The sequence below is a fragment of the Bradyrhizobium sp. 172 genome (assembly GCF_023101065.1).
Lineage (GTDB): Bacteria > Pseudomonadota > Alphaproteobacteria > Rhizobiales > Xanthobacteraceae > Bradyrhizobium > Bradyrhizobium canariense_D.
The window spans coordinates 5,590,208-5,647,264 of record NZ_CP064701.1; the positions used below are offsets into that span (position 1 = coordinate 5,590,208).

Sequence of the window (57,057 nt, forward strand, 5' to 3'; positions counted from 1 at the left end):
GCGCAGCTAGCGAGCCGAGCGGCGACTGCCTCGTGACATCGCGCGGCATCGGCTGCTCGACATAGAGCAGCCTGGATGAAATCGATCGCAGCGCGGGATCATGGTCGAGCCGGTCGATCAGTGCCTGCAACGCCGCGAGATCGGCATATTGCTCGTTGGCATCGAGCGTCACCTTGTAGTCACGCTCCAGCGCATCGAGCTCCTTGCCAATGCGCGCCAGCCGCGCTGTATCGGCGATGGGGTCCCCCGACAGCTTCAGCTTGAAGTACCTTGCACCGGCATTTTTGCGGGTATCCGCAACCCCGCCATCGCCTTCAACAGTGTCATCGAGACCGACGGTATGCCTGATGGCAACGCGCGACAGCGGTTTCCGGCCAGATAGGAACGTCGTGAGATCCGTTGCTTTCAGGTCGGGCGAAAGCCGCGCATCGATGCCGGCGATGTTGCCGACCATGCCGTCGAAAAAATTGGTCTCGGCGGCGCGGAGCAGCGCATCGAGGATCGCTTTGTCGATTTCCGCGGGGCCGTAAGCCGCAGCAAGTGCCGGAATGTTCTTTTTCGCACAGGTCGCGACCTGGGCACCGATGCACGAGGCATGCAGATCGAATGCCGTGAGAAATCCGGTTCGCGCGAGATAAAGCCCCCGCGCGATCTCCAGCGAGCGGCGCAAATCATCCACGGTCTGCGCCGGCGACAGCTCCGGCCGCTTGTCGAACCATTTCGGCACCAGCAGCTCGGCGCTGGCTCCGATGGCACTTCCCCTGCCTTCAACCTCGATCTCGACCCGCACGAACAGCTGCGGTGTCGCATGGATGGTGATCGCGCCGAAGCGGAACGGCCGCGCGAAATGCACGGGGCGTTCGAAGAAGGTGATGTCTCGCAGCTTCAGGCGCGGCGCCATGGTTTAGTCCAGCGTCCCTTGCGAGAAAAAATGCTTGCGGATCCGCTGCACCAGCTCCGTGAAAACAGGATCGGCCATCACGTCGAGCGAACGGGGCCGCGGCAGCGGCACGTCGTAGATCGCGGCGACCGCGCCGGGCCGCTCGGTCATGACCAGTACGCGATCAGCGAGGAACACGGCTTCGGGGATCGAATGCGTGATCAGCAGCACCGTCTTCCTGGTTTCGCGCTGGATCCGCATCAGCTCGACATTCATGCGCTCGCGCGTCAGCGCATCAAGAGCGCCGAACGGCTCGTCCATCAGCATGATCCGGGGATCATGCACCAGGGCGCGGCAGATCGAGGCGCGCTGCTGCATGCCGCCGGAGAGCTGCCACGGCAGCTTCTTCTCGAAACCTTCGAGCCCAACCAGCTTCAACAGCGCCTTGGCGCGGTCGAGATATGTCTGCCGCGGCAGCCGCTTCATGTCGATCGGCAGCATCACGTTGGACAGGATGTTGCGCCATGGCAGCAGCAGCGCGTTCTGAAATACGATGCCGACATTGCCATGCGGCGCTGTCACTTTCTCGCCCTCGACCAGGATCTCGCCCGTCGTCGGCGGCAGCAATCCCGAGATCAGCTTGAGCAGCGTGGACTTGCCGCAGCCGGATGGGCCGACCACGACGAAGAACTCGCCGTCATTGATGTGGAAGTCGAGCGGCCGCAACGACGGCACATCGCCGTCGCGCGTCCGGTAGGTCTTCGACACGCCGGACAGCTTGATTCCCGACGCATCGCCGGCAGCCCGGTCGCTCACCAGTCTCAGATGCGCGGCCGGTTGCAGGGTTTCACTCATGGTTGTCGCAGGTTTCACGAGCCACTCTTCGGCAGATAGTCATTGGTATAGAACGCCTTCGGGTTCTCCTTGGCCTTGGCATCGAGCCCGCCATATTCGACCATCAGATTGACCGAGTCCGTCATGTTCTGGTCGGTGACCTGGAACGGCCGCTTGCTCTTGGTCTCGGGCGTCCGGTAGAGCGGAATGGTCAGCTCAAATCCTTGCGTCAGCGTGTCGATCTTGCCGCCCTTTGGGTTGGCATCGAGGATCGACTGCGCCGCGGCCTTCGGCTCCTTCTCGGCGGCCTCGACCGCCTTGGTCGTCGCCGACATGAAGCGGCGGACGAGGTCGGCATTGGCTTTCACATAATCAGTGTTGGCGATGATACCCGAGGAGACCATGTTGATGCCGTAGTCGGCGAACTTGATCGGATAGACGTCCTTGCCGGTGGCGTCCTTGATCTTCATGGACTGGTCCATGACATAGCCGAGCAAGAGATCAGCCTGGCCGTTGATGACCGCGTTGAGCTTGGTCTGGCCGTCGCCCGCCACCGTCTGGAAGTCGCTTTCCTTGAGGCCGGTCTTCTTCAGGAACAACGGCCAGATCTGGGTCATGGAATCGGCTGGCGTGATCGCCACCGTCTTGCCCTTGATATCCTCGGGCTTCCTGATGTTCTTGTCGACGAAACCCATCGCGGACATCGGGCTGGTCTGGAGCAGCACGCCGGTCGCGACCACCGGGGCGCCCTTGATCGCGGCGCGCATCATGGTGGGCACGTCGACATAGCCGAAATCGGCGGTCTTGGCGGCCACCGCCTGCGTGGTCGCAGCCGAGCCGCGGCCTTCCTGGATCTCGAGGTCGATGCCTTCGGCGGCGTAGATGCCCTTGGCCTTGCCGTAATAAAACGGCGCGTGCTCGCCATAGACGTACCAGTTGAGCATCAGCACGACCTTGTCGGCTGCTTGCGCCGGCATGGCTGCGAACACCATCAGCGCCGCCGAGACAGCTCCTATCCACCGCTTCATCGTCACTCTCCCTTATCGTTGTTGCGCCGGCCTTTGGCGGCCGTTCGTTGCTTTGGTTGCTGTTAAGAGGCGAAAATCACGTCCTCGCGCTGGCTGACATGCCAGGGAATGACCAGCTTCTCGATCCGGTCCACGATCCAGAACAGGATGACGCCGAGCAGCGCCAGGATCACGAGCGCTGCGAACATCGTGGGCAGGTCGAAGGTGCCGATCGAGCGCTGCATCACATAGCCGATGCCGGAATTGGAGCCGACGAACTCGCCGACGACGGCGCCGACCACGGCGAGCGTCACTGACACTTTGAGGCCGGAGAAGATCGCGGGCAGCGCATGCGGCAGGTTCACCGCGCAAAACACCTGGAAGCGGCTGCCCTGCATGGCGCGGGCGAGATCGACCATATCTGGATCGACCGATTTGAAGCCCTGCACGGCGGAGACCACCACCGGAAAGAAGCCGAGCAGGAACGCCGAAATCACTTTCGGAATGATGCCGAAGCCAAACCAGACTACGAACAGCGGCGCGATCGCGATCTTCGGCACGGATTGCGAGAACACCAGCAGCGGATAGACGTAGCTCTCCACCGTCTTGGAGCCCGCGATCAGCATCGCGATGGGGATGCCAAACAACGCCGAGAGCGCGAAACCGCAGACGGTGGCATAAGTCGTCGGCCAGGACTGGCGCAACAGTTCCGGCCAATCGGTGCGCAGCACCGCAATGACATCGCCCGGCGACGGGATCTGGTAGGCGGGAATCTTGAACAGCCGGATGGCGAGATCCCAGGCCACGACGATGAACACCAGGAACAAAAACGGCCGAATCCAGGCCGCATTCAGCATCTTGGACACCGCACTCTGCGGCTTCAGCTCAGCCACGTCTCACTCCCGGCAGTCTTGTTCGTTGGGCGAGAAATTAACCCGTTGGGTAAATACTGTCCAGCGGTTTTCCTGCGACGTTTTGGGCGGGTTCCGGGTGGCTTGAGGGACGCGTCGGCAGCGCCACGTCTTCGGTGTCATTCCCCGCGAAGGCGGGGAATCCAGTACGCCGCGACCCGTCGGCTCAACCAAAACCGTCTCGGAGTACTGGATCGTCCGGTCAAGCCGGACGATGACGGCTGAGTTCGGAGAAGCGCCGATAATCCATCGAGCTGTAGCGAGTTACACCGCTAAACCGTCTGCGCCACCGCAGCGCGCGACTTCGGCGCCTTCGTCATAGCTAACAGTGCGGCCGACTGCCCCGTCAGCGCTGCCAGCACGAGGCCGACCATGTGGTCCAGCCGCTCGTCCTTGGCGTCCTTGGCCAGCAAATCGCGACCGAAGATCACGCTAAGCGTCGCCGAGTTCGACAGATAGAAGAAGCAGAGTCCCGCGATCGAGATGTAGAGCTGGACAGGATCGACCGCGACCTTGAAGTCGCCGCCGGACACACCGCGCCGCACCACGGTGCCGATCATCTCGACGAAGGGCGAGTGCATCGACTTCACCTTGGTCGATTTCTTGAGATGCTTTGCGCGCGCGAGATTCTCGGTCTGGAGCAGCGACAGGAATTCGGGATTGCGCAGGAAATAATTCCAGGTGAACTCAATCAGGCGGCGGATGGCCTCGGGCGGATCGAGATGTTCGAGATCGAGCCCGCGCTCCTCGCTGCGGATCTTGTCATAGGCGCCTTCGAGCACCGCGAGATAGAGCTCGTCCTTGTTGCCGACGTGATAATACAGCATCCGCTTGTTGGCGCCGGCGTTGGCCGCGATGCGGTCGACGCGCGCACCGGCAAGCCCGTGCGCCGAGAATTCCTGCTTGGCGGCTTCGAGAATGCGCAGCCGCATCCCCTCGGGATCGCGCTGCCATTTCAGAGTTCGCTTTGCCGCTGCTTTCGCCAAACCGGTTGCTCGCTGGGTGCTATCAGGATGCCGTGTAACACGCGCTCGGCCCGCCGCATAGTTTCGTCATTGCGAGCGTAGCGACCCAATCCAGACTGCCACCACGGAGGCAGTCTGGGTTGCTTCGTCGCAAGAGCTCCTCGCAATGACGAGGGGAGGACTGAACCTCAATCCACCGGCTTCGACGAGCGCTCCAGCAGGACCGTCTGGGTGCCGCAGGTGCCGGTCCGCACCGTCATCACCCGCGTGCCCGGCTTGCGGCCGTTGCGCACGTCGCTGACGTCGAGGCCGGCGGCAATCAGGCGGGCGCGCGTGGCGTCGATATCGGCCACCCGCCAGCTCAGGCCCCAGAGGCGGTCATGCAGGGAATCGCCGCCCGCAACGGGGCGGCGCACCACCTCGACGACGAGATCGCCGCAGCGGAAGAACATCAGCTGGCCCCAATCCTGGTGCGAGCGGTCAAGCGCCAGATCGAGCCCGAGCCGCGCGCCATAGAGCGCGGCGGCGCGATCGGAGTCTTCGGTCGTGATCACGACGTGGTCGAGCGCATCGATCGGCGCGATATCGGTCGCCGGCGAAAGCGGACGCTCATCAGCCAGTTCGAGGAAGAACATGCGCACGCCGCGCGTGAGCTCCGTGGCGGCGCGCGTCCGCTTCCAGTGCAGGACCGCACCGCTCTCCGCATCGCTGCTTTCGACCTCGGCGACCGGATCCGGCTTGAGCGCCACCCGCTCCAGCCGCCGGTGCATTTTTCTCATGTCCGCGACACGAAAGCACAGGCTGGCGAGCACGCCTTCCTGGTCATCGAGCAGCGCGCGCATGCGGTCGGCGGCCACGCTGAAGCCGTTCGGCGCCATCAATTCGATCGTCATGTTCGCAAGAGTGAACAACACCCGGTCGGCGCCCTCGCCCGAGTTCTGCCAGGCCGGCGCGCGCCCGAGCAGCGTCTGATAGGCCGCCTTGGCCGCACCGATATCCCTGACCAGTGCGACGACGTGATCGAGGCCGGTGATCATGCTTCCCCCTGTTGAGCGGCCCGGAACCGTGGACCGAGAGACGGCGTTTGTCCGGGCTTGGCATTACCCGGTGATGGTCGTATTCCGGCCGCATGCCGACCTCAAGCACTCCCAGCGGCGGTTTTGCGAATAATTTCAGCGGTCCCGCGACGGAACCGGTGTTACAGTAAGCACGCCGGCCGGGACCACAAAGCGCATCACGGACAAGCAATGCAGGCTCTCTTCATCGGACAGACCTATATCGACGTCGTCTTCATCACCGACCACATGCCGACCGGCGACGAGAAGCACGTGGCCTCCGACTACGCGGTTTCCTTCGGCGGCAATGCGGTGACCGCGGCGTTCTGCTGCGCCAAGCTCGGCATCGTGCCCGATCTGATCGCCACCGCGGCCAATGACTGGCTCGGCCGCATGTTCATGGACATGTGCGCGAAATATGCGATTTCGCTCCATGGGCGGAAGGTCAATCAGTCCTCGCTGTCCTTCATCATGCCCAAGGACGGCAAGCGCGCCATCGTCCGCTGCCGCGACGACGACCACATCCATCCCTTCCCGATGCTCAATCTCGGCGGCTGCCGCGCGCTGCATGTCGACGGCCATCAGCCCGATGCCGCGATCCACTACGCAAAAGTCTGCCGCGAGGCCGGCATCTTGACCTCGCTCGACGGTGGCGGCCTGCGCACCAACACGCATGAGCTATTGGAATTCATCGACGTCGCGATCGTCGCCGAGCGCCTGTGCGAGCAGATGGATCTCACGCCGGAAAAGATGCTGGACTATCTCAAGAGCCGCGGCTGCAAGATCGGCGGCATCACCATGGGCGAGAAGGGCCTGCTCTGGTACGACGAGACCGGAACGGTGCAGGTGATGCCGGCGATGCCGATTCCGCGCGAGCGCGTGATCGACACCAACGGCGCCGGCGACGTCTTCCATGGCGCCTATGTCTATTCCTATCTCGCCCATCCCGGCAAAAGCTGGCGCGAGCATTTCGATTTTGCCCGGGCAGCCTCGACCTTCAAGATCCAGCGTCTTGGCAACGAAGCTGGCCTGCCGACTCTTGTCGACATCGCCAAGGTCAGGCACGAGTTCGAGGTTAGGGTCTAGCGCTCGCAGGGGTCTCTCATGGGGCGCGTCTTCGTCGCCGGCAGCATCAACATGGATGTGGTGGCGACAGCCGATCGCCATCCCAGGGTCGGCGAGACCGTCGCCGGCAAGCAGGTGCTGTATTTTCCGGGCGGCAAGGGCGCCAACCAGGCGGTGGCGGCGTCGCGGCTTGGCGCGCGGACCACGCTGATCGGCCGGCTGGGCAAGGATTCGTTCGGCGGTGAGCTGAGGACGTTCCTCGGCGCGCAAGGCATCGATCTCGGCGCGATCCGAGAGACGGCCGAGGCGCACACAGGCACGGCCATCATCACGGTGGCGGAGGCCGACAACACCATCGTCGTCATTCCCGGCAGCAATGCGCTTGTCGGCGTCGATGACGTCGCGGCCGTCCCGCTAGCCAAGGGCGACGTCGCGGTCAGCCAATTCGAGATCCCGCTGCCGACGATCGCCGCGTTCTTCCGGCGGGCTCGCGACATTGGCGCCACGACGCTGCTCAATCCGGCTCCGGCACAAACCATGTCGAGCGAATTGCTCGCGCTGATCGACATCCTCGTGCTGAACGAGACCGAGCTCGGCCTCCTCGCCGGCGTGGAGTTGTCCGACAGTGACGAGGCCGCGCGCATCCTCGACGTCGCACGAAAACTTCAGGCGCGCGAGGACCAGACCATCTGCGTGACCCTCGGCAAGCGTGGCGTGCTGGCGCTCGCGGGACGCGAGGAGATTTCGGTGCAAGGCCGCGTGGTGAAGGCGGTCGACACCACGGGCGCAGGCGATTGTTTTGTGGGAGCACTCGCGGCGCAACTCGCCGACGGCGTCGACTTGCGCGCAGCACTCGCCTTCGCCAATGCCGCCGCCTCGATCTCCGTGCAGCGCATGGGCGCGGGGCCGTCGATGCCGACGGCCGCGGAAGTCGCCGCCGTCCTCAATGCGAACTGATCACGCCAGCGCGCCCTTCAGGTCGAAACTTTCGTCGGCGGCATGCTCCGGCGTGATCGAGCGATCCAGGCCGAACAGGCGGCGGCCGAACATGTGGTCGCCGGCACGGTTGATCGATTCGATGCCGAGCAGATTGTCGCCCTTGTAGCAGAACGCCGAGAATGCCTTCCTGGTGGGATCGCCGCGCAGGACGACGCGGTCGTAGCCGGTGGTGAGGCCCGCGATCTGGAGCTTGTCCTCGCCCTGGTCGCTCCAGAACCAGGGATGGCTGTCATAGGCCTTGCGGTCGCCGGTCAGCCGCGCCGCGAGGCAGCGCGCGTGATCGGTGGCATTCTGCACCGATTCCAGCCGCTGCGATCCGCCGAAGCGCGGGCTGTTGAACAGCGCGCAATCGCCGATCGCCGAGATATCAGGATCGGCCGTCGAGAGATATTCGTCGACGATGATCCCGGCCGCGACCGGCAGCCCCGCCTCCGCCGCAAGCTCGATGTTCGGCAGCACGCCGACGCCGACCACGACAAGATCCGCCGGCAAATGCCTTCCGTCGCTCAAGGAGACGCCGGTGACCTTGCCGTCCTCCGCCTCGATCGCGGTTGCTTGCACGCCGAGGTGGATGCGGATGCCGGCCTCGCGATGCCGCGCCTGAAAATACTCCGACACCTCAGCCGTCACCGCGCGCGCCATCACGCGCGGGGCGAGTTCGAGCACGTCGACCTCTAGCCCCTTGATGCGCGCGGTGGCCGCGAATTCGAGGCCGATGAAGCCGGCGCCGATCACCACGACCCGCGTCTTTGACGGCATGATCTGCCGCAGCGCCTCGCTGTCGTCGAGGATGCGCAGATATTTCACGTCGGGAAGGTTCGCATTGGGCAGATCGAGCAGCCGGTTGCGGGCGCCGGTCGCCAGCACGAGGTGGCCGTAGGGCAGCGTCCTGCCCGAGGCGAGCAGCACCTTGCGCCCCGCACGGTCGATCGACACGGCGCGGCCCGCGACCAGCTCGATGCTCTGGTCCTGGTAGAATTTCTCCGGCCGGAACATCAGGCTCTCCGGCCCGGCGGTCCCCTTGATGTAAGCCTTGGACAAAGGCGGCCGCTGATAGGGCAGATGCGCCTCGTCGTTGATCAGGCAGATAGCAGCGGAAAATCCCGCCTGACGCAGCGATGCCGCCACCTGGTAGCCGCCATGGCCGGCACCGATAATGACCACCGGACCGTCCGTCATTGGACAGCCCATTTCCGCAAGACACGAGCGTCACCCATGTCGTCTCCTCTCGCGCTGATTTTGGCTTGCTTGCCCAGGAGGAGCCGGCGCTCGTGTCCGTCCCTGACGAAGGCAGGTCCATTTGAACCTATCGTTCCGGCTTGCGCAAGGGCGCCTGCCGGGGATTGTCACCCCTCGCCTTCTGCGATTTAGTCGCACGAACGACCTCATGCCGGGGATTTCAAGATGCCAGCTCCCGTCTCCCAGCCCGACGATCCCGCCTTGCTGCGGATCGACGGGCCGATCGCGACCATCACGCTCAACCGGCCCGCCGCGTTCAACTCGATCAATCTGGCGATTGCACAACAGCTCGAACAGCTCGCGGCTTACATTGAGGGCGCCGACGACATCAGGGTCGTGGTCCTCGAAGGCGAAGGCCGCGCCTTCTCGGCTGGCGGCGATCTGCAGACGATCGGCGCCGCCGCCGAAGCGGGCACGGTGACGCCGGTCGTCGGCGAGCTGTTGAAGCACTATCACGCCTTCATCGAGATCCTCCGGCGCATGCCGAAGGTCTCGCTGTCCAGCGTGCACGGCTCGGCGGCCGGCGCCGGCATGGGCCTCGCCTTCGTCACCGATCTCTGCATCGCCGCCGAGGATGCCAAATTCACGCCGGCCTATGCCAAGATCGGCGTCTCGCCGGATGGCGGATCTACGGTCGGCATCGTCAACACGGTCGGCTCCCGCCGCGCGCTGCAGATTTTCCTGGCCGAGGATAATTTTACCGCGCAGCAGGCCCATGAATGGGGTCTGGTTGCGAAGCTCGTTCCCGCCGCCGAGTTGAAGGCGGCAACGCGAACCCTCGCCGAGCGGCTGGCGCAGAACCCGCTCGCCGCGATTGCCGGCACCAAGTCGCTGGTCTACCAGGCCGCCACGACCCCGGTGAAGCAGCAGCTCGACGCCGAGGAGCACAAGATCATCATGGCGATGAACACTGCGGAGTTTCGAACCGCCGTGAAGAAATTCACCAGCAAGAGCAAGTAGCGTTCACTCGAGCAGGCTTACTTGGGACAGATATAGCCCGTGCCCGCCGGCGACTTGAAGCATCCGACCGATTCCGGCAGCACTTTCTGCGGCAGCCACAGCACCACACTCGGGAAATAGATCGCAAACGCGATCGTCCCGAGGAACACCAGATAGATCGGCAAAGCGGCGCGTAGCGCCTTTGCGAAACTGACGCCGACGAATTTCGAGGCCATCAGCAGCACCAAGCCGTAAGGCGGCGTGATCAGGCCGAAGGCGAGCGTGGCGATCAGCACCACGCCCATATGCACGGCGTTGATGTCGCCGGCTTCCGTCAGTGTGTTGACCAGCGGCATGAAAATGATGATGGTCGGCACCGGTTCGATGAAATCGCCGACCACCGTGAACAGCAGTACCATCAGCAGCATGATCAGATGCGGATCGTTGCCGGCGAGCGAGGTGATGACTTCGGCGATGTAGCTTGCACCGCGCAAATAGGCAAGCATCCAGCCGAACGCATTGGCGGCGCCGATCGTGATCAGCGGCAGCGAGAAGATCAGGCCGGCGAGACAGAAATCGTACGGAATCTTCCTGATATGCCCGCGGTTGAGCGCTGGGATCACGACGACGACAATCCAGACCACGGCGACGACACCGGCTTCCGTCGGCGTGAACCAGCCGGTCAGGATGCCCCCCAACAGGATCACCGGAATCATCAGCGGCAGCGCCGCATCGCCGGCCGCGAACACCACCTGCCGCAGCGGCGCGCGCGGCTTGCGCAGGCCGGACGGGCCGAAGAAATAGCAATAGATCATCAACCCGAAGCCGATCATCAGGCCCGGCACGACGCCTGCCATGAACAGGCCGGCGATCGAGACATTGCCGACGGCGCCATAGACCACCGCGGTGATGCTCGGCGGCACCAGCGCCGCGATGGTCGATGCGGATGCGATGATCGCGGCGATGAAGGCGGGCTCGTAACCCTCGCGCTTCATCGGGCCGCCCAGAGCGCGGCTCATCACGGCGACGTCGGCGGTGGTCGAACCCGACATTTCCGAGAAGAACATGCTGAAGACCACCACGACCTGCGACAGGCCACCTCTGATGTGCCCCACCAGCGACACCGAGAGGTTGGCTATCCGGACCACCACATTGGCCGAGCTCATGAGCTCGCCGACTAGCAGGAAAAAGGGGATCGCCAGCAGCGCCTCGGAATCGACGCCGTCGAAGATTTTCTGGATGATTGCGGCGAGCGAGACGTCCGACAGCAGCGCGCCGATGAAGACACCGGCCATCAGCGAGAACGGCACGGGCACGCCGAGATAGCCGAACGACAGGAAGCAGACCGTCATCAACGCCAGAACAAGGGGTGCGCTCACGGCTGCGCCCTCATCTGCGCGTCGGTGATAACAGGCGCCCCGTCATCCTCTTCGGGCGGCTCGGGGTGGTCAAAGCCGTTGCGCAGACCGTTGACGAGCTGCTCGATGGTGAACAGGCCGATCAGCACGCCCGACAGAGGGATGATCGCGTAGAGCGAGGCGATCGGCGTGCCCGACGGCAGGCGGAAACTGCCGAAGCCGCGAAGATAGTTCTGATAGCCGTACACGATCAGGCCGAAGGCGACGCCGAGCACCACGATCCGGATGATGACTTCGACGATCAGACGCGGCGTGCCGTGCATCGCCTCGGAGATCGCGGTGAGATAGAGGTGGTCGTTGCGCCGGGTCGCAGCCGCGGTCCCGACGAAGATCGCATAGATGAACAGCGTCGAGGTCACTTCCTGGAGCCACAGCCAGGGATGGCCGATGGTGCGGGTGACGATGTCGGCGGTCACCGATAGCGAGAAGCCGAAGCAGAGCACGCCGCAGAGGATCATCAGCGCAAGCTCGAGCCAATCGAGCCCGCGCCATTTGAGGTGACGATGGCGTTCCACCAGCAGTTTGTCGGCGATGGTCATCACTATCCCCGTCGTCCCGGCGAAAGCCGCGACCCATACCCCCAGCTGCGTGTGGCCAAAGCAAGCTGGCGGCTATCCTGCCCCAAGCTCCGCCGCGGCGTATGGGTCCCGGCTTTCGCCGGGACGACGCGGAGGCAACGGTACGCGGCCTAGTTGATCGAGCGGATCAAATCCTTGATCTTCTCGGCGTGCGGGCCGAGCTCCTTGGCGAGCTTGTCGAGATAGGGATCGGCGGTCGCCGTGAAGGTCTTCTTGTCGACGTTGTCGACGATCTTCACGCCCATCTTCTTCAGCTTCTCTGCCGCGGTGCGTTCGAGGTCGAAGGCCTTCTGCGGCTCCTTGGAGCTGACCTCGTTCCCCGCCGCCTGGACCCATCCCTTCTGCTCGGCCGACAGGCTCTGCCAGAGCTTGTCCGAGATGAACACCAGCGCGTTGTTGGCCTCGTGCTCGGTGATGTTCAGGACCGGCGCGACCTCGTAGTGCTTGTTGACGAGGTAGACGTTGATGCTGTTCTCGGCGACGTCGACGACGCCGGTCTGCAGGCTCGTGTAGACGCTGCCGAACGGCATGTGCACCGTCTGGGCGCCGTAGGCCGGGAACATGGTGTCCTCGGTCGCAGTCGCTTGCACCCGGATCTTCAGGCTCTTGATGTCAGCGACATTGTGGATCTCCTTCTTGGAGTACATGTGGCGCACGCCCTGCGATCCGGTCGCGATCACATGCAGGCCTTGCGTGGTCTCGTCGATCATGGTCTTGAGCGCCTCGAACACTTTTGGATCGGCCAGACCCTTGACCACGTGGTTCTCGTCGCGGAACAGGAAGTGCAACGACATCACGCCCGCTTGCGGTGCGATCGTCGCGGTGTTGGCCGAGGAGATGATCGAGAACTCGACGTCGCCCGCCTTCACGAGCTGGAGCACCTGCGGCTCCTGCCCGAGCTGCGCGCCCGGATATTGATCGATGATCATGGTGCCTTTGCTCAATTCCTTGAGCTTCTCGGCAAAAAGGTCGCCCGCGATGGAATAGCCGGTGTTGCGCGGCTGGTCGTAGGCGAAGCGATAATGCTTCACCTCCTGCGCCGATGCGCCCGTGACGAACAAGATCGCGGCCGTCGCCGCCAGCCGATGTAAGAATCTTGGCATGGATCGTGCAATCATCGTTGCCCCCTGTTTTAACGCCCGCCGCTTTAGCGGTCTGGGCTACGCTTCCGGGTGGTTGGTCACCCACTCTTAGTTTTCTGCTCAGCCTTCTTCCCAGTCCTCTGCATGAAATCGAAGTCGCAGCCCTCGTCGGCCTGCATGATGGTCTCGTTGAACAGCCACGCATAGCCGCGCCGCGCCTCATCCGGCGCAGCCGCGGGCTTCAATGCCGTACGCCGCCGTTCCAGCTCGGTAGCATCCACCAGAAGCTCGATGCTGCGCTTGGCGACGTCGAGCCGGATCATGTCGCCGTTCTTCACCAGCGCCAGCGGGCCGCCGACGGCGGATTCCGGCGTGATGTGCAGCACGATGGTGCCGAATGCGGTGCCGCTCATGCGCGCATCCGAAATGCGCACCATATCCTTGGTCCCAGCGCGCGCGAGCTTCTTCGGGATCGGCAGATAGCCCGCCTCCGGCATGCCTGGCGCGCCCTTGGGACCGGCGTTGCGCAACACCAGCACGTCATCGGCCGTGACGTCGAGATCGGGATCGTCAACCCGCAGCGTCATATCCTCGACGGATTCGAACACCACCGCACGGCCCGTGTGTTGCAGCAGCTTTGGGCTCGCGGCGGATTGCTTGATGACCGCGCCGCGCGGCGCGAGATTACCGTGCAGCACGGCGAGGCCACCTTCCTTCTTGATCGGATTGTCGCGCGGACGGATCGCGTCCTGGCCGGGCACGTTTTCCGCGTTCGCCGCGATATCGCGCAGCGTCTGGCCGGTGATCGTCTTGGCATCGAGATCGATGAGATCGCCCAGCTGCGCCAGCAGTTTCGGCACGCCGCCGGCGTGATGGAAATGCTCCATATAGTGCTCGCCCGACGGCTTCAGATCGATCAGCACCGGCACCTCGCGGCCGATCTGGTCGAACACCCCGAGGTCGAGCCGGTGTGGCGAACGATGTGCCATCGCGGTCAAATGAATCAGGCCGTTGGTCGAGCCGCCGATCGCCTGCAGCACAACCTGCGCATTCTTGAAAGATGCCGGCGTCAGCAATTCGCTCGGCTTCGGCCCCTTGGTCTTGGCCATCTCGGCGGCCACCCTGCCGCTCGCCTCGGCAAGGCGAAAGCGCTCCGCATGCGGGGCGGGAATCGTCGCGCTCATCGGCAGCGACAGACCCATGGCCTCGATCATGCAGGCCATGGTGGAGGCCGTGCCCATCACCATGCAGGTGCCGACCGACGGCGCGAGGCGGCCATTGACCGCCTCGATCTCGACATCGTCCATTTCGCCGGCGCGATACTTGCCCCAGAGGCGACGGCAATCGGTGCAGGCACCCAGCACCTCGCCCTTGTGATGACCAACCACCATGGGGCCAACGGGGATGACCACCGTCGGCAGGTCGGCGCTGATTGCCGCCATCACCTGCGCAGGAAGAGTCTTGTCGCAGCCGCCGATGACAATCACCGAATCCATCGGCTGCGCGCGGATCATCTCCTCGGTGTCCATCGCCATCAGATTGCGCAGATACATCGAGGTCGGATGCGCAAAACTCTCCGCGATCGAGATCGTCGGGAACACGAACGGCATCGCGCCCGACAGCATCACGCCGCGCTTGGCGGCCTCGATGATCTGCGGGACGTTGCCGTGGCAGGGATTGTAGTCGCTATAGGTGTTGGTGATGCCGACAATCGGGCGCTCGAGCGCGTCGTCGGAATAGCCCATGGCCTTGATGAACGCCTTGCGCAGGAACAGCGAGAAGCCGGCATCGCCATAGCTCGTCAGCCCTTTGCGCAACCCACTCGTCATCATACCACTCCCGTCACAGGGTCATTGTCGTACAGCCTGCCCCTTGATTGTCAATAAGACAGACGTCAATCCTGCCATTTTCCGGATTGCGATACTGATAAACGACCGGATTATTGACAATCCGAGCCTTCCCTGCTCCACAGGGCGACCGGCCAAGCGCCGGGAGGCCGAGGGCATGTCCGACACTCACACAGCAGACGCCACGATGATCCGGCGCGACGATCCGGACGATATCGTCGCGCGGCTCGAGGAGGACATCATCTTCGGCCGACTCGCGCCAGGCGCGCGCCTCACGGAAGACGCGCTGATGTCGGCTTACGGCACCTCGCGCCACTTCGTTCGCCAGGCGCTTGTCGATGCGGAGCGCCGCGGCATCGTCCGCCGCGAGAAGAATGTCGGCGCCACCGTACGGTTCTATTCGGCCGAAGAGGTCCGGCAGATCTACGAGGTCCGGGAGATGCTGACCCGGCAGGCGGCGCTGATGATCCCCCTGCCCGCACAGCAAGGCCTGGTCGACGAGCTCTCTGCATTGCAGCGGCAATATTGCGCGAGAGCGGATTTGCAGGACCTGCGCGGTATCCACGAGGCCAACGACGCCTTCCACCTCGCGCTGTTCTCGGCCTGCGGCAATCCCTATCTGGTGCGCTCGCTGCAGGACTACATGAACCTGACCCTGCCGATGCGCGCCAAGAATCTCGCCGACAGCGACGGACTGGCACAATCGCGCCGCCAGCACGAGCTCATGATCGAGCTGTTGAAGGGCCGTGACAGCTGGGCGCTGGCGCAGCTCTGCGTCGATCATATGCAGTTCAGCAAGAAGGATTACCTGGCGCGGATTGGGGATGAGCGAGCCGAACAGGAGAGCCCGCGTTCATAGATGGGAGACGTTCGCTTCTCGCGGTGGTGCAGTTCACGCGGTAAGGGCGCGCTGGATTGCCCGCAATTGCAGGCCGCACGAGCCCATTCGGGCAATAACGCCCGCAATCCACAACTTCCGGGGAACCTATGGTCGGCTTGGTACTTGGTCTTGCACCAATCCCCCACCATAGGAGCTGCCATGATTTGCCGTTTAGTCGGAGCCGCCGCTGTTGCCGTCGCCGTCCTGCTTCCCGTAACGACCCAGGCCCAGGGCGTTCCCGGAGGCGTCGAACGCGGTGCGCGGGATGGTGAGCGAGCGGCAGGGCCTGTCGGTGCAGTTGTGGGTGGCGTCGTCGGCGGCGTCGTTGGCGGCGTGGCGGGAGTCCTTGGTGTCGATCAACGTCCTCGCTTTCACTCCTACGTCGTCGAACAGCGGCGGCCCTCATATCAGTACCGCGAGGATGTGAGAGTCGGAGCGGTTCTTCCGGAAGAGGGCGTGACCTATTACGAGGTGCCGCCCGAGTACGGCGCCCGTGAGTATCGTTACACGGTGGTGAACGGTCGCACGGTTCTGGTCGAACCGCGAACCCACCGGATCGTTGAGATCGTCGAATAACAACCAAGGGCCGTCTTTCGAGACGGCCCTTTCGTTTGCGCAGATCTGAATCCCTCAAGTCCCGGTTCAGTACCGCCTCAGCAGACCGCGATCCACGCTGGCATCGCCATAGTCGGCGCAGGCTCTCTTCGGGTTTCTGATCAGATCGGTCCGGACGCGCCTGAACGTTTTGCCGGCAGCGTCGGACACTTCGGGGCGGAATTTACCCGGATCGGAGCTCTCGCCATCGCGGGCCTTGATGGCTGCAGCATAGGCGTCGATCATCGCCATCGCGGCATCCGTGCTGCCGAGAAGTCGGGCGCCGAGCTGTACACTGCCGGCACCATTGACCTCGTAGCCGACACATCGTTGTTCGAGCACCGCGGATGCGGTGACGAGCTGGTCGAGAAACGTCGCCTCGGCGTCGCCGAGCATCGCGGCTCGCGCCGGTCCCGACATGAACAGCGTGAGCAGTACGGCGGCTGGCAATTCGATTTTCATTGTCCTGACTCGCGCTGCCGCCGTTGAGCCGTGATCGAGGCACCGATTGCCGAATTGCGGTCTCGCAAAATCGAGAGCCAGACGGCCAGAGCAACGTTGATCTGGATCAATGGCCGGAACGGCCAAAGCGAGGCTCAGGCCTTTGCGTCGCTCGCCCCGTGTGAATCGAGGCACCGCGCTGGGACGGACACTAAAACTGTTTGTCAAGCCATCGAAATTTCGCAGAGCCGGAAATAAATATGGGCCGGGCTCCGGCGCCACGTCGCGCGTCCTCCTCCACTCCCTCCCAAATGAAATGCCATGACCGAACAAACCCTGACGGAGCCGATCGCCGAGCGGCAAGCGCCATCCCGAGGCTTTTCGCGCTACCAGGCGATCCTCGTTGCGCTGCTGGCGCTGGTCCAGTTCACGATCATCATCGATTTCATGATCATGTCGCCGCTCGGCGCCATCATGATGCCGGCGCTCGATATTTCGGCCGCTCAGTTCGGCGTGGCGGTCTCGGCCTATGCGTTCAGCGCGGGGATTTCCGGTATCCTGGCGGCCGGCTTTGCCGACCGGTTTGATCGCAAGCGGCTGCTGTTGTTCTTCTACGCCGGCTTCACCCTTGGCACGATGCTGTGCGCGATCGCGCCCAACTATCATCTGTTGCTGCTGGGGCGGATCGTGACCGGCCTGTTCGGCGGCGTGATCGGCTCGGTCGTGCTCGCCATCGTCACCGATTTGTTCACGCTGCAATTGCGCGGCCGCGTCATGGGTTTCGTGCAAACCGCCTTCGCTGCAAGCCAGGTGCTGGGCATCCCGGCCGGTCTTTTCCTCGCCAACCAGTGGAACTGGCACGTCGCGTTCGGCGCGCTGGTCGGACTGTCGGTGATCGGGATGACCGCAGTGATGCTCCTGATGAAGCCGGTGAACGGCCATCTCGGGCTGAAGCAGGATCGAAATCCGTTCCGGCATCTGATCGCCACGGTCTCGCAGCCGCGTTATTGGATGGCGTTTTCGGTAACGACCCTGCTGGCGACCGGCGGCTACATGCTGATGCCGTTCGGCAGCGCCTACACCGTGCACAATCTCGGCATCGACATCGTGCATCTGCCGACGATCTATCTCGTCTCCGGCCTGTTCAGCATTGTCATCGGCCCGCTGGTGGGACGCGCGAGCGATGCCTTCGGCAAATACCCCACCTTCGTCTTCGGCAGCGCCATGTCCATCGTGATGGTGCTGATCTACACCCATCTCGGCGAGGTGAGCCTGACGGTCGCGATCCTGGTCAACGTCCTGATGTTCGTCGGCATCTTCTCCCGCATGATTCCTTCGCAGGCGGTGATTTCGGCAATCCCCGAGCCGGCGCAACGCGGCTCCTTCAGCGCGGTCGGCGCGTCGCTGCAACAGCTCTCCGGCGGGCTCGGCTCCGTGCTCGCCGCCGCACTCATCGCGCAGGACGCCGACGGTACGCTCCGGCATTTCGACCGGCTGGGATACGTCGTCGTGACGACGGCGGTGATTTCCCTGATCCTGATGTACTTTGTACAGAGGCCCATCGCGGTCCAGGCCGGCAAACGCGTTGTTTAGCGCGTCGATTCCGACGCCCTGGATTTGCGAATGCGCTCCTACCGCTTGGTCCAATCGATGATGCGACTTGTGTCGCCGTCGAACTCGTTGCTGCAGAACGCGCCGCCCTGATAGTGATCGCCGACCGGATCGGGCTTCAGCTTGGCCTGCTCGGCCATCGCATGTGCCACATGATCCTCGGAGCGCCCCGTCGGACGGTAACCGAACTCGTAGGCGCGGTGGTTGTCCCACCAGGCACGCTCGTTCAGGGACACGCCGTAGAAGATCTCGAAATGAATGTCGGGATGCTCGAGCCCGATCCGGCAGAGCTGCACCAGATCTTCCGGCTTCAGCCAGATCGAGATCCGGCGATGGTCCAGCGGCACGTCGCCGAAATTGCCAATGCGAAGGCAAGTCACCTTCAGGCCATGCTTGTCAGCATAGAGCGCGCCGACCGCTTCGCCGAATACCTTGCTGACGCCATAGCGGCCGTCGGGGCGCGGGGTCACGTCGGTGCCGATCTTGTGGTGGCGCGGATAGAATCCGACGGCATGGTTCGAGGAGGCGAACACCACGCGCTTGACGCCCTTGCGGTACGCGGCCTCGAACAAATTGTAGCCGCCGATGATGTTGGCCTGGAGGATGTCGTTCCAGGGACCTTCGACCGAATAGCCGCCGAAATGGATGATGCCGTCGACGCCCTCGCAGATCGCCTCGCACTGCGCCAGGTCAGAGAGGTCCGCAGCCTTGAATTGCTCGTTGGGGCCGAGATCGGCCGGCGCGCGGATGTCGCTGAGCAGCAGGTCCGGATAGATCGGCGGCAACAGTTTTCGCAGGCGCGTTCCGATCCCGCCCGAAGCTCCCGTCATCAAGATACGCGGCATGTCTTTCCTCGCCTTTGGCAACCAATTTGCGGTCACATGTCTCTAATGATAGCAGGATTGTCCAGAGGGAACGAAACGAGAGAACCGACATGAATGAGGCATCGTCCCATCCCCAGGAGCGGCCAGGCTGGCGGCCGGCGAGCTACTACCCCGATCCGGCGATAAAGGCACTCGATCCCCGCTTCGAAAAATACTGGCTGAAACTCTCGGCGGTGGAGCGGCTGACGACCGGCCTGCGCTGGGCCGAGGGTCCGGTGTGGTTCGGCGACGGGCGCTATCTCCTGTGCAGCGACATTCCGAACCAGCGCATCGTCAAATGGGAAGAGGAGACCGGTGCGGTCAGCGTGTTCCGCAAGCCCTCCAATTTCGCCAACGGCAACACCCGGGATCGCCAGGGTCGGCTCGTCACATGCGAGCATGGCGGGCGACGCGTCACCCGAACCGAATATGACGGCAGCATCACCGTGCTGATGGACTCGTTCGGCGGCAAGAAGCTCAACTCGCCGAACGACGTCGTGGTGAAGTCCGACGGCGCGGTTTGGTTCACCGATCCCACCTTCGGCCTGCTCGGCAATTACGAGGGCTACAAGGCCGAGCCCGAGATCGAGCCGAACGTCTACAGGTTCGATCCCACGACCGGCAAGGCGACCATCGTTGCCGAAGGCGTGCTCGGGCCCAACGGCCTGTGCTTCTCGCCGGACGAGAAAATCCTCTACGTCGTGGAATCACGCGGCGTGCCGAACCGGAAAATCCTCGCCTATGACGTCTCGCCTGACGGCACCACCATCTCCAACAAGCGCGTCCACATCGACGCCGGCCCGGGCACGCCGGACGGCATGCGCTGCGACATCGACGGCAATCTCTGGTGCGGCTGGGGCATGGGCGATCCCGAGCTCGACGGCGTCGTGGTGTTCGCGCCCGACGGCGTCATGATCGGCCGCATCGCGCTGCCCGAACGCTGCGCCAATCTCTGCTTCGGCGGCGTCAAGCGCAACCGCCTGTTCATGGCCGCGAGCCAGTCGATCTACGCGTTGTATGTGAACACGCAGGGCGCGGTCGGGGGATAGTCTTCCCAACTCTCTCCTCGTCATTGCGAGGAGCTCTTGCGACGAAGCAATCCAGACTGTCTCCGCAGAAAGATTTCTGGATTGCTTCGCTTCGCTCGCAATGACGAACAAACAAAAACGCCGGAGCAGTTGGCCGCTCCGGCGTCATGTTTACCCAGGCGCTAACGCCTACGCCGCGTTGAAGCCGGCGACGGCCTTCACTTCGAGGAAGTCCTCGAGGCCGTACTTGCCCCACTCGCGGCCGTTGCCGGACTGCTTGTAGCCGCCGAACGGCGCGGAGCGATCGTTGGGCACGCCCTGCAGATTGACGTTGCCGGCGCGGATCTGACGGCCGACGCGCTTGGCGTCCTCGACGGACGCGCCCGTGACGTAGCCCGCAAGCCCATAGGGCGTGTCGTTGGCGATGTGCACCGCCTCGGCTTCGTCCTTGGCGCCGATGATGGTCAACACCGGTCCGAAGATCTCTTCACGCGCAATCGTCATGTCGGGGGTGACGTCGGCGAAGATGGTCGGACGGACATAGAAGCCTTTGTTGACGGCCTCGGGCAGGCCCGGGCCGCCCGAGACGAGCGTTGCGCCCTCGTCGATGCCCTTCTTGATCAGGCCCTGGATCTTGTCCCACTGGCCGCGGTTGACCACGGGACCGATGGTGGTGCCTTCGGCGCGCGGATCGCCCGCCTTGGTCTTGTCGGCGACGGCCTTCGCGATCGCGGCGACTTCCTTCATCTTCGAGGCCGGCACGATCATGCGCGAGGGCGCGTTGCAGGACTGGCCGGAGTTGTTGAACATGTGCATCACGCCGCCGGTCACCGCCTTCGTGAGGTCGGCGCCTTCGAGGATGACGTTCGGCGACTTGCCGCCGAGCTCCTGGCTGACGCGCTTCACGGTCGGTGCCGCACGCTTGGCCACGTCGATGCCGGCGCGGGTCGAGCCGGTGAAGGAGATCATGTCGATATCGGGGTGCTCGCTCATGGCGGCGCCGACCTCGGGACCGAGACCGTTGACGAGGTTGAACACGCCCTTCGGCACGCCGGCTTCATGGAGGATTTCCGCGAAGATCAGCGCCGAGGTCGGGGTGAACTCCGATGGCTTCAGGATCATGGTGCAGCCGGCGGCGAGTGCGGGCGCGACCTTGCAGGCGATCTGGTTGAGCGGCCAGTTCCAGGGCGTGATCATGCCGACCACGCCGACCGGCTCGCGCAGCACCATGGCGGTGCCGACCGGTTCCTCGAAATGATAGTTCTTGAGCACGTCGAGCGTGGTCATGAGGTGGCCGAGGCCGGCGCCGGCCTGCAGCTTCTCCGCCATCGGCAGCGGCGCACCCATTTCGTCGGAGACGGCGGCGCCGATCTCCTTGAGACGGCCCTTGTAGATCTCGATGACCTTGGTGAGCAGCGCGACGCGCTCGTCACGGCTGGTCTGGGAGAACGTCACGAACGCGCGCTTGGCGGCGGCGACGGCTTTGTCAACGTCGGCCTTGGAGCCCAGCGCAACCTCGTACATCGCCTCTTCCGTCGCCGGATTGACCACGGCGGTGGACTTCTTGACGGCGGGATCGACCCAGGCGCCGTCGATGTAGAACTGCATGCGATTGACCATAGTGAACCTCTTCTTGGGGGCTTGGGGGGCGTTTCGGCAGGCATCCTTGCACGAAAGCGCCGGCAATTGAACCCGCCATGTGCGGGGCCAGCATTGCGGCGGACGGAGGTTATATGAGCCGATGGCGGAGGGGTGGCAAGGTCTCGATTGCCCTCGTCCTGGCCTAGTGCGCAATTGCGCACGGGGGCTAGGACGACGACGGAGAACTACACCGCCATCTTCCGATGCAACACCGGCGCGCCGGTGGTGAGGCTTTCGGCCGCATCGATGATGGCGTTGGCGTCGATGCCGTGGTGGCGGTAGAGGTCGGCGATGGTGCCGGTCTGGCCGAATTGCTCGACGCCGAGCGCCTCGACGCGATGGCCGCGGACGCTGCCGAGCCAGCCGAGCGCCGCCGGATGGCCGTCGATCACGGTCACGATGCCGCAGTCGCGCGGCAGCGGTGCTAGCAGTTTTTCGATGTGGCTGAGATGCTGCACGCCGCGCCGATCACGGCGCAATTTCCGTGCGGCGGTCCATCCCGCATGCAGACGATCTGCGGACGTGATCGCGAGCAGGCCGATGTCGCGCCGGCTCTCGCCGATGAAGCCGGTCGCTTCGATCGCTTCTGGCGCAACGGCGCCGGTATAGGCGATGACGGCTTCGGCATTGGGGCCCGGCTTGCGCAACCAATACGCGCCGTCGGTGATGCCCTGTGCGAGCTCGGGCGTCATGATCCGCTGCGCCTGCTCGATCGAGCGCGTCGAGAGCCGCAGATAGACCGAGCCGCCCTCACCCGGATCGCGCTGCATGTGATTGAAGCCCCACCCCATGATCACGGCGAGCTCGTCGACAAAGGCCGGCTCGAACGAGGCAAGGCCATCCTGCGCCATGCCGATCAAAGGGGTTGCGATCGACTGATGCGCGCCGCCTTCGGGCGCGAGCGTGATACCTGAGGGGGTCGCCGCCACCATGAAGCGCGCATCCTGGTAACAGGCATAGTTCAGCGCATCGAGACCGCGCTCGATGAAGGGATCGTAGAGCGTGCCGACCGGCAGCAGCCGCTCGCCGTTGATCTGGTGCGACAGGCCGAGCGCCGAGAGCATGATGAACAGGTTCATCTCGGCGATGCCGAGTTCGAGATGCTGGCCCTTGGGCGAGAAGTCCCAGTTGAAGGTGGATGGAATTTTCTCGCTGCGGAATAAGTCCGCCTTCTCGCCGAGCGCAAACAGGCCGCGCCGGTTCACCCACGGACCGAGATTGGTCGAGACGGTGACGTCAGGCGATGTCGTCACGATGCGCTTGGCGAGCTCGCTGTCGCCGCGCGCGATCTCGTTCAGCACCAGCCCAAAACCCTGCTGGGTCGACATCTGCGGCGCCGGCTTGAAGGCAAGCTGCGACGGCACCTCGATAACAGGCGCGGTGAGCCGGCGGCCGTCCTGGTTGAACGGCACGCCCGCGAGGAAGGCGTCGAGCTCGGCGGCACTTTGCGCGAGACCCTCGTATCTGTCCCATTCGTGTCCGGGCCGGATGTTCTGGCTGTCGCGATATTTCTCCATCTGCGCGACCGTCATCAGGCCGGCATGATTGTCCTTGTGGCCCTGGAACGGCAGGCCGACGCCCTTGATGGTGTAGGCGATGAAGCAGACCGGGCGATCGTGATCGATGGATTCAAAGGCGTCCAGCATGCTCGCCATGTCATGGCCGCCGAGGTTCGACATCAGCGCCAGTAGCTCGTCGTCGCTGCGCCTGTCGATCAGCTTGGTGATGGGGCCCTGATCGCCGATCTCGTCGTGCAAATGCTTGCGGAACGCCGCGCCGCCCTGAAAACACAATGCGGCGTAGAGTGCGTTCGGACAATTGTCGATCCAGCGCTTCAGCGCCTCGCCGCCAGCTTCCGCAAAGGCCTCGCGCATCAGCCGGCCGTATTTCACGATCACCACGTCCCAGCCGAAATTGCGGAACACGGTCTCGAACTTTTCCCAGAGACCTTCGCGGACGACGGCATCGAGCGACTGCCTGTTGTAGTCGACCACCCACCAGGTGTTGCGCAGGCCGTGCTTCCAGCCTTCCGCCAGCGCCTCGAAGATGTTGCCCTCGTCCATCTCGGCGTCGCCGACCAGCGCAATCATCCGCCCCTCGCGGCGATGCTTCATCCAGCCATGCGCCTTGACGTAGTCCTGCACCAGCGAGGCGAACAGCGTCTGCGCAACGCCGAGGCCGACCGAGCCGGTGGAGAAATCGACGTCGTCGACGTCCTTGGTGCGCGAGGGATAGGACTGCGCGCCCTTGAAGCCGCGAAAGTTCTCCAGCTTCTCGCGGCTCTGCCGGCCGAACAGATACTGGATGGCGTGGAACACCGGGCTCGCATGCGGCTTCACCGCGACGCGATCTTCGGGTTTCAGCACGTGGAAATACAGCGCCGACATGATGGTGGCGAGCGAGGCCGACGAGGCCTGATGTCCCCCGACTTTCAGGCCGTCCGCATTCGGGCGGATGTGGTTGGCGTGATGGATGGTCCATGACGACAGCCACAGCGCCTTGCGGGCCAGCGCGGTCAAGGTGTCGAGGCGGGCGGTATCAACGGGCATGGCAATGCTCCCGGAAAACAGGTGCCCGATGATACCCCTGCAGGAAGCGCCAAACTTCTCAATGTTTCGCGCAATACCAGCCAATATTGGGATAGCTTACCAATCAGCCGGCAAAAACGACAGGTTCATCCCAATGCCCGATCTCGACGCCATCGACCGCAAAATCCTCAGCTACCTCCAGAACGACAGCCGCCTGACCATGCAGGAACTGGCCGACAAGGTCGGGCTTTCGGTGTCGCCATGCCATCGCCGGGTCAAGCTGCTCGAGGAACGCGGCGTCATCTCGCGCTACATCGCGACCGTGGACCAGAAGGCGCTGGGGCTGCATGTCAGCGTCTTCATCTCGATCAAGCTGGCCCGGCAGAAGGAGGAGGACCTCAACCGCTTCGCGCGCGCGATCTCGAAATGGGACGAGGTGCTGGAATGCTATCTGATGACCGGCAATCGCGACTATCTCTTGCGCGTGGTCGCCGCCGACCTGGCCTCCTACGAGACTTTCCTGAAGACCAAGCTGACCCGGCTTGACGGCATCGCCTCGATCGAGTCCAGCTTTGCGCTCAGCCAGGTGAAATATTCGATCGCGCTGCCGGTGTAAGGCATCACCGCCACGGCTGCACGATGATCTTGGTGTGAGCCTCAGGATTGGCGAGATCGGCGAAAGCCTTTGCAACGCCGTCGATGCCGACTTCCGCCGTCACCATTGCCGCCGCATCCACCTGCCCCTCCGCGATCAGGCGCAGTGACGCCGCGAATTCGTCCGGCGTGTAGCCGAGCACATACTGGACGTTGAGCTCTTTCATGATGCCGAGCATGGGCTCGCTCCTGTCGGTCTCCATGCACACACCGACCACGACGATCCTCGCATCGCGCGGAGCGCCCTCGAACACCTGCTGCAAGAGACCGGGCACGCCAACGCATTCGAAGATGATCGCGGGTTTGAGCGCGGGCAGCAACGGCGGCCGCGCGGCCTTCTCCGCCTCCGACATCTGCGCATGCTCGGCCCAGGTCAGATAGGGCTGCGACACCCGTGGATCCACGACGACATCGGCGCCGAGCTTTGCCGCAAGCGCGCGCCGCGCCGGCGAATAGTCGGCGGCGACGATCGGATGCAGGCCCTTGAGCTTCAGCGCCGCAATCACCGCTAGCCCGACCGGGCCGCAGCCGATCACGAGCGGCACTTCGCCGCCTCGGATGTTGGCCTTGGCGACGGCGTGAACGCCGACCGCGAGCGGTTCGGTGAGCGCGGCATGCTCCGGCGCGAGACCGTTGGGCACCTCGAGCAGCAGCGCTTCGCTCAGCAGCATCGCCTCGGCATAGCCGCCAATATTGTCGTTGGAGTAACCGATGCCTTCGATGCCCTGCGGCGTTACGAGGGCTGGCAGCGAGCAGACGCGCGTGCACGACTTGAGCTTGCGCACGGTCCCCGGGCCGAAGTCGACGATCTCGCAGCAGAACTCGTGGCCGAACACGACGTCGCGGGCGAGATCCATCGGCTTGCGGCCGGTCTTTCGCGCCATCTCCACCATGCGGTGGGCGTGCTGGCGCGCGTGCAGATCGGAGCCGCAGATGCCGCAGGCGAGCGTCTTGACCAGCACCTGGCCGGGGCCGGGCTTCGGCTCGGCCATTCTGTCGACGACAATCTCACCGTTCCTGAAAATCGCAGCGCGCATCCGGCTCCTCCCGTCTTGTTGGAGCCGTCGATAGCACGAAGCGGACGCGCGATCTTGCGTCAGGGGTTCGGGGAACGCTCTTCCAGGATCAGGAGCTGGGCGCGGCGGATGCGCTCGCGATGGGCGATGTAGAGGCCGCTGGCGACGATGAAGGCCGCACCGGTGACGGTCCAGACATCAGGCACTTCGCCGAACAGGAAGAAGCCGAGGATGCTCACCCACAGCAACTGCGTGTAGGAGAACGGCGCCAGTACCGAGGCATCGCCGTAGCGATAGGCCAGCACGATGATCCACTGGCCGACGGTGGAGGCGACGCCGATCACGATACCAAGCCCGATCGCCGTCCAGGTCGGCGTGACCCAGACGAACGGTACCATCAGGGAGAGGATCGCAACGCCCGTCAGCGCCGAATAGGCCATCGTGGTGAGGACGGCTTCACGCCCGCTCATCATGCGCGTCAGGATCAGCGCCGCGGCCCAGCAGAACGCCGAGACGATCGGGAAGAAGGCGGCGGCGTGAAACGCGCTGGAGCCCGGGCGCAGGATGATCAGCACGCCGGTCAGGCCGATCGCGGTCGCGATCCAACGGCGCATGCCGACCTTCTCGCTCAGGAAGACGATCGAGAGCGCGGTGACGAACAGCGGCGAGACGAAGCCGGTCGCGGACGCTTCTGCGATCGGCAGGAAGCTCAGGCCGGTGATGAAGAACAGCGAAGAGCCGAGCAATGCCGCGCCGCGCATCAACTGCAGGCCGAGGCGCTCGGTGCGCATCGCATGGAGCGGCGAGCCCGGCAGCATCACCGGCGTGAACATCAGCGCAAACGTCACGAAGCGGATCCAGGTGATCTCGATCGACGGCAGGCTCGACGACAGATATTTCGCGGTAACATCGGAGCAGCCGAGAAAGATCGTCGACAGCAGCACCAGCGCGATGCCTTTGAACGGGTGATCGACGCGCGCCGGCGCCCGTCGCGCCTGCGGCTTCTTTTCCGGCATGGGCATGGGAATACTGTCGAGCCTTGCGGCTGCGGCGGGCGGCGGGGTCACGGCTGGAACCTAGGAATGCGAATCGGGAATGATCGTAAAAAACGATAATTGCGCCGCTTTCACAACTTCCGAAAACAGGATGCCGATATGCGCTCACGTCCGCGCACGTCAAGACTCCATTAATAACGGGCGTTTGTGCACTACAGCATGGGCAGGCCGCGCGGCTTCGGACCGCGCGGAAACGCCGCATCGAGCGCCGCGATCTCGTCTTTCGTCAGCACCAGATCGCCGGCCGCAGCATTGTCGCCGGCATGTTCCGCGGACGACGCCTTCGGGATCGCGAACACCGTAGTTGCACGGGTGAGGAAGCTCAGTGCGACCTGGCGCGGCGTCGCGCGACGCGCCTCCGCGATGCGCGCCAGCACCGCGCCGCCCTTGCTGTTGCTCGCAGGGAAATCATCGTGGCCGAATGGCGAATAGGCGACCACAGCGACACCATGCCGTTCGCACCACGGGATCACCGCGTGCTCGATCGCGCGTTCCTTCAGATGATAGAGCACCTGATTGCAGGCGATGCGGTGTTCGCCGGCGGCGTCGAGGATCTCGTCGAGATCATCGGCATCGAAATTGGAGACGCCCCAGGATTTGATCTTGCCGGCCTTCACCAGTTCCTCGAATGCGGCGACGGTGTCCTCCAGCGGATACGAGCCGCGCCAATGCAGCAGATAGCAGTCGAGCCGATCGGTTTTCAGCCGCTTCAGCGAGCGCTCACAGGCGGTGATGGTTCCGCGGCGCGAGGCGTTGCTCGGCAGCACCTTTGACACCAAGAAAACCTCGTCGCGTCGGCCCGCGATCGCATCCGCAATGACGAGTTCGGCATCGCCATACATCTCGGCGGTATCGATGTGGGTCATGCCGAGGTCGAGCCCGCGCTGAAGCGCCGCGATCGCGCGCTTGCGATCGCCATGGTCGAGATACCATGTGCCCTGCCCGATGACGGAGACGCTGGCACCCGTTTTGCCGAAGGGTTTCGTGTTCATCTTTGCTCCGATACCACTCGTTCGCTGAGGCAACCGCCGTCGCGCTCAAGAGTTCAATACGCCGATGTCAGCGACCAATACGCTACCGGTTGCGGACTCCGTGATGTAGAGCCGATCCTTCTTCGCGCCACCAATGGCGACATTGGTGCAATTCGGACCTGCACACGACTTGACCCGCGCAATCAATTCGCCGTTGGGCGCGAACACGAAGACATGGCCGAGTGAGGCGTGACCGACGAACAGGCGGCCCTTGGCATCCATTGTCATGCCATCAGGGCCGCTCGTGCCGAACAGCGAGCAGAAGCGGCCAACCTTCGACACGCTGCCGTCCTTCATGAACGGCAGCCGCCACACCGCGTTGTCGCGCGTCATTGCGACGAACAGCACGGTCTCGGTTGGATCGATCACCAGGCCATTCGGGCTGATACCAGTGTCGATCAGGCAATCGAGCCGGCCGCTTTGCGTCAGGCGATAGACGCGGCCGCTGGGGTCATGCAGGCCGGTCTGTCCCTGGTCGGTGAAATAGATGTCGCCGTTGGACGCGAGATGCAGATCGTTGCAGCCCCGGAAAGACTCCGAGTTGCGCGAGGTCAGCACCGGCGCAATGCGCCCTGCCCTGGCGTCGAACTCCACGATGCCGTGCCTGTAGTCGGCGACCAGGATGCGGCCGTCCGCCGCAATCTTCAGTCCGTTCGGCCAGCCCTCATATTCAATCGCCAGCGACCACTCACCGTCGGGCGCAATGCGGAAGATGCGGCCGAAGGGAATGTCGACGATGTAGAGATTGCCATCCTTGTCGAACGACGGCCCTTCGATGAAGGAATCCGTCGGCACACCGGGCCGGTTGGCATCGGCCCAATCGGTGCGCTCGCCCTTGCGGCGGAATTTGTCGGGCATGGCGGAAAAGAGTCTGGTCTCGATCAGGCGCGGCGGCGTTTCCAGGTACATCATTGTTGTTTTTGCGTGTTGAGGGCGAGAGCGCGGCACCATAGGGCACAATGAGGCGTGCGTCGATTGGGCCGAAGCATAGCGCCCCGCCCTCGCTGTCATTCCCCGCGAAAGCAGGGAATCCAGTACGCAGTGGCCTTAGCGCTTGATCACAGGCGTCTCGGCGTACTGGATCGCCCGGTCAAGCCGGGCGATGACGGCGGAGTATGCGCGACGACCGAGAAAGTCGCCCCTACCCCGCCGCGCCCGCGTGCTTGGCATGCTTCGCCGGCGCAATTTCGGTCGTCGCGATCAGGCGCTTCAGCTCGGGGATGCAGGAGCCGCAATTGGTGCCGGCCTTGAGCTTTGCGCCGATCTCGGCGGCTGTGCGCGCGCCTGCGGCGATGGTGTCGCAGATGGTGCCGCGGCCGACGCCGAAGCAGGCACAGACGACAGGACCGGTCGAAACCGCGCCCTCGCTCGACTTGCCGGACAGCAGCATGCGCCGCTGCTCATCGGTGACGTGGTCGGCCACGAACAGGCTCTTCACCACCTCCCAGTCCCCGGCATCATGCGCGGGGCCGACGAACAGGCAGGTTTCGATGCGGTCGCCGGCAAACGAGGCCGCGCGATAAACGCCGCCGCCGAGGTCGCGATAGTCGGCGACGTCCTCGCCGGCAACGCCACCGAGCCAGGCCGGCCAGCGCGACAGGTCCGCATTGTCGGCGAAGAGGTAGCCGAAGCCGCCGGTAACAGTGACGCGGGTCCACATCAGGTTCGGTGGCAGCTCCAGCTGCTTGCGCGACAACGCAAAGCCGCGGAAGACGTATTCATAAGGCACGATCGCGGCTGGTGTCGCCTTGGACTCCGGCTGCCCCGAAAACGGATCGGTGAACGGTGCGACCAGCGCCCCGACGCGACCGTGCGAGGCGTTCATCGCACTCCAGTGGATCGGCGCGAACAGCGTGCCGCGCTGCTGGTGGTCGCTGACGACGACCTTGAGGGTGCACTGGCCGTAGTCGGTGGTGATGCGGGCATAGCCGTCATGAACGACGTTGTATCTGCCGGCGTCATCGGGATGAATCTCGACGAACGGCTCGGGCAGATGCGCGCCGAGCCGCTGGCTGAGGCCCGTGCGCGTCATGGTGTGCCACTGGTCGCGGATGCGCCCGGTGTTGAGCCGCAGCGGCCGCGACGGCCCGGTCTCGCCGCGCAGCGCCGGCACCTCCGGCGCGACGAAGCGGCCCTTGCCGTCATTGGTGAAGAACCCGCCGGCCGCGAAGAAGCGCTCGCCGGGCGCCTGGCCTTCGCGCGCGGGCCACTGCACGGGCTTCAACGCGTCGAAGCCCTCGTCGGACAGCGAGGTCAGCGCGCCGATATCGAAGTCGCGGCTGCCATCGTTCTCGAACGCCGAGAGCGCGGCGTGCTCGCGAAAGATGTCGGCTGCGGATTTGTAATTAAAACTGTCGCCGAAGCCGAGGCGTTTTGCGGTTTCGCTCAGGATCCACCAGTCCGGCCGCGCCTCGCCGGGCGCCGGCAGGAACGAACGCTGGCGCGAGATCCGGCGCTCGGAATTGGTCACGGTGCCCGACTTCTCGCCCCAGGCGAGCGCGGGCAGCAGCACGTGCGGGCCAGCATCGACCGTGTCGTTGGAGAGCACGTTCTCGGAGACCACGAACAGCTCGAGCTTCTTCAGCGCCTCGCGCACGAAGTCCGCGTCGGGCAGCGACACTGCGGGGTTGGTGCCCATCACCCACAGCGCCTTAACCTCGCCGCGGTTGATGGCTTCGAACAGCTGCACCGCCTTCAACCCTTCATGGGTCGCGATACGCGGCGCCTTCCAGAACCGCCGCACGCGATCGATGTCCGGCGGCGTGAAGTTCATGTGTGCGGCGAGCTGGTTGGCGAGGCCGCCGACCTCGCGGCCGCCCATCGCGTTGGGCTGGCCGGTGAGCGAGAACGGCGAGGCACCGGGCTTGCCGATGCGCCCCGTGGCGAGATGGCAGTTCAGGATCGCGTTGACCTTGTCGGTGCCCTGCGCCGACTGATTGACACCCTGCGAGTACAGCGTGACGACGCGGGGCGTGTCACGGAACATCTTGAAGAAGGTGGCAACGTCCTGCTCGGAGAGGCCGGTCGCCAGTGCGGTCGCGGTGATGCTGCCGGCGATGCTGCGTGCGCGCGCCAGCGCGTCGTCAAAGCCCGACGTGTTTTGCCCGATGTAGTCCTGATCCAGGGCACCATTGTCGGCGAGGTGAACGAACAGGCCGGAGAACAACGCCGTGTCGGTGCCGGGCTTGAGGCCGAGGAACAGATCGACGTCGGTCGCGGTGTCGGTGCGGCGCGGATCGATCACGATCATGCGCGCGCCGCGCTCCTGCCGGTTCTTCAGCATGCGCTGGAACAGCACGGGATGGCACCAGGCGGCATTCGAGCCGACGAACACCAGAAGATCGGCCTGGTCGAGATCCTCGTAGCAGCCGGGCACGGTGTCGGCGCCGAAGGCGCGGCGGTGACCGGCGACCGATGACGACATGCAGAGCCGCGAATTGGTGTCGACGTTCGCAGTGCCGACAAAGCCCTTCATCAGCTTGTTGGCGACGTAATAGTCCTCGGTCAGCAGCTGGCCCGAGAGATAGAATGCGACCGCGTCGGCGCCGTCGCGCGCGACGATGTGCTGCATGCGGTGGGCGACGTGATCGAGCGCATCGCTCCAGGCGACGCGTTCGAGCACGCCCTTGCAGCGGATCATCGGATAGAGCAGCCGGCTTTCGAGCCCGACCGTCTCGCCGAGCGCCGAGCCCTTGGAGCACAGCCGGCCGAAATTGGCAGGATGATCGGGATCGCCCGCGATCGCCGCGCCGCCCTTGCCGTCTGGCGTCGCCAGCACGCCGCAGCCGACGCCGCAATACGGACAGGTCGTTTTGGTAGCGCGGAGCGTGGGATCGATCGCCGTCATATCGAGCCGCCTCAATCAAGCCGCTTTGGAGGGACGCGCGAGCGCGCGGCCGAACATCATGTCGGTGCGGATCGCCGCCACCTTGTCACGATTGCGGATCAGCTCGAGATACCAGAGCGCATCGACGGTATCGCCGATCAGCACCGCGCCGGTGAGCCGGCCGTCGGAGATGACGAGCTTCTTGTAGGTGCCGCGCCTGCGGTCTGACAGCACGAGGCTCTCGCTGCCCTCCCCGCCCATGAAGTCGCCCGCGGAGAATACGCTGACGCCCGACACCTTCAGATTGGTCGAGACCACGCTGCCCTGATAGGCCGCGGGACGGCCCGCGAGATGCCGCGCCAGCACGCGCGCCTGCTCGTAGGCGGGCTCGACGAGGCCGTAGCAGGTGCCGCGATGCTCGGCGCATTCGCCAAGCGCGTAGATATCGGGTGACGCCGTCTGCATCTCGTCGTTGACGACGATGCCGCGGTTGACTGCGATGCCGGCGTCCTTTGCGAGCGCAATGTTGGGCCTGATGCCGGCGGCGAAGATCACCGCATCGGCCTCGATGCGGCTGCCGTCGGCAAGCTCGACCGCTTGGACATGACCTTCGCCGTGGATGCGCGCTGTGGATGCATTGAGCAGGATACGAATGCCCTTGCGCTCGACCAGTGTCTTGAGCAGGTCCGCGGCGGAGGCATCGAGCTGGCGCTCCATCAGCCGGTCCATCAGGTGCAGCAGCGTCACCGGCGCTCCGGCCTTGGCGAGGCCGTAGGCCGCTTCGAGTCCGAGCAGACCACCGCCGACCACGACGACGCGCTTCCTGGCGGCCGCGAGCGTCAGCAGCAGGTCGACGTCGCGGGTATCGCGAAAGGTGTGCACGCCGGCGAGATCGGCGCCGGGCACGTTGAGCCGTAGCGGCGTCGAGCCGACGGCGAGCACGAGCTTGGAATATTCCATGCTCTCTTCGCCTTCGATCTTGAGCTCGCGTCGGCCGGTGTCGACCTCGGTGACCCGATAGCCGTAGCGCACCGTGACACCGCGATGGCGCCACCAGTCGGCGGGTCGGAGCTCGATCTCGTGCGAGCCGGTCTCGCCGGCCAGCACGGAGGAGAGCAGAACACGGTTGTAAGCGAGCCGCGGCTCTTCGCCGATGACGGCGACCGCGTAGCGGCCGAGTGCGGTCTTGGCGAGCTCGTCGACCAGACGCGCGGCCGCCATACCGTTTCCGACAATGACCAGCGGTTCACTCACAACGCATCTCCTATTCAGCGGCCTGCGACTGTGCGCCGTAGGCCTCGGACATCATGTAGCCGGACAACACGCCGTAGGCGTCGGTCCAGGCGGTAGCGAGTTCGGGCGTCCAGGCCTCGCCAAGGCCCTTCTCCAGGGTCCACAGCAAGGTCGCGCCGACCACGGGGTAGTGCTCGGCCTTGGCGCCGTAGCCGACGTGACGCTTCGCAAGCGCGGAGGCCGCCGGAAGAATCGAGTCCAGATTCGACAGACCGCCGACGACGGCGGCGAGCATGCCCATCAGCTTCTTGCGCTGCTCGGTCATGTCCTCGGGGAACATCGCGCGCACGGATGGCGCCACCTCGAACAGGCGATCGTAGAACAGCACCGCGGCCTGCGCGGAAATCGGCGCGACCTTGGCAAAGCTCTGCTGCACGAGGGTGATCTGTTCCGGCGTCATGATGTTCTCCTGCCTGTTGGGTTTGCCTTGGTGCGCGCCATTGCGAACCAGGTTCATTGTCAAACTGTCGGGCAATGCTTCTCCCCGCGTATGGGGAGAAGCGAGATTCGTACCAAGTATTAGACACGCGCGCCGGCGAGGCTTGACGCGCCTTCGCCCTGCGGGCTGCGACGCAGATAGAACCACCAGGTCAGCGCGAGGCAGGAGGCGTAGAAGCCGAGATAGATCGCGAGCGCGAGCTGCGGCCCGCCGGTCAGCGCGATCGACTTGCCGAACCCGGTCGGGATCAGATAGCCGCCAACGGCGCCGACCGCGCCGATGAAGCCGACCGCAGCACCGCTCTCGATGCTCGCCGTCTTCAAGGCGACCGCGCGCTCCGCATCGCCCTTGCCGCGCACCCTGAACAAATTCTGCTCGCGGAAGATCGAGGGGATCATGCGGTAGGTCGAGCCGTTGCCGATCCCCGTCGTCACGAACAGGACCAGGAACATCGACAGAAAGCCGATGAAATCCTTGTGCCCGACGAAGTAGAGCACGCCGATCGTCGCGCCTGCCATCACGATGAAATTCCAGAACGTGATCACCGAGCCGCCGATCCTGTCGGCAAGCCAGCCGCCGAGCGGCCGCGACAGCGAGCCGACCAGCGGCCCCAGGAACGCGATCGCAATGGTGACTTGCGGGAACTGGGTCTTGATCAACAGCGGAAATGCAGCCGAGTAGCCGATGAAGGAGCCGAACGTGCCGATATAGAGATACGCCATGATCCAGGTGTGCTTGCGCCTGACCACGGCGAGCTGGTTCTTGATCGACGACTTGGCCGTGGTCAGGTTGTTCATGAAGAACACTGCGCCGAACACCGCGATCGCGATCGGCAGCACCCACATCAGGCCGGCGTTCTGGAGGAAGACGCCGTCGACGGGCGATGCCTGGAACAGGTTGATGACGGCGAGCGTCATCAGGATCGGGGTCAGGAGCTGCACGCTGGAGACGCCGATATTGCCGCCGGCCGCATTCAGTCCGAGCGCCCACCCCTTCATCCGGTCGGGGAAGAAGAACGAGATGTTCGTCATGCTGGAGGCAAAATTGCCGCCGCCGAGACCGGCGGTCGAGGCAATCAGCAGCATCAGCCAGAACGGCGTGTCGGGCTGGCCGACGAAATAGGCCAGCGAAAGCGTCGGAATGAGCAGGATCGCCGCGCTGAAGATGGTCCAGTTGCGCCCGCCGAAGGTCGTCACCGCGAAGGTGTAGGGAAAGCGCATCAACGCGCCGATCAGCCCGGGCACCGCGACGAGCTGGAACAGCTGGTCGGTGGTGTAGTGGAAGCCCGCCTGCGGCAGCTTGGTGGTGACGATGCTCCAGATCAGCCAGACCGAGAAGCCGATATGTTCGGCCACGATCGACCAGATCAGGTTGCGTCGCGCGATAGTCTTGCCAGTCGCATTCCAGAACGCCTCATCTTCGGGGCGCCAGTCTGAAATCCAGGTTGGATTCTTCGTCATTGAGTATCCCTTCTTGCCTCACCGCTGCGTCGTTGCAGGCTCAGCCTCCGGCCACGGAGGCGCGCGCCGAGGCCAAGCCCCGGTGGCGAGTTCACGATGCTGATTGATGATGTTGAGGGACGTCGTCGTTGGCGTCGCGGCCGGTGTTTCAATTTCCGTGCCAACTGCGCGCATTCCGGAAACGCAGGAAATTCAGGAGCTTGTTCGTCGTGCCCCAAATTCTTGCAGCACTATTTCGCACGCAAATTTTGCGATTCGCTCAATCCCTGTGCGCCGCACAAGGATTGAGCTTGATGATTCAAAATTAGGCGTTGCGTGAGCATCTGTTGGTGACGCGCCTACGCGGCTTCGACGAAGCGATGACGCTCATAGAGGAATTCGAGCACGCGCTGCCGGCACTTCAGGTAAGTGACGTTGGTCGCGAGTTCGAGCCGCTTGCGCGGCCGCGCCAGCGGCACCTCCAGCACCTCGCCGATGCGCGCGCTCGGCCCATTTGTCATCATGACGATGCGATCGGACAGCAGCACCGCCTCGTCGACGTCGTGGGTGATCATCAGAATGGTGTTGCCGAGCTTCTGATGCAGCGCCATCACCGAATCCTGCAAATGCGCGCGGGTCAGTGCGTCGAGCGCGCCGAAAGGCTCGTCGAGCAGCAATACTTTCGGCTCCATGGCAAGCGCGCGGGCAATGCCGACGCGTTGCTTCATGCCGCCGGAGATTTCCGAGGGCCGCTTGTCCTTGGCATGGGCCATCTGCACGAGGTTGAGATTGTGCATGACCCAGGCGTCGCGTTCGGAGCGCTTCTTGGTCTTGGCGAAGACCTTGTCGACGCCGAGCCGGACGTTCTCGTACACGGTCAGCCATGGCAACAGGCTGTGGTTCTGGAACACCACCGCGCGATCCGGTCCCGGCGAGTTCACCTCGCGGTTCTCGAGCAGCACGCCGCCCATGGTGGCGTTGGTCAGGCCTGCGATGATGTTGAGCAGGGTCGACTTGCCGCAACCGGAATGGCCGATGATCGAGACGTATTCGCCCTTGTCGATGGTGAGATTGATATCCTTCAGCACCTCCGTGGAGGCTGCGCCGCGGGTGAAAATCTTGTCGATATGGTCGAGCTTCAGATAAGCGGTCATGTGCTTCCCCTTTAATTCAGCGCGGTGCCGCGGGTGACGATCTTGCCGGCGCCCGCGATCAGGCGGTCGAGCACGAAGCCGATGATGCCGACATAGAACAGCGCCAGGATGATTTCGCTGATATGCGAGGAGTTCCAGGCGTCCCAGATGAAGAAGCCGATGCCGACGCCGCCGATCAGCATTTCCGCGGCGACGATCGCGAGCCATGACAGGCCGATGCCGATGCGAAGTCCCGTGAAGATGTAGGGCGCGGCGGCAGGGATCATGATCTTGGCAAAGAACTCGAGCGGGTTGAGCTGCACCACTGCGGCGACGTTGCGATAGTCCTGCGGAATGTTGCGGATGCCGACCGCGGTGTTGATGATGATCGGCCAGACCGAGGTAATGAAGATGACGAAGATCGCCGACGGCTGGCCGTCACGGAAGGCCGCGAGCGAAAGCGGCAGCCAGGCCAGCGGTGGGATCGTGCGCAAGACCTGGAACAGCGGATCGAGCCCGCGCATGGCCCAGACCGACTGGCCGACCAGGACGCCGAGCGCGATGCCGGCGATGGCGGAGAGCGAATAGCCGAGCGCGACGCGCTGGAGACTGGCGGAGAGATGCCAGAACAGACCCTTGTCGATGCCGCCATGGTCGAAGAACGGATCGAGGATCAGCTCCTTGGTGTCCTTGAAGACTTTTGACGGCGGCGGCAGCGCCGAGCCGGCGCGACGGCAGACCAGCTCCCATATCAGCATGAGCAACGCGACCACGACGAGCGGCGGGATGACGCGCACGGCGGTCTCCCGCGCCATCCGCGCGTAAGTCTCCGATCGCGGCGGCCGCTTCGGTGTCATCGCGACGACCGGCGCGGCAGCGCTCGCAGGCTTCGCGGTCTCAACCTCGATCTTCGTGGCGGGCATCTTCATCGCAATATCTCTCCGGCTGCAAAAGACGATGCGGCCGCCCGGAGGCGGCCGCTGGCTCCATCAGACTTCGACGCGCTTGATCGCGAGCGACTTCAGATAGGCAGCGGGATTTTCCGGATCGAACACCTTGCCGTCGAAGAAGGTCTCCTTGCCGCGCGACGTAGAGGCCGGGATCTCCGCACTTGCGACGCCGAGCGTCTTGGCCGCATCGCGCCACATGTCCTCGCGGTTGACCTTGGCGATCAGCGCCTTGGTGTCGAAATTCGCCTCGTACTTGCCCCAGCGGATGTCCTCCGTGAGGAACCAGAGGTCGTGGCTCTGGAACGGATAGGAGGCGAAGTCGCGCCAATACTTCATGATGTGCGGGGAGTTCTCGACCACCTTGCCCGGGATGCCGTAGTCGAACTTGCCAGCGGTGCGGTCGAGCACGTCTTCGACGGGGCAGTTCATCCACTGCCGCTTGCCCATGATGGCGGCAAGCTCGGCCTTGTTCTCGGCCTTGTCCGACCATTGCTGCGCTTCCATCACCGCCATCAGCAGCGCCTTCGAGGCCTTTGGATATTTATCGACGAAGGCGGCGCGCATGCCGAAGGATTTTTCCGGATGCTTGTTCCAGAGTTCGCCGGTGTTGATGGCGGTGTAGCCGATGTTCTGATGGATCAATTGCAGATTCCAGGGCTCGCCGACGCAGAAGCAATCCATGGTGCCGACCTTCATGTTGGCCACCATCTGCGGCGGCGGCACCACGATGGTCTCGATGTCCTTGTCGGGATCGATCCCGCCGGCGGCGAGCCAGTAACGGATCCAGAGGTCATGCGTGCCGCCGGGGAAGGTCATCGCGGCCTTCACGGCCTTGCCTGAGGCCTTCTTCTTCTCCAGCGCCGCCTTGAAGGGCGTGGCGTCGACGCCGAGCTTCAGGTCGGCATATTCGTTGGCGACGGAGATGCACTGGCTGTCGAGATTGAGCCGCGCCAGGATGTACATCGGCGTCGGCTGATTGTTCTGCGTCACCTTGCCGGCCGAGATCAGATACGGCATCGGGGTGAGGATGTGCGCACCGTCGATGCCGTTGCCTTCTGAGCCGAGCACGAGATTGTCCCGCGTGGTGCCCCAGGAGGCCTGCTTCTGCACGTCGGTGTCAGGCATGCCGTATTTGGCGAACAGGCCCTTGTCCTTGGCGACGAACAAGGGGCCGGCATCGCTCAGCGCGATGAAGCCGAGCTTGGCACCCTTGACCTCGGGGCCGGCGTCCTGCGCGAAGGCGCCAGCGGGGAAATTGAGTTTTACGGCGGCCAGGAGTGCGGCGGTCGAGCCGGCGGCCTTCAACAATTGACGGCGGCTGAGGCCAGTGTCCGACGGCCGGCGGGTGCGCTTGGTCATGGGCGATATCGTCCTTTGCGTCGTTGCAGAATGATTGCGTCAGTGCACACGAGCAGCCCATCCGGTCCGGCGACGCCTGAAGCTGCGCATGCGAACGCGAGGCGGGGAGACCCCCGTCTGGTGGCGTCGGCAATTCGGATGAGAAGTCTCGCGGGACGGCTTCAATGGCGTCGGGCTGGAACTATTCAAGCTTCGTGCCAAGCGCCACAACGTAGAAAATCTCGAAAGATCAGTATGCTACAGGCAGCGCGCCAGTCTGTCGCAGGCCCGTTCCGCTCGCGAAATTTGCGGCTGCCCAATAATTGTGCGGCGCACAACAGTTGTGCAGCAGCCCAAGCAAAAGGCCGCATCAAGCGCAAAAGCCGGGGCAGCCAAAGCTCTACCAGATTGATGTTGCTTGCTTTTTATGAGCCCAGCACACGGCACGCAACTTGCTTCTCCATTTACGTCAATGAAGACTGCGGCTTTGCCGCATTGATGCAGGCGCTGGCGGCTGCATCCCGGAAGCTCAACTGCTTCGCGGCCCTCCTCGGCTCGGTCGTCGTGACGCAATCCCAAAGGCTTCCAACTCTCCATCGCCTCGTGCGCGGCAGGTCAGCCCGCACGGGCAGTGACGTTCAATCGCTCTCGCAGGAGGGCGAGATCTCTTTCTTAGGAAGCAAAAGGAACCATCGATGTCGTATCTCGCGCCTTCGGAATTCGTCACCAAGATGGTGGATGCGGGCGAGTCCAAAGTCTTCATGTCCACCCGGGATACCATCATCCGCGCCTACATGGCCGGCGCCATCCTGGCGCTCGCGGCATGGTTCGCCGTCACGATCAACGTGAACACGGGGCAGCCGCTGATCGGCGCGCTGCTGTTCCCGGTCGGCTTCGTCATGCTGTATCTGCTGGGCTTCGACCTCCTGACCGGCGTGTTCGTGCTCTCCCCGCTCGCGCTGATCGACAAGCGCCCCGGCGTCACCATCGGTGGCGTCTTGCGCAACTGGGGCCTCGTCTTCGTCGGCAACTTCGCCGGCGCCTTCACCGTGGCCTTCATGATGGCTTTCGTCACGACCTTCGGCTTCACGCAGGACCCCGATAAGATCGGCACCGCGATCGGCAATATCGGCGAAGGCCGAACGCTGGGCTACGCTGCGCATGGCGCGGCCGGCATGGCGACGCTGTTCCTGCGCGGCATGCTTTGCAACTGGATGGTCTCGACCGGCGTGGTCGGCGCCATGATCTCGACCTCGGTCCCCGGCAAGGTCATCGCGATGTGGATGCCGATCCTGGTGTTCTTCTACATGGTGTTCGAGCATTCCGTCGTGAACATGTTCCTGTTCCCGTCGGGCCTGATGCTGCACGCAAAATTCTCGATCATGGATTACCTGATCTGGAACGAGATCCCGACGGTGCTCGGCAACCTCGTCGGCGGCCTCGCCTTCACCGGCATGACCCTCTACGCCACGCACGTCATGACCAAGCCGAAGCGCCAGGCCGGCAAGGCCACGTCGCCCCGCGTCGCGGCCTGATACGTCTCGACAGGAGAGCCTCGCCCGATCAGGGTGAGGCTCCCCTTTGCCGGTGATGACGATGACTCGCGGACTTCAGATCTCGGTCGGCCAGCATTCCGACAAGGGTCGCAAGCCCATCAACCAGGATTTTCACGGCGTCCTCGTTCCGGACGAGCCGATGCTCAGCCTGAAGGGCATTGCAGCCGTCCTCGCCGACGGCATCTCCAGCAGCACGGTGAGCCAGATCGCCAGCGAGTCGGCGGTCAAGAGCTTCCTGATGGACTATTATTGCACGTCGGAATCCTGGACGGTGAAGACCTCCGCCCGCCGCGTGCTGGACGCGACCAATTCCTGGCTCCACGCGCAGACGCGCAAGAGCCAATATGCCTATGACCGTGACAAGGGTTATGTCTGCACGCTGAGCGCCATGGTCATCAAGGCGACCACCGCGCACATCTTCCACGTCGGCGACTGTCGCGTCTACCGCGTGGCCGGCAAGGCGCTCGAACAGCTGACCGACGATCACCGGATCATCGTGTCCTCGGAGCAGACCTATCTCGGCCGTGCGCTCGGGATCAATCCGCAGCTCGAGATCGACTACCAGAGTTTCGAGATCGAGACTGGCGACACGTTCCTGCTGGCGACCGACGGCGCCTATGAATTCGTCGACGCGCGTTTTGTCACGAGTGCGCTCAGCGACCATGCAGCCGAGCTCGACGGAGCGGCGAAGGCGATCGTCGAGGAAGCCTACCGGCGCGGCAGCGACGACAACATCACAGTCCAGATCCTCCGCATCGATGCGGTGCCGCAGCGCGAGCCGGCCGGCATCTTCAACCAGACCTCCCAGCTGCCGCTTCCCCCGCTGCCGGAGCCGCGGGCCGTCTTCGACGGCTACAAGATCGTCCGCGAAATCCACGCCAGCAGCCGCAGCCATATTTACCTTGCCGTCGACGCGGTGACCGAGGAGCCGGTCGCGCTCAAGCTGCCGTCGATCGATTTGCGCGACAATGCCGCCTACCTGAAGCGCTTCCTGATGGAGGAGTGGATCGCGCGCCGGATCGACAGCCCGCACGTGCTGAAGCCGCTGTCACAGTCGAAACGGCGCGGTTACCTCTACGTCGCGACCGAATTCGTCGAAGGTCAGACCTTGCGGCAATGGATGACGGACAATCCGCGCCCCGATCTCGAAACCGTGCGCGGACTGGTCGAGCAAATCGCCGCGGGCCTGCGCGCCTTCCACCGCATGGAAATGCTGCATCAGGACCTCAGGCCCGACAACATCCTGATCGACAAGACCGGCACCGCGAAGATCATCGACTTCGGATCGGTCAAGGTGGCAGGCGTCGCGGAAGCCGCCCCGCAGGACGAGACCGACGAAATTCTGGGAACGGTCCAGTACACGGCGCCGGAATATTTTCTTGGGCAAGGCGGCTCGCCGCGCTCCGACATGTTTTCGCTCGCCGTGATCTGTTACCAGATGCTGACGGGAAAGCTTCCCTATGGCACCCAAATCGCCAGGATCCGGCGCAAGGCGGACGTGCGGAGGCTCAAATACCGCCCGGCCGATGACGACAGCAACGTGCCCGCCTGGGTCGACGGCGCGCTCAGACGTGCGCTGCATCCGGATCCCTACAAGCGGCACGAGGATCTGTCCGAATTCGTCTTCGAGCTTCGCACACCCAATCCGGCCTATCTCGACACGCGGATCACGCCGCTCTTGGAGCGCAGCCCGCTGATGTTCTGGAAATTGACCACGGCGGCGCTCGCCTGCGTCGTCGTGGTCCTGCTTGCGATGTTGCACGCGCGCTGATCCGGGTGTCGCCACGCAAAGCATCACCACGTGATCAGCGGAGACCGATGCAGCCAGGTATCGGCGCGCACTTGATCCAGCACGAATGTCGCAACGTCTTCGCGCGCGATGCTACCGCCATGGAAGCCCGAAAGATCCGTCAGGGCCCGGACCGAGCCGCGGCCGGGCTTGTTGTTCAGGATCGAGGGGCGAACCAGGACCCAGTCCAGCCCGCTGTCTTTGACGATTGCTTCCTGCCGGTCCTTGTCGGTGTACACCTTCTTCAGGAGAAGCGGAAAGATCACATTGTCGGCGACAAAGCCGCCGTGCCCGGCACTGTCGCCGGCGCCCATTCCGGTGATGCAAACCAGCCGCGAGACCTGCTCGGCCTTCATCGCGCTCACGAGTGCGCGCGTCGCGGTCGAGAGAAGCGTCACCTCGCGGAACGGGCTTACCGGTGTACCCAGCGCACTGACCACGGCCTCACGGCCTTTGAGGGCTGCGCGCAGGGCTGTTTCATCGCGGGCGTCTCCGACGATGAGCTTCGCCCCCGTGATGTCACGTGCCTTCTCGGCGGAACGCACCAGCACGGTGACGTCGTAGCCTCGCGCCACCGCCTGGTTGACGATCAGGCGACCGGTGGCACCGGTCGCTCCAAGCACCAATATCTTCGTCGCACCTTGCGGATCCGCCGGAACAGTGGCGATTGAAGAGGTCATGATGGGAGTCCTCGTTGTCGTGATGGGGACGTGCCCATGCCGTCAGGCAGAGGCCGCGATTTCGGAGACGAAGTCGCGATAGGAGCGCAGGGGGCGGCCCAACAACGCGGTCAGACGCTCGACGTCGCCGGCTTCGGGGACCATTCCCTCGGTGAGGAAACGCTCGCTCATCAGCCGCATGTCGTAGGCCATCCAGCTCGGCATGAACTGCCGGAGATTCTTCTCGAAGCCGGCGGTATCGTCACCGGGATAGGCGACCGTGCGGCCCAGCACCTCCGACCAGACCGCGGCGGCTTTCGCGCCGGTCAGCGTATCAGGACCGACGAGATTGATGCGCGTGAGCGGAAGCGGTGATGCGGCGCGCTCACGACGGATGAGCTCGAGGGCCGCGATCTCGCCGATGTCGCGCGCATCGATCATCGCGAGCCCCTTGCTCCCGATCGGCATCGGATAGATGCCGTATCCGGTCACCACGTCCTTGATCGTGACGTCGTTGTTCATGAAGTACGCCGGGCGCAGGATGGTGGCGTTGAAGCCCATCTGCTCGATCATCCGCTCGACGCCGAACTTGCCGGCAAAGTGCGGGACGTTCACGTAACGATCGCTGTGGATCACCGAGAGGTACACGACCCGCTCGACGCCAGCCTCGCGGGCGACGTTGAGCGCGATCAGCGCTTGCGTGAATTCATCCGGCACCACTGCGTTGAGCAGGAACAGGGTCGAGACGCCCTTGAATGCGCTGGGGAGCGAGTCGACGTCGAGCAGGTCGCCCTGCACGACGGTGACGCCTGCCGGGAGGTTTGCCTTGGCTGGATCGCGGGCGAGAGCACGGACATCGGCGCCGCGCTTGACGAGCTGTTCGACGACGTGGCGGCCGATGGTGCCGGTTGCACCGGTAACGAGGATGGTCATGGGGATCACTCCGGGTTGGGTCAGAAGACACCCGGAAATTAGCGATCCACAAACGAACCGATAGCCGCTATATCTGGACAGACCGTCTCACTGGTGGAACGATGGACCTGCTCGCACTCGCCGATTTCAATCTTGTCGCCCGGCACGGCGGGTTCGGACGGGCCGCGCGGGCCGCCGGACGCCCGAAAGCCACCCTGTCCCGGCGGGTCGCCGAGCTGGAAGCCGCGCTTGACCTCCGCCTGTTCGAGCGTGGCGCGCGGGCCCTGAAACTCACGCAGGAAGGACGTGCCCTTTACGAGCGGACGGGAGCCTTGCTCACAGAGCTCGACGAGACGGCGACAGCGATCGCGTCGGGTGGGGACAGGCCGCGGGGGCGCTTGCGGATCAGCGCGCCTATGCTGTTCTCGCAGACTGCAATGGGAAACCTCGCGGCCGGGTTCGCGCTCAGATACCCGGAGGTCCGTCTTGAGGTCACGACGGAAGATCGCTCCGTCGACATGGTGGAGGAAGGGTATGACCTCGTCATCCGGGTCAATCCCGATCCAGATGACAGCCTTGTCGGACGAATTTTTCTGCGCGATCGGCTGGTGGTCGTGGCAAGCCCGGACCTGAAACGACCGAGGGAGGGTATCGCTGTGCCGGCTGTCATGCGCGGACCAAGCGACCAGCTGACAAGCTGGGCAGTGACGATGCCAGGCGGAAGATCGCGGATCGCGATTGATCCGGTCCTGCGCCTGTCATCGCTCGTCATGGTCCGCGACGCGGTCCGGGCCGGCGTCGGCGCCGCGCGCCTTCCGGTGTCACTGGTCAGTCACGACCTGACTGTCGGCACGCTGGTACATTGGGGCGACATCGACGGACCAGAGATCGCGTTGTGGACGCTCTATCCATCACGCCGGCTCCTGAGCGCGCGGGTATCCGCCTTCCTCGACTTCATGAAAGAAGCCTTTCCGATGGGGACGCCTGACGAGCTGGCAGCCTTTATCGGGAGATGAGGCGCGGCGCTCGCCGCTCGCGCCTCACGGTCAGGCCGGCTCCTCCGCCTTCATCCCTAGCGGCTTCGGCGCCATGCCGCCGCCGGGCTTGAGGTGGAATTCGTAGCTCATCAGGTGCCACTGCCCGTTGGCCTTGGTGCCGTCGGGCATCGCCGCATCGTTGCGCGGCTCGACCTTGGCGACGAGGTCGTCCTTCACGCCGAACACAACGTCGGAATCCAGATATTTGTCGCCGTCCATGAAGACGTGGGTGATCAGCGGCTCGTAGCCCTTGGCATTGACCAGGAAGTGCACATGCGCCGGGCGCATCGGGTGGCGGTTGGTCTGCACGATCATCTCGCCGACCGGCCCGTCGGTCGGGATCGGGTAGCTGCACGGCAAGATGGTGCGGAAGAAGAAGCGGCCGTCGCTGTCGGTGATGAAGCGCGCCCGCGCCGAGGCGCCGACCTCGTCATAGTTCGGCTTCTGCGAGTCGTAGAAGCCGTCATCGTCGGCATGCCAGACGTCGACGGGGACATTCGCGAGCGGCTTGCCCTTGAGATCGGTGACACGGCTCTGCACGAACATCCGTTCGCCGGTTTGATTGTTCGGAGAGATGTCGGTGCCGTGCGCCGTCACCTTGTGCTCGCCGACATAGAACGGCCCGAGCACGGTAGTCTGGGTGGCGCCCTCGCGCTCGCGGTGGTTGACCGCATCGACCAGCATGGAGACGCCGAGGACGTCGGACAGGAGGATGAATTCCTGCCGGGTGTCCGTGCATTTCTGGCCGGTGCGGGTCAGGAAATCGATGGCGTATTCCCACTCCTCGAAGGTGAGGCCGGTCTTGGTCACGTAATCGTGCAGCGACTTCACCAATTCCTGGAGCAGGAATTTCGCGCGGGGGTCGGGTGTCCGGTCAAAGCTCCGGACGACGGCTTCGGTGAGTTCGGTCTCGTTGAACTGGGTCATGGTGCGTTTGCCTGCGTTTTCTCATTGGCCCGTCGGGGATCTTTTGGGCTGCTTGGAGGCGTTCCAACGTGAAGCCTACACCAAACAGCCGGCCGGCGTTAAGCGCGACCGGGTTGGAATGAGACCGCCATATCGGCTATCAACGTCGGACAAAACTGCCCGGAGGAACTGATGCTCGCCCCCACCCCCGCCTCGCCCGAATCCGTGGGCATGTCCAAGGCCGCGCTCGACCGCGTCGATGCGCATCTGAAGAGCCGGTACATCGATGCCGGTCGCTTCCCGGGCACGCATCTCCTGGTCTATCGCCGTGGCAAGATCGCCCACAGTACGGTGCAGGGTTTTGCCGACGTCGAGCGCAAGCTGCCCGTCAAGGACGACACGATCTATCGCATCTATTCCATGACCAAGCCGCTCACCAGCGTCGCCTTCATGATGCTGGTCGAGCAAGGCCTCGTCGCGATCGATGAGCCGGTCGCCAAGTACATTCCGGAATGGAAGGATCTCGGTGTGTTCGTCGCCGGCACTGCGCCTTCCTTCCTGACCCGGCCGCCGTCGCGGCCGATGCTGATCGTCGACCTCCTGCGCCACACCTCCGGCCTCACCTACGGCTTCCAGCAGCGCTCGAACGTCGATGCCGCCTACCGCGCCGAAAAGATCGGCGAGGTCGAGAAATCCGGCACGCTCCAGACCATGATCGAGAGCCTTGCAAAAATCCCGCTGGAGTTCTCGCCGGGCGAGGCCTGGAATTACTCGGTTTCGACCGACGTGCTCGGCTACCTCATTGGCAAGATCTCCGGCATACCCTTCGAGCAGTTCCTGAAACAGCGCATTCTCGATCCACTCGGCATGACCGACACTGATTTCCACGTGCCGGCTTCCAAGGCCCACCGGTTCGCTGCCTGTTACTCGGCCGACCCGGGTGGCGGCATGACCTTCCATGCCGGCCAGCGCCGCGAGGGCCTGACGTTGCAGGATGATCCAACCAAGAGTTCGTTCCTCTCACCGCCGTCCCTGATTTCGGGCGGCGGCGGGCTGTGCTCGACGACGGCCGACTATCTCACCTTCTGCCGTGCGCTGCTCAATGGCGGCGAACTCGGCGGCGTCAGGTTGATCGGGCCGAAGACGCTGGCGCTTATGACGACCAACCACATTCCGGGTGGACGCTCGCTGCCGGAAGTGTCGCGCTCGCTGTTCGCGGAAGCCGCCTACAACGGCATCGGCTTCGGCCTCGGCTTCGCCGTGACGATGCGCCCGGCCGAGACGCTGGTCGCCGGCAGCCCCGGTGAATACAATTGGGGCGGCGCGGCCACGACTTCGTTCTGGATCGACCCGGCCGAAGAATTGATCACCATCTTCATGACGCAGGTGCTGCCGTCGAGCGCCTACCCGCTCCGGCGCGAGCTGCGCAGCATGGTCTACGCTGCGATCACCGAGAGCAATCTCTGAGAAAAATGCACCGATTCCGCGGCATCAGAGCCGCGGGATCAAGCCCCGCTCATTTCAACATCTCCGGCACGATCAGGCGCGGCAGGAACAGGGAAACGCTGGGCCAAATAATGAGCGCCGCCAGCACGAGCAGCATGGGGATCAGCATGATCACCGTGTCCTTAAGCGCATAGCGCAGCCGTACCCCGGCGATCGAGCAGGCGATCATCAAGCAGAGGCCATAAGGCGGCGTCACCAATCCGAAGGCGAGCGAGACGATCGAGATGATCGCAAACTGCACCGGATGAAGGTCGACCGATTTCGCCAGCGGTTCGAGAACGGTGCCGACGATGATGATCGCCGGAATGGCGTCGAGGAAGCAGCCCACCACCAGAAAGCAGAACGCGATGAAGAAGCCGGCCCCGATCGCGCCCATGCCCCAGGTCGAGACGTTAGCCAGCAGTTCCTGCGGAATCCTGTAATAGGCCAGCAGCCAGCCGAACGCGCTCGCGGTACCGACGCAGAACAGCGCCACGCCGGCAAGGCGCCCGGTATCGAGCAGCGCCTTGTAGAGTTCGCGCGCGCCGGTTTCACGGTAGAAGAACGTCGACAGCGCCACGGAATAGAGCACTGCGACGCAGGCGGATTCGGTCGCGGTGAACCACCCCAGCAGGATGCCGCCGACAATGATGAACGGCGTCATAAGCGCCGGTATCGAGCGCCAGATGGCGCAGCACATCTCCCTCCAGGTGTCCTTCGGATAGGTCGGATAGCCCCGGCGCACGGCATAGATATGCACTGTTGCCATCTGCGCGCCCGCGATTAGCAATCCCGGCACGATGCCTGCGAGGTACATCGCGGCGATCGAGGTCGAGATCAGTCCGCCCCACACGATCATCAGGATCGAGGGTGGGATGATGACGGCGAGCACGGCCGAGACCGCGGTGATGGCGATCGAGAACGAGAGGTCGTAGCCCTCCTTGGTCTGGGCATCGATGAATATCTTGGACTGGCTCGCCGCGTCCGCGGTGGAGGATCCGGAGATGCCGGCAAAGAACACCGACAGCACCACGTTGATCTGCGCCAGCGACCCCGGCCAGTGCCCGACCATCGAGCGGGACAGCGCGACCAGCCGGTCGGTGATGCCGCCGATGCTCATCAGATTGGCGGTGAGCAGGAAGAACGGGACCGCTAGCAGGATGAATGAATTGTAGGCGTTGAAGGTTTCCTGCGCGAGCGTCATCAGCGACAGATGCGGCTCGATCAGCAGGATCGGCACGCAGGCAAGGCCAAGCGCGAAGGCGACCGGGACGCGGATGATGAGCAGGCCAACGAAAGTACCGAACAGGACCATTGCGGCCTGCCCGGCAGAAAGAACATTGCCGCTCATTGATTTGCCCCAAACAAAATCCGCATCTCGTCGACGATCTGTTCACCGGCGAACACGATCCAGGTCACGCCGGAAATCGGCCAGGCGACGTGGATCAGCCAAAGCGGCAGATCGGCCAGCTCCGAAGTTCTGTTCCAGGCAAAGCGGGTGAACTCGATTCCGGCGGTTACGAACACCAGTGCCAGCGCCAGCACGCCGAGCCGCGCGAGAATCCGGACCATGGCTTCGCTTCGGCGTGACAGGTCAGGCCAGACGTCGACTTCAAAATGCTGCGACTCTCTGATGCCGACCATGGCGCCAATCATGATCGTCCAGATGAACATGAACCGCGCCATCTCCTCGGTCCAGATGTAGGACGGAATCAAAGGCGTGTAGCGCGAGATGATCTGCAACGTGACCGGAATGACCAGCATACCGACGGAGGCGGCGAGCAGGATTTCCAGCAGTTTTGCATAGGCCGCCGTTGCTCGGCGCCATGGCGACGGGTTCGGTGGCATCGATATTTCAGTCATCACGACTCCGGGGGATCACAATCACGCAATGGGGCAAGCCGTCTGGCTTGCCCCGACGTCCTGTCGCGTGGGCGGCGACAGTTTTCAGACGACGTTGATCTTCTCGAAAATGCCTTCCGCGCCAATTTCCTTGGCGTAGGTGGCCATCACGGGATCGGCGAGCTTCTTCATGGCGTCCCGTTCTTCGAAGGGAACGCGCTTGAGCTTCCCGGCCTTCTCCAGCGTGTCGAGCTTGACGACTTCTTCACTCGACTCCAGTTGTCGGCCGTAGTCGCCGGCCTCCTTGCCGGCCTTCATGATCGCGTCCTGCAACTCCTTCGGCAAGGTCTTTAGCGTCTTCACCGAGAAGCAGATCGGCCGGATCGACACGGCGTGTTGGGTCAGGTTGAGATGCGGAGCCACTTCGTAGAACTTCATCGCCTCGACGCCGGCCGCCTCGTTCTCGCCGGCCGCAATCACGCCGTTCTGGATCGCGTTGTAGATTTCGTTGTAGGCGATCACCGTCGGGCTCATGCCCACGGCCGCAAAGGTCTTCGACCAGATCGGCGCGCCCTGTACGCGCACCTTGAGTCCCCTAAGGTCGGCGAGAGTCTTGAGCGGCTTGTTGGCGAAGATATTGCGGATGCCACCGCCGGAATAGCCGATCAGAACGACCTCGGCCTTGGACGCGACTTCGTCGGCGATCGGCGCCAGGATATTGGCTTCGACGACCTTGTTCATGTGGTCGATGCCCTTGAACACGAAGGGCGCGTCGATGAACGGGGCCGCCTTGGCGAAGGTCGACATGTGAGCCGGCGAGACGATGCCGTAATCGACGGCTTTGCCCTGCGACATGTACTCGAAATATTGCTTTTCGAGGCCAAGCGAGGAATTCCTGTGCAGTGTGAAGTTGACGGGCTTGCCGTAGTACTTCTTGACCAGCTCTTCGAACCGGAGCAGGGCCCGGTTGAAGGCGTGGTCGTCGTTGAACTGGACCGCGCCGTTCAATGTGATCGGCGACTGTGCCCTGACGATTGACGGCATGCCCATCGCAGCCGCCGCAGTGGTCGCGCCGAGCCCAGCGAGAAATGATCTTCGCTTCATCGTCTCCCCTCCTTTTGATGCTCCGGCCCTGTCGCCGGGCCGTGAGCGCAGCCGGTATGCGGCTTGCGAGTGGGAAGCGTATGGAAAACCTCGGCGGGACGGAAGTCATTTCACGCGCGCGGGAGGCCCTCTTCGTCGCAGGGCCACCCCTTTCGCGAACTGCTGCACTGCAACTTGCGCTCCTGCCGGTGCGTGGCAGGCCGAGGGGAGCAGCCTCTCTTAGCAGACAGACGGCGTGCGGGCCCGTGCGCTGCACGCACAGACCCGCCTTCCACTGCCGCTTAGTGCATGTGGCCGATCAGATAGATGCCGCCGCCGATCACCAGCACGGCCGGCACGGCCCAGAGAATCAGAACTGGCATTTGTCATCCTCCTCAGTTGGACGTGCAGACCTTGACGGTCTTCATGCCGGCTTCAGCTTCGGTGCGCGATTTGTAGATCGCGCCCGATGGGCTGACGACGGTCATGGACGTGTCCGTCGGCTTCTTGTCGACGATTGTGCACTTCTTCGTCTTGACGTCCTGCACGACATAGAACTCGTCGGCCGCGAACGCCGGCAGGGATATTGCGGAAAGCATCAATGCTGCAGTTACTATCTTCAACTTCATTTGTAGTCCTCCTCCAGAGCCCGAGCCGTCAGCCCGGTCATCTACAAACGGGAAAAAGCGGCAATTAGTTCCCTGAGCCGGGAACGCTGTCCGCAATGAGGGGTTGTTGCGGCGCATGTTCAAACGAGGAGAACGAGATGAAGAAGTTGTTCCTGCTTTCCGCCGCGGCGGTCCTGATGTCGACCGGTGCTTTCGCGCAATCGACCGTCGTGACGACGACCGGGACGGGCCACGCGGCGGCCGTCCAGATCGAGCCGCAGTACCGAACCAAGATCAAATCCTACGTCACCGAGCATCGCATTCGCCCGGTGACCACGAAGGAAAAGATCGTTGTCGGTGCGGCGGTGCCGAGCGACGTCGAGCTTGAGGCCGTTCCCGCAGACTGGGGTCCGTCGCTGACGAAGTATCGCTACGTCTACTCCGGCGATCGCGTGATGCTCGTCGATCCCGGTACGCGCACGGTCGTTCAGGAAATTGATTGATCCAGGTGTAAGGGGGCCGCCTTGAGGCGGCCTCCCTCTCTGGGAGTTGACATTATGAAATCGCATCGAGAGGCCCGGATCGCCGGGCTCAGCCTGGCGGCCGTGTACGCCATGTGTCTCCTACTGACCGCAATCAGCATGAGCTGAGGCGCAGCCGCGGACCGCGCTGCAAAATCTTCTTCCTGGGCGGCGCGTCCGAACGCAAAAATTATTGGCGTAGCGCAAATCCCGCCCCTATGGTCTCCCAAAATCATAAATCCGGCGCTCCCCTGCGCTGGAACCGGGACGCCCGCGTTTGTCAAAGCTCACTTTGCCGGTCCGGCTCGCTCTTCTGGTGACGGGAACGATGTTGCCGCTGATCGTCTTCGCGGTCGGCATTGCCGTCTACAATTACAAACAGGACCGCAACGACGCGACCCGCCGCGTGCTGGAGAATGTGCGCAGCATGCGCCTCGTGCTGGACTCCGAGGTGCAGCGGATGACCGGCGGCCTGCAGGTGCTTGCACTGACGAATTCGCTGCGCAACGACGACTTCCAGAGCTTCCGCCGCATCGCGCTCGGCTTCGTCGACCAGTACGGCAAAGGCGGCCTCGTGCTGATCTCCGATCGCAAGGGCCGGCTGTTGTTTTCCTCCGCGACCGAGGACACCGCAAGCCTGCCGCCACGCGGTCATCTTGAGATCATCGAGAGGGTGTTTGCGACCAGGTCGCCGCAATATTCCGACCTGTTCACCGGCGCGATCAACGGCCGGCAGGTGCTTACGGTCGAGGTTCCGGTGCTCCGCGACGGCGAAGTGATCTACGACCTCTGCTTCAGCCCGCCGGTCAGCACCTTTCAGGACCTGGTGGAAAAGCAACGGCCCGACCGGGATTGGACGGTCTCCCTGCTCGACACCAAGGCTATCGTGTTCGCGCGCACGCCGAACCCTACGGAGATCTTTGGCAAACGGGCTACCGGCGCACTGTACGAGAGTATGTTGCGCACGCCGGAAGCCGCACTCTCGACGGTTTCGCTCGACGGCGTCGCGTTGTCCACCGTCTATACGAGGTCGCGGCTGACCGGCTGGACCATCGTGGCCGGCGTCGCCGAGAGCTCGCTAATCGCTCCGCTCTGGCGCAACATCGCGATCACCAGTTTTATCGGCGGCGTCCTGCTGCTGACCGGCCTGACCTTCGCGGTCCGGATGGCGACCACGATCGCGCGCGGCGAGATGCTGCACGATCTCCTGATCGACGAGCTCAACCATCGCGTCAAGAACACGCTCGCGTTGATGCAGGCGATCGCGGTGCAGACCTTCCGCAGCGCCAGCCAGGACGAGCGGGTAAAATTCGAGGGCCGGCTCGGCGCGCTGGCCGAGGCGCATAATTTGCTGAGCCAGGAGAAATGGGCGGGCTCCGAGCTGCGGGACGTGATCGCCCGCGCGCTCCAGCCGTTCCTGCTGAATAATCCGGAGCGCATCCGCATGGCCGGACCCGCGGTGCCGCTGTCGCCGCGGCTCGCCGTGGTGCTGTCGATGATCGTGCACGAGATCGCCACCAACGCGGCGAAATACGGCGCGCTATCCAACGAGACCGGCCGGGTGACGCTGGAGTGGCAGGTCGTCGCCGATGCGCCGAAGCCGCGGCTGCGCCTGATCTGGACCGAGATCGGCGGACCGCCGGTGACGGCGCCGGTGCAACGCGGCTTCGGCTCGCGCCTGATCGAGCGCAGCGCGCGCGACCAGCTCGGCGGCGAGGCAACGGTCGACTTCCTGCCCCGCGGCGTGGTCTGCACGGTGATTTGCGCGCTGGACGAGGCGCGATGAACGGAGGCCGGCAATGAAGATCACTAGGGTTCGCACGCACATTCTCGAAGCAAAGCTGTCGCAGCCCTTTGCCTATTCGCGCGCCTGGTACGACACGCGCACCGCAATGCTGGTCGAGATCGAGACTGACAATGGTCTTGTCGGATGGGGTGAATGCTACGGCCCGGCGCGCATCACGGCGGCAGCGGTGCAGAGTATCGCTCCGTGGCTGATCGGCGAGGATCCGTTGCGCACCGACGTGCTGTGGCAGATGGTCTATGCGCGCCTGCGGGATCACGGCCAGAAGGGCGTCGTGATCCAGGGGATGAGCGGCATCGACATCGCGCTATGGGACATCAAGGGCAAGCATTTCGGCCTACCCGTGCATCAGCTTCTCGGCGGCGGCGCGCGCAAGCAGGTTGCGGCCTATGCGACCGGTCTCTACCGGCGCAAGTCAGGCGATCCGCTGAACTATCTGGCGGAGGAAGCGGCGGGTTATGCCGCCGAAGGATTCCGCGCCGTGAAGCTGAAGGTCGGTTTCGGAATCGCGGAGGATGCCGCGGTCACCCGCGCGGTGCGCGAGGCGATCGGCCCCGATGTCGCGCTGATGGTCGATGCGAACCACGCCTATGACGCGGTCGCGGCGATCCGGCTCGGCCGCCTGATCGAGCGCCATGACATCGGATGGTTCGAGGAGCCGGTGCCGCCGGAGGACATCGCGGGCTATCGCGCGGTGAAATCCGCGCTTACGATTCCGGTCGCCGGCGGCGAGTGCGAATTCACGCGCTTCGGCTTCCGCGAGTTGTTCGTCTCGCACGCACTTGACATCGCCCAGCCCGACACCTGCGCGGCAGGTGGTCTCTCCGAATGCAAGAAGATCGCCGACATGAGCGAGGCGTTCGGCATCCGCTACAATCCGCATGTCTGGGGCACCGGGATCGCGATCGCCGCGTCGCTCCAGCTCCTCGCGGTGCTGCCCTCGCAAACGCCGACTTCGCTGTCACCGCTCGAGCCGATGCTGGAATTCGACCGCACTGAACATCCGATCCGGCAGGCGATTTTGCAGGAGCCGATCGAGCATGCGAGCGGCGTCGTGCGGGTGCCCGAGGGGCCGGGCCTCGGTATCGAGATCGACCGCGCCGCGCTAGCGCGCTTTGATGCGGAGGCCTAACCGATCGTCTGCAACGTCGGAAACGTCTCCAGCAGCCAGATGCTCACGTTCGAGACCGCGCCGGTGAGGAATCCAATACCGGTGATCACCATCAGGACGCCCATAGCGCGCTCGACATTGACGAGATGGCCCTTCATGCGCGCAAACAGGGTGGAAAACTGCTCGATCATCAGGGCAGCGATCAGGAAGGGAATGCCGAGCCCGGCCGAATAGACCGCGAGCAGGACGGCGCCCTTTGTCACCGTGGCTTCGGCCGCGGCGACCGAGAGGATCGCGGCAAGGATCGGGCCGATGCAGGGCGTCCAGCCAAAGGCAAAGGCCAGCCCCATCACATAAGCGCCCCAAAGGCCGACGGGCTTGGGCGCGGTCAAGCGTCCCTCGCGCATCAACAGGCCGATGCGCGTCAGGCCGAGGAAGTGCAGGCCCATGACGATGATGACGATGCCGGCGAGGATCGAGAGTTCGGCCGACCAGGCCCGGATCAGCGCCCCGATCAGCGAGGCGCTGGCGCCGAGCGCCACGAACACCGTGGAGAAGCCGAGCACGAACAGGAGTGCCGACATCATGATGGCGCGTTTGGAGGCGGATGCGGGCTCTTCGCTTTCGACATGCTCGATCGTCGCGCCCGTCAGATAGATCAGGTAGGGCGGGACCAGCGGCAGGACGCACGGGGAGAGGAAGCTGACGAGGCCGGCAATCAGCGCCGCCGGGATCGAAACATTTTGCATGATGCAGTCGGAACCATCTCTGGCGCCGATGCGGCGCGCGGGGAATGCGCGCGGCCCGGAGCCGAACCGGCTCTGGTGTAGCCGATGCCAGCGAATGCGCAACAGAGGCGCACAAAACCAGGGCTCCTCCCGATGCCGTCTGTGATCACAGATGCGGCACCGGGACACGCACAAATCTCGCCAAAAAGCGAAACTCGGCGGCGCGGCTACTTCACCACGCGGAGCAGCGGACGCCGGGGCTGGTCCTGCGTCTGCTTGGAAGGGGGCTGCGGTTCGCTCGTGGCCGTCCGCAGCATTTCGTCGCACAGTGCCTTGAGATCGGCACTGTCAATTCCTTTGAGCTTCATCCGCACGTCCAGGATGACAATGGACAGCAGCTCGGCCGACTCACGGCTATTGCTCTCGTTGAGCACCCTGCGGCACTCTTCGAGCGTTTCCAGCACCGACTGCAACTGTTCGTCTGAATGCGACACGGCGTTCTTTCCGCTAATTCGGCCTGTGAGACGTGGTTGTGACGACCCCTTTGGCCCCCATGGAGCGTCGAGGATAACACGAGGCCGCTACGCCCCCGAACATGATTTCAGTGTGTTTCTGCCTTGAAACCGCGGTTCCGGCGCGTATCGCGTCGCGCCGCCGGCCGTCGAAACGCTCAGTCGTAAAGCGCTCGATCGTAAAACGCCTGGCGTGCTGCAATTGATCCATCGTGGAAGGCACCTGCTCTCGCGCAAGGACGTTCATTGCGGACAATGCCGACAATCCCGCAGGCAAGTCACGGCTCACAACGGAACTCACGCCACACCCCCTCATACGGGCGATGGTTTGCCCGATTCCTAGCCCTTGTTCCTAGGCTTGGCAGCACCCGAATACCACCTGCGGCGTAGTAAGGATGACGTTCAAAACTCGTCGTTCCCCAACCCGCCGTGGTTGTGGTTTGCCCGAGATTCTGCCAGTTTAGCGACCCGAAGGGACTTGTATGCACTCCTTGGCGGAAAGGGGCGTTCCTCTGGAGGAACGCCCAAAGACAAACGTCAGCGGCCTCTCGGACTGGGATGCGGCGCGCATTTTCCTGGAAGTTGTCCGATGCGGAAGTTTCCGCTCGGCGGCCGAGCGCCTGTCGCTGTCGATCAACGCCGTTCGCCGCCGGATCGATGATTTCGAACGCCAGACCGGCACCACGTTGTTCACCCGCGACGTCCACGGCACCCGTCTGACCGACGAAGGCGCGCTGGTGGTCTCCGCCGTCGAGCAAATGGAGGCGGCTGCCTTCGACGTGCTGCGCACCAGCGATTCGACAGCGAACGCCCTGTCCGGCGAGGTCCGCGTCGCCGTCACCGAGGGACTTGGCACATTCTGGCTCGCCCCGCGACTGGTCGAATTCCAGCAGACCTATCCGAAGATCCTGGTCGATCTGCATTGCGCGATGCGTTCGGCCGACGTCTCCCGCCACGAGGCCGACGTCGCCATTCACCTGTCGCGGCCTTCGGCACTCGACGTCAAGCTGGTGCGGCTCGGCCGCATGCATCTGATGTTCTGGGCCTCCGAGAAATACATTTCAAAACATGGCGCGCCGCGCTCGGCGGCGGAGTTGATCAAGCACCGCCTGGTGCTGCAATTCGCGGACCAACTCGCCGCCAAGCAAACTTTCGAGAGCTTCTTCCCCGGCGTTCCGGAACGTGACCTTCTGGTCATGAAGACCAACGTCTCGAGCGCCAACTACTGGGCGGTCGCGAATGGCGCCGGAATCGGCGTGTTCCCGAGCTACGCCATTGCGCTTGGCGGGAAGTTGATTCCACTGGAGGTCGAGCTGAACAGACCGCTGGATATCTGGTTGTCCTACCATCCTGGTAGCGGCCGGATTCCGCGCGTACGGCACATGATTGACTGGCTGATCGAAGCCTTCAATCCGGCGCGTTTCCCGTGGTTTAAGGAAGAGTTCGTGCACCCGCATGAATTCAAGGACGAGTATATGGGCGAACCCCTGACCCAGCTCTTCGGGGGGTTTTCAACCGAAGACCGATGAGAAAAAAGATGAAGACAGCGGCGAAGAGAATGAAGCAGCGCAGTGCCGGCAAGCCGGACATTGAGCTGGGCAAGCGAATCCGTCTACGGCGCGTCGAGATGAAGGTCTCGCAGGCCGAGCTCGGCGAGAAGCTCGGCGTCAGTTTCCAGCAGGTCCAGAAGTACGAGAAGGGCGTCAATCGCGTCGGCGCGGCCCGGCTTCAGCAGATCGCCACCGCCCTCGATGTGCCCGTGACCTTCTTCTATGACGGCGACAACAAGGCGCGCGAAGTCGAGAGCCTGCTCTTCCTGGACTCGGCCTTCAGCCTCCGCCTGCTGCGCGCCTACAGCAAGATCAAGGACCAGACGGTGCAGCGTCAGCTCGTCTCGCTGATGGAATCGATCGCAGCGAACGAAG

General features: G+C 63.8%; 52 protein-coding genes (2 of these 52 only partly in view). 17 read left to right on the plus strand and 35 right to left on the minus strand.

Annotation, left to right across the window (positions count from 1 at the left end; genetic code table 11):
* The 6 genes from IVB07_RS26910 to IVB07_RS26935 form a co-directional block, all read right to left on the minus strand.
* A protein-coding gene (locus IVB07_RS26910; protein WP_085352141.1) for a hypothetical protein crosses the window boundary here: on the minus strand, window positions 1–901 show its 5' portion. 497 nt of this gene lie to the left of the window's left edge; 901 of the gene's 1,398 nt are visible here — the first part of the coding sequence; its start codon is at window positions 899–901; the stop codon falls past the left edge of the window.
* 3 nt (window positions 902–904) lie between these two features.
* Window positions 905–1,753, minus strand: a complete 849-nt coding sequence (locus tag IVB07_RS26915) for an ABC transporter ATP-binding protein (RefSeq protein ID WP_026233290.1) — start codon at window positions 1,751–1,753, stop codon at window positions 905–907.
* On the minus strand, window positions 1,750–2,742 hold the full coding sequence (locus tag IVB07_RS26920; RefSeq protein WP_026233291.1) for an ABC transporter substrate-binding protein: 993 nt from the start codon (window positions 2,740–2,742) through the stop codon (window positions 1,750–1,752). Before IVB07_RS26920 ends, IVB07_RS26915 begins: the two co-directional genes overlap by 4 nt.
* Before the next feature lie 62 nt (window positions 2,743–2,804).
* Window positions 2,805–3,614 carry an ABC transporter permease gene (locus IVB07_RS26925; RefSeq protein ID WP_007593901.1) on the minus strand — a complete coding sequence of 270 codons (810 nt, stop codon included), beginning with the start codon at window positions 3,612–3,614 and terminating at the stop codon, window positions 2,805–2,807.
* 290 nt (window positions 3,615–3,904) lie between these two features.
* Complete coding sequence (locus IVB07_RS26930; RefSeq protein WP_018457063.1) at window positions 3,905–4,564, minus strand: TetR/AcrR family transcriptional regulator; 660 nt, start codon at window positions 4,562–4,564, stop codon at window positions 3,905–3,907.
* 221 nt (window positions 4,565–4,785) lie between these two features.
* Window positions 4,786–5,634 (minus strand): VOC family protein, encoded by an 849-nt coding sequence (locus IVB07_RS26935; RefSeq protein WP_018457064.1) that lies wholly within the window; start codon window positions 5,632–5,634, stop codon window positions 4,786–4,788.
* A gap of 210 nt (window positions 5,635–5,844) precedes the next feature.
* Between IVB07_RS26935 and IVB07_RS26940 the strand changes: the two genes are divergently transcribed.
* Window positions 5,845–6,738 carry a sugar kinase gene (locus IVB07_RS26940; RefSeq protein WP_007593904.1) on the plus strand — a complete coding sequence of 298 codons (894 nt, stop codon included), beginning with the start codon at window positions 5,845–5,847 and terminating at the stop codon, window positions 6,736–6,738.
* Window positions 6,739–6,756: 18 nt separating this feature from the next.
* A complete protein-coding gene (locus IVB07_RS26945) occupies window positions 6,757–7,674 on the plus strand; it encodes a ribokinase (RefSeq protein ID WP_018457065.1) in 918 nt (305 codons plus the stop codon).
* On the opposite strand, the gene IVB07_RS26950 is transcribed toward IVB07_RS26945, so the two are convergent.
* Entirely contained in the window at window positions 7,675–8,895 is a 1,221-nt protein-coding gene (locus IVB07_RS26950) for an FAD-dependent oxidoreductase (protein ID WP_247375567.1), read from the minus strand. It lies immediately after the preceding gene.
* A 225-nt stretch (window positions 8,896–9,120) separates the two neighbouring features.
* On the opposite strand from IVB07_RS26950, the gene IVB07_RS26955 reads away from it, so the two are divergent.
* Window positions 9,121–9,915 (plus strand): enoyl-CoA hydratase/isomerase family protein, encoded by a 795-nt coding sequence (locus tag IVB07_RS26955; protein WP_018457067.1) that lies wholly within the window; start codon window positions 9,121–9,123, stop codon window positions 9,913–9,915.
* A gap of 17 nt (window positions 9,916–9,932) precedes the next feature.
* Here IVB07_RS26955 and IVB07_RS26960 read toward each other — a convergent pair whose 3' ends face one another.
* From IVB07_RS26960 to IVB07_RS26975, 4 genes are all read right to left on the minus strand, one after another.
* Window positions 9,933–11,273, minus strand: a complete 1,341-nt coding sequence (locus IVB07_RS26960) for a TRAP transporter large permease (protein ID WP_026233292.1) — start codon at window positions 11,271–11,273, stop codon at window positions 9,933–9,935.
* On the minus strand, window positions 11,270–11,851 hold the full coding sequence (locus tag IVB07_RS26965; RefSeq protein ID WP_018457069.1) for a TRAP transporter small permease: 582 nt from the start codon (window positions 11,849–11,851) through the stop codon (window positions 11,270–11,272). The genes IVB07_RS26960 and IVB07_RS26965 overlap by 4 nt, the downstream gene beginning before the upstream one ends.
* A 149-nt stretch (window positions 11,852–12,000) precedes the next feature.
* Window positions 12,001–13,008 carry a TRAP transporter substrate-binding protein gene (locus IVB07_RS26970; protein ID WP_026233293.1) on the minus strand — a complete coding sequence of 336 codons (1,008 nt, stop codon included), beginning with the start codon at window positions 13,006–13,008 and terminating at the stop codon, window positions 12,001–12,003.
* 62 nt (window positions 13,009–13,070) lie between these two features.
* Window positions 13,071–14,801 (minus strand): IlvD/Edd family dehydratase, encoded by a 1,731-nt coding sequence (locus IVB07_RS26975; protein ID WP_247363489.1) that lies wholly within the window; start codon window positions 14,799–14,801, stop codon window positions 13,071–13,073.
* 175 nt (window positions 14,802–14,976) lie between these two features.
* On the opposite strand from IVB07_RS26975, the gene IVB07_RS26980 reads away from it, so the two are divergent.
* Both IVB07_RS26980 and IVB07_RS26985 read left to right on the plus strand, forming a co-directional pair.
* On the plus strand, window positions 14,977–15,678 hold the full coding sequence (locus tag IVB07_RS26980) for a GntR family transcriptional regulator (RefSeq protein WP_247363490.1): 702 nt from the start codon (window positions 14,977–14,979) through the stop codon (window positions 15,676–15,678).
* Window positions 15,679–15,858: 180 nt separating this feature from the next.
* Window positions 15,859–16,275, plus strand: a complete 417-nt coding sequence (locus tag IVB07_RS26985; RefSeq protein WP_026233295.1) for a DUF1236 domain-containing protein — start codon at window positions 15,859–15,861, stop codon at window positions 16,273–16,275.
* Window positions 16,276–16,341: 66 nt separating this feature from the next.
* On the opposite strand, the gene IVB07_RS26990 is transcribed toward IVB07_RS26985, so the two are convergent.
* Window positions 16,342–16,755: a hypothetical protein gene (locus tag IVB07_RS26990; RefSeq protein WP_018457074.1), complete on the minus strand. Its 414-nt coding sequence runs from the start codon at window positions 16,753–16,755 to the stop codon at window positions 16,342–16,344.
* Between the two features lie 300 nt (window positions 16,756–17,055).
* Here IVB07_RS26990 and IVB07_RS26995 point away from each other — a divergent pair, with 300 nt between their 5' ends.
* Window positions 17,056–18,327, plus strand: coding sequence for an MFS transporter (locus IVB07_RS26995; RefSeq protein ID WP_247766765.1), 1,272 nt, complete (start codon window positions 17,056–17,058; stop codon window positions 18,325–18,327).
* Window positions 18,328–18,365: 38 nt separating this feature from the next.
* Here IVB07_RS26995 and IVB07_RS27000 read toward each other — a convergent pair whose 3' ends face one another.
* Window positions 18,366–19,190, minus strand: coding sequence for an NAD(P)-dependent oxidoreductase (locus IVB07_RS27000; protein ID WP_018457076.1), 825 nt, complete (start codon window positions 19,188–19,190; stop codon window positions 18,366–18,368).
* A gap of 89 nt (window positions 19,191–19,279) precedes the next feature.
* Here IVB07_RS27000 and IVB07_RS27005 point away from each other — a divergent pair, with 89 nt between their 5' ends.
* Window positions 19,280–20,257, plus strand: coding sequence for an SMP-30/gluconolactonase/LRE family protein (locus IVB07_RS27005; protein ID WP_018457077.1), 978 nt, complete (start codon window positions 19,280–19,282; stop codon window positions 20,255–20,257).
* Between the two features lie 168 nt (window positions 20,258–20,425).
* Here IVB07_RS27005 and IVB07_RS27010 read toward each other — a convergent pair whose 3' ends face one another.
* Both IVB07_RS27010 and IVB07_RS27015 read right to left on the minus strand, forming a co-directional pair.
* Window positions 20,426–21,856 (minus strand): aldehyde dehydrogenase family protein, encoded by a 1,431-nt coding sequence (locus IVB07_RS27010; RefSeq protein ID WP_247766766.1) that lies wholly within the window; start codon window positions 21,854–21,856, stop codon window positions 20,426–20,428.
* Between the two features lie 206 nt (window positions 21,857–22,062).
* On the minus strand, window positions 22,063–24,426 hold the full coding sequence (locus IVB07_RS27015; protein ID WP_247363491.1) for a transketolase: 2,364 nt from the start codon (window positions 24,424–24,426) through the stop codon (window positions 22,063–22,065).
* Between the two features lie 133 nt (window positions 24,427–24,559).
* On the opposite strand from IVB07_RS27015, the gene IVB07_RS27020 reads away from it, so the two are divergent.
* A complete protein-coding gene (locus IVB07_RS27020) occupies window positions 24,560–25,021 on the plus strand; it encodes an Lrp/AsnC family transcriptional regulator (RefSeq protein WP_018457080.1) in 462 nt (153 codons plus the stop codon).
* A gap of 4 nt (window positions 25,022–25,025) precedes the next feature.
* On the opposite strand, the gene IVB07_RS27025 is transcribed toward IVB07_RS27020, so the two are convergent.
* The 11 genes from IVB07_RS27025 to IVB07_RS27075 form a co-directional block, all read right to left on the minus strand.
* Complete coding sequence (locus IVB07_RS27025) at window positions 25,026–26,096, minus strand: zinc-binding dehydrogenase (RefSeq protein WP_026233296.1); 1,071 nt, start codon at window positions 26,094–26,096, stop codon at window positions 25,026–25,028.
* Between the two features lie 59 nt (window positions 26,097–26,155).
* Entirely contained in the window at window positions 26,156–27,097 is a 942-nt protein-coding gene (locus IVB07_RS27030) for a DMT family transporter (RefSeq protein WP_018457082.1), read from the minus strand.
* 185 nt (window positions 27,098–27,282) lie between these two features.
* Complete coding sequence (locus tag IVB07_RS27035; protein ID WP_018457083.1) at window positions 27,283–28,122, minus strand: aldo/keto reductase; 840 nt, start codon at window positions 28,120–28,122, stop codon at window positions 27,283–27,285.
* Window positions 28,123–28,167: 45 nt separating this feature from the next.
* A complete protein-coding gene (locus IVB07_RS27040) occupies window positions 28,168–29,073 on the minus strand; it encodes an SMP-30/gluconolactonase/LRE family protein (protein WP_026233297.1) in 906 nt (301 codons plus the stop codon).
* 229 nt (window positions 29,074–29,302) lie between these two features.
* Entirely contained in the window at window positions 29,303–32,008 is a 2,706-nt protein-coding gene (locus IVB07_RS27045) for a nitrate reductase (protein WP_018457086.1), read from the minus strand.
* Window positions 32,009–32,023: 15 nt separating this feature from the next.
* Window positions 32,024–33,241, minus strand: coding sequence for an FAD-dependent oxidoreductase (locus IVB07_RS27050; protein ID WP_256469915.1), 1,218 nt, complete (start codon window positions 33,239–33,241; stop codon window positions 32,024–32,026).
* 10 nt (window positions 33,242–33,251) lie between these two features.
* Complete coding sequence (locus IVB07_RS27055; protein ID WP_026233298.1) at window positions 33,252–33,680, minus strand: globin family protein; 429 nt, start codon at window positions 33,678–33,680, stop codon at window positions 33,252–33,254.
* A gap of 119 nt (window positions 33,681–33,799) precedes the next feature.
* A complete protein-coding gene (locus IVB07_RS27060) occupies window positions 33,800–35,179 on the minus strand; it encodes an MFS transporter (RefSeq protein ID WP_018457089.1) in 1,380 nt (459 codons plus the stop codon).
* A gap of 338 nt (window positions 35,180–35,517) precedes the next feature.
* Window positions 35,518–36,312, minus strand: coding sequence for an ABC transporter ATP-binding protein (locus IVB07_RS27065; RefSeq protein ID WP_247363492.1), 795 nt, complete (start codon window positions 36,310–36,312; stop codon window positions 35,518–35,520).
* A gap of 11 nt (window positions 36,313–36,323) precedes the next feature.
* The gene (gene ntrB / locus IVB07_RS27070) at window positions 36,324–37,220 is read right to left on the minus strand and encodes a nitrate ABC transporter permease (RefSeq protein ID WP_018457091.1); all 897 of its coding nucleotides are present in this window, start codon (window positions 37,218–37,220) and stop codon (window positions 36,324–36,326) included.
* A gap of 60 nt (window positions 37,221–37,280) precedes the next feature.
* Window positions 37,281–38,600 (minus strand): CmpA/NrtA family ABC transporter substrate-binding protein, encoded by a 1,320-nt coding sequence (locus IVB07_RS27075; protein ID WP_085352121.1) that lies wholly within the window; start codon window positions 38,598–38,600, stop codon window positions 37,281–37,283.
* 674 nt (window positions 38,601–39,274) lie between these two features.
* Between IVB07_RS27075 and IVB07_RS27080 the strand changes: the two genes are divergently transcribed.
* The gene (locus IVB07_RS27080; protein ID WP_018457093.1) at window positions 39,275–40,114 is read left to right on the plus strand and encodes a formate/nitrite transporter family protein; all 840 of its coding nucleotides are present in this window, start codon (window positions 39,275–39,277) and stop codon (window positions 40,112–40,114) included.
* 55 nt (window positions 40,115–40,169) lie between these two features.
* A complete protein-coding gene (locus IVB07_RS27085; protein ID WP_247363493.1) occupies window positions 40,170–41,906 on the plus strand; it encodes a bifunctional protein-serine/threonine kinase/phosphatase in 1,737 nt (578 codons plus the stop codon).
* 23 nt (window positions 41,907–41,929) lie between these two features.
* Here the strand turns inward: IVB07_RS27085 and IVB07_RS27090 are convergent, their stop codons facing one another.
* On the minus strand, window positions 41,930–42,604 hold the full coding sequence (locus IVB07_RS27090; RefSeq protein WP_247300278.1) for an SDR family oxidoreductase: 675 nt from the start codon (window positions 42,602–42,604) through the stop codon (window positions 41,930–41,932).
* Window positions 42,605–42,646: 42 nt separating this feature from the next.
* Window positions 42,647–43,516 (minus strand): NmrA/HSCARG family protein, encoded by an 870-nt coding sequence (locus tag IVB07_RS27095; protein WP_247300280.1) that lies wholly within the window; start codon window positions 43,514–43,516, stop codon window positions 42,647–42,649.
* Between the two features lie 101 nt (window positions 43,517–43,617).
* On the opposite strand from IVB07_RS27095, the gene IVB07_RS27100 reads away from it, so the two are divergent.
* Window positions 43,618–44,511: a LysR family transcriptional regulator gene (locus tag IVB07_RS27100; protein ID WP_247300283.1), complete on the plus strand. Its 894-nt coding sequence runs from the start codon at window positions 43,618–43,620 to the stop codon at window positions 44,509–44,511.
* A gap of 30 nt (window positions 44,512–44,541) precedes the next feature.
* Here the strand turns inward: IVB07_RS27100 and IVB07_RS27105 are convergent, their stop codons facing one another.
* Window positions 44,542–45,459 carry an intradiol ring-cleavage dioxygenase gene (locus tag IVB07_RS27105; RefSeq protein WP_247300285.1) on the minus strand — a complete coding sequence of 306 codons (918 nt, stop codon included), beginning with the start codon at window positions 45,457–45,459 and terminating at the stop codon, window positions 44,542–44,544.
* Between the two features lie 171 nt (window positions 45,460–45,630).
* Between IVB07_RS27105 and IVB07_RS27110 the strand changes: the two genes are divergently transcribed.
* Window positions 45,631–46,905: a serine hydrolase domain-containing protein gene (locus IVB07_RS27110; protein ID WP_085352118.1), complete on the plus strand. Its 1,275-nt coding sequence runs from the start codon at window positions 45,631–45,633 to the stop codon at window positions 46,903–46,905.
* Between the two features lie 49 nt (window positions 46,906–46,954).
* On the opposite strand, the gene IVB07_RS27115 is transcribed toward IVB07_RS27110, so the two are convergent.
* The 4 genes from IVB07_RS27115 to IVB07_RS27130 form a co-directional block, all read right to left on the minus strand.
* Window positions 46,955–48,274: a TRAP transporter large permease gene (locus tag IVB07_RS27115; RefSeq protein ID WP_018457100.1), complete on the minus strand. Its 1,320-nt coding sequence runs from the start codon at window positions 48,272–48,274 to the stop codon at window positions 46,955–46,957.
* Window positions 48,271–48,786, minus strand: coding sequence for a TRAP transporter small permease (locus IVB07_RS27120; RefSeq protein ID WP_026233300.1), 516 nt, complete (start codon window positions 48,784–48,786; stop codon window positions 48,271–48,273). The genes IVB07_RS27115 and IVB07_RS27120 overlap by 4 nt, the downstream gene beginning before the upstream one ends.
* Window positions 48,787–48,870: 84 nt before the next feature.
* Window positions 48,871–49,869, minus strand: a complete 999-nt coding sequence (locus IVB07_RS27125; protein WP_018457102.1) for a TRAP transporter substrate-binding protein — start codon at window positions 49,867–49,869, stop codon at window positions 48,871–48,873.
* A 374-nt stretch (window positions 49,870–50,243) separates the two neighbouring features.
* A complete protein-coding gene (locus IVB07_RS27130) occupies window positions 50,244–50,477 on the minus strand; it encodes a hypothetical protein (protein WP_026233301.1) in 234 nt (77 codons plus the stop codon).
* A 137-nt stretch (window positions 50,478–50,614) separates the two neighbouring features.
* Here IVB07_RS27130 and IVB07_RS27135 point away from each other — a divergent pair, with 137 nt between their 5' ends.
* The 3 genes from IVB07_RS27135 (at window position 50,615) to IVB07_RS27145 (ending at window position 53,913) form a co-directional block, all read left to right on the plus strand.
* Window positions 50,615–50,959, plus strand: coding sequence for a DUF1236 domain-containing protein (locus IVB07_RS27135; protein ID WP_018457104.1), 345 nt, complete (start codon window positions 50,615–50,617; stop codon window positions 50,957–50,959).
* 346 nt (window positions 50,960–51,305) lie between these two features.
* The gene (locus tag IVB07_RS27140; RefSeq protein WP_247767811.1) at window positions 51,306–52,763 is read left to right on the plus strand and encodes a sensor histidine kinase; all 1,458 of its coding nucleotides are present in this window, start codon (window positions 51,306–51,308) and stop codon (window positions 52,761–52,763) included.
* Between the two features lie 13 nt (window positions 52,764–52,776).
* On the plus strand, window positions 52,777–53,913 hold the full coding sequence (locus tag IVB07_RS27145) for a mandelate racemase/muconate lactonizing enzyme family protein (protein ID WP_247363495.1): 1,137 nt from the start codon (window positions 52,777–52,779) through the stop codon (window positions 53,911–53,913).
* Here IVB07_RS27145 and IVB07_RS27150 read toward each other — a convergent pair.
* Together IVB07_RS27150 and IVB07_RS27155 are read right to left on the minus strand one after the other, a co-directional pair.
* Window positions 53,910–54,641 (minus strand): cytochrome c biogenesis protein CcdA, encoded by a 732-nt coding sequence (locus tag IVB07_RS27150; RefSeq protein ID WP_083926459.1) that lies wholly within the window; start codon window positions 54,639–54,641, stop codon window positions 53,910–53,912. The genes IVB07_RS27145 and IVB07_RS27150 overlap by 4 nt on opposite strands.
* Window positions 54,642–54,847: 206 nt before the next feature.
* Window positions 54,848–55,114 carry a hypothetical protein gene (locus IVB07_RS27155; protein ID WP_018457109.1) on the minus strand — a complete coding sequence of 89 codons (267 nt, stop codon included), beginning with the start codon at window positions 55,112–55,114 and terminating at the stop codon, window positions 54,848–54,850.
* A gap of 500 nt (window positions 55,115–55,614) precedes the next feature.
* On the opposite strand from IVB07_RS27155, the gene IVB07_RS27160 reads away from it, so the two are divergent.
* Window positions 55,615–56,661, plus strand: coding sequence for a LysR family transcriptional regulator (locus IVB07_RS27160; RefSeq protein WP_018457111.1), 1,047 nt, complete (start codon window positions 55,615–55,617; stop codon window positions 56,659–56,661).
* Window positions 56,662–56,690: 29 nt separating this feature from the next.
* On the plus strand, window positions 56,691–57,057 hold the 5' portion of the coding sequence (locus IVB07_RS27165) for a helix-turn-helix transcriptional regulator (protein ID WP_026233304.1). It continues 5 nt past the right edge of the window; the window shows 367 of its 372 coding nt (coding positions 1–367); it begins with the start codon at window positions 56,691–56,693; its stop codon lies off the right edge, out of view.

Excerpts from the sequence above, each read along its gene's own strand:
- IVB07_RS27010 (WP_247766766.1), bottom strand. The coding sequence starts at position 21,856 with ATGGTCAATCGCATGCAGTTCTACATCGACGGCGCCTGGGTCGATCCC.
- IVB07_RS27055 (WP_026233298.1), bottom strand. The coding sequence starts at position 33,680 with ATGACGCCGGAACAGATCACCCTCGTGCAGCAGAGCTTTGCCAAGGTC.
- IVB07_RS26955 (WP_018457067.1), top strand. The coding sequence starts at position 9,121 with ATGCCAGCTCCCGTCTCCCAGCCCGACGATCCCGCCTTGCTGCGGATC.
- IVB07_RS26975 (WP_247363489.1), bottom strand. The coding sequence starts at position 14,801 with ATGACGAGTGGGTTGCGCAAAGGGCTGACGAGCTATGGCGATGCCGGC.
- IVB07_RS27115 (WP_018457100.1), bottom strand. The coding sequence starts at position 48,274 with ATGAGCGGCAATGTTCTTTCTGCCGGGCAGGCCGCAATGGTCCTGTTC.
- IVB07_RS27110 (WP_085352118.1), top strand. The coding sequence starts at position 45,631 with ATGCTCGCCCCCACCCCCGCCTCGCCCGAATCCGTGGGCATGTCCAAG.
- IVB07_RS27015 (WP_247363491.1), bottom strand. The coding sequence starts at position 24,426 with ATGCCCGTTGATACCGCCCGCCTCGACACCTTGACCGCGCTGGCCCGC.
- IVB07_RS27145 (WP_247363495.1), top strand. The coding sequence starts at position 52,777 with ATGAAGATCACTAGGGTTCGCACGCACATTCTCGAAGCAAAGCTGTCG.
- IVB07_RS27100 (WP_247300283.1), top strand. The coding sequence starts at position 43,618 with ATGGACCTGCTCGCACTCGCCGATTTCAATCTTGTCGCCCGGCACGGC.
- IVB07_RS27025 (WP_026233296.1), bottom strand. The coding sequence starts at position 26,096 with ATGCGCGCTGCGATTTTCAGGAACGGTGAGATTGTCGTCGACAGAATG.
- IVB07_RS27060 (WP_018457089.1), bottom strand. The coding sequence starts at position 35,179 with ATGACGAAGAATCCAACCTGGATTTCAGACTGGCGCCCCGAAGATGAG.
- IVB07_RS26990 (WP_018457074.1), bottom strand. The coding sequence starts at position 16,755 with ATGAAAATCGAATTGCCAGCCGCCGTACTGCTCACGCTGTTCATGTCG.
- IVB07_RS27125 (WP_018457102.1), bottom strand. The coding sequence starts at position 49,869 with ATGAAGCGAAGATCATTTCTCGCTGGGCTCGGCGCGACCACTGCGGCG.
- IVB07_RS26920 (WP_026233291.1), bottom strand. The coding sequence starts at position 2,742 with ATGAAGCGGTGGATAGGAGCTGTCTCGGCGGCGCTGATGGTGTTCGCA.
- IVB07_RS27005 (WP_018457077.1), top strand. The coding sequence starts at position 19,280 with ATGAATGAGGCATCGTCCCATCCCCAGGAGCGGCCAGGCTGGCGGCCG.
- IVB07_RS27065 (WP_247363492.1), bottom strand. The coding sequence starts at position 36,312 with ATGACCGCTTATCTGAAGCTCGACCATATCGACAAGATTTTCACCCGC.
- IVB07_RS27135 (WP_018457104.1), top strand. The coding sequence starts at position 50,615 with ATGAAGAAGTTGTTCCTGCTTTCCGCCGCGGCGGTCCTGATGTCGACC.
- IVB07_RS27000 (WP_018457076.1), bottom strand. The coding sequence starts at position 19,190 with ATGCCGCGTATCTTGATGACGGGAGCTTCGGGCGGGATCGGAACGCGC.
- IVB07_RS27150 (WP_083926459.1), bottom strand. The coding sequence starts at position 54,641 with ATGCAAAATGTTTCGATCCCGGCGGCGCTGATTGCCGGCCTCGTCAGC.
- IVB07_RS27035 (WP_018457083.1), bottom strand. The coding sequence starts at position 28,122 with ATGAACACGAAACCCTTCGGCAAAACGGGTGCCAGCGTCTCCGTCATC.
- IVB07_RS26980 (WP_247363490.1), top strand. The coding sequence starts at position 14,977 with ATGTCCGACACTCACACAGCAGACGCCACGATGATCCGGCGCGACGAT.
- IVB07_RS27095 (WP_247300280.1), bottom strand. The coding sequence starts at position 43,516 with ATGACCATCCTCGTTACCGGTGCAACCGGCACCATCGGCCGCCACGTC.
- IVB07_RS26970 (WP_026233293.1), bottom strand. The coding sequence starts at position 13,008 with ATGATTGCACGATCCATGCCAAGATTCTTACATCGGCTGGCGGCGACG.
- IVB07_RS26930 (WP_018457063.1), bottom strand. The coding sequence starts at position 4,564 with ATGCGGCTGCGCATTCTCGAAGCCGCCAAGCAGGAATTCTCGGCGCAC.
- IVB07_RS27075 (WP_085352121.1), bottom strand. The coding sequence starts at position 38,600 with ATGACCAAGCGCACCCGCCGGCCGTCGGACACTGGCCTCAGCCGCCGT.
- IVB07_RS26995 (WP_247766765.1), top strand. The coding sequence starts at position 17,056 with ATGACCGAACAAACCCTGACGGAGCCGATCGCCGAGCGGCAAGCGCCA.
- IVB07_RS27045 (WP_018457086.1), bottom strand. The coding sequence starts at position 32,008 with ATGACGGCGATCGATCCCACGCTCCGCGCTACCAAAACGACCTGTCCG.
- ntrB (WP_018457091.1), bottom strand. The coding sequence starts at position 37,220 with ATGAAGATGCCCGCCACGAAGATCGAGGTTGAGACCGCGAAGCCTGCG.
- IVB07_RS27120 (WP_026233300.1), bottom strand. The coding sequence starts at position 48,786 with ATGACTGAAATATCGATGCCACCGAACCCGTCGCCATGGCGCCGAGCA.
- IVB07_RS27090 (WP_247300278.1), bottom strand. The coding sequence starts at position 42,604 with ATGACCTCTTCAATCGCCACTGTTCCGGCGGATCCGCAAGGTGCGACG.
- IVB07_RS27080 (WP_018457093.1), top strand. The coding sequence starts at position 39,275 with ATGTCGTATCTCGCGCCTTCGGAATTCGTCACCAAGATGGTGGATGCG.
- IVB07_RS27085 (WP_247363493.1), top strand. The coding sequence starts at position 40,170 with ATGACGATGACTCGCGGACTTCAGATCTCGGTCGGCCAGCATTCCGAC.
- IVB07_RS27140 (WP_247767811.1), top strand. The coding sequence starts at position 51,306 with ATGTTGCCGCTGATCGTCTTCGCGGTCGGCATTGCCGTCTACAATTAC.
- IVB07_RS27030 (WP_018457082.1), bottom strand. The coding sequence starts at position 27,097 with ATGCCCATGCCGGAAAAGAAGCCGCAGGCGCGACGGGCGCCGGCGCGC.
- IVB07_RS27105 (WP_247300285.1), bottom strand. The coding sequence starts at position 45,459 with ATGACCCAGTTCAACGAGACCGAACTCACCGAAGCCGTCGTCCGGAGC.
- IVB07_RS26950 (WP_247375567.1), bottom strand. The coding sequence starts at position 8,895 with ATGACGGACGGTCCGGTGGTCATTATCGGTGCCGGCCATGGCGGCTAC.
- IVB07_RS26940 (WP_007593904.1), top strand. The coding sequence starts at position 5,845 with ATGCAGGCTCTCTTCATCGGACAGACCTATATCGACGTCGTCTTCATC.
- IVB07_RS27020 (WP_018457080.1), top strand. The coding sequence starts at position 24,560 with ATGCCCGATCTCGACGCCATCGACCGCAAAATCCTCAGCTACCTCCAG.
- IVB07_RS26965 (WP_018457069.1), bottom strand. The coding sequence starts at position 11,851 with ATGACCATCGCCGACAAACTGCTGGTGGAACGCCATCGTCACCTCAAA.
- IVB07_RS26935 (WP_018457064.1), bottom strand. The coding sequence starts at position 5,634 with ATGATCACCGGCCTCGATCACGTCGTCGCACTGGTCAGGGATATCGGT.
- IVB07_RS27160 (WP_018457111.1), top strand. The coding sequence starts at position 55,615 with ATGCACTCCTTGGCGGAAAGGGGCGTTCCTCTGGAGGAACGCCCAAAG.
- IVB07_RS26945 (WP_018457065.1), top strand. The coding sequence starts at position 6,757 with ATGGGGCGCGTCTTCGTCGCCGGCAGCATCAACATGGATGTGGTGGCG.
- IVB07_RS27040 (WP_026233297.1), bottom strand. The coding sequence starts at position 29,073 with ATGATGTACCTGGAAACGCCGCCGCGCCTGATCGAGACCAGACTCTTT.
- IVB07_RS26985 (WP_026233295.1), top strand. The coding sequence starts at position 15,859 with ATGATTTGCCGTTTAGTCGGAGCCGCCGCTGTTGCCGTCGCCGTCCTG.
- IVB07_RS27130 (WP_026233301.1), bottom strand. The coding sequence starts at position 50,477 with ATGAAGTTGAAGATAGTAACTGCAGCATTGATGCTTTCCGCAATATCC.